The 55,730-nt window shown below is 68.3% G+C and carries 54 protein-coding genes and 1 pseudogene (2 of these 55 only partly in view); 32 read left to right on the top strand and 23 right to left on the bottom strand.

Annotation, left to right across the window (positions count from 1 at the left end; translation table 11 throughout):
• Positions 1-245, bottom strand: partial view of a methyltransferase gene (locus ACJH6H_RS09500; protein ID WP_406774736.1) — the 5' portion only. Its footprint begins 430 nt before the window's first position; 245 of the gene's 675 nt are visible here — the first part of the coding sequence; the start codon lies at positions 243-245; the stop codon falls past the left edge of the window.
• A gap of 124 nt (positions 246-369) precedes the next feature.
• Positions 370-1,134 (bottom strand): endonuclease/exonuclease/phosphatase family protein, encoded by a 765-nt coding sequence (locus ACJH6H_RS09495; protein WP_406774751.1) that lies wholly within the window; start codon positions 1,132-1,134, stop codon positions 370-372.
• A 55-nt stretch (positions 1,135-1,189) separates the two neighbouring features.
• On the opposite strand from ACJH6H_RS09495, the gene ACJH6H_RS09490 reads away from it, so the two are divergent.
• The 3 genes from ACJH6H_RS09490 to ACJH6H_RS09480 all read left to right on the top strand — a co-directional run bounded on the left by ACJH6H_RS09490 (position 1,190) and on the right by ACJH6H_RS09480 (position 2,235).
• Positions 1,190-1,738, top strand: coding sequence for a hypothetical protein (locus ACJH6H_RS09490; RefSeq protein WP_406774750.1), 549 nt, complete (start codon positions 1,190-1,192; stop codon positions 1,736-1,738).
• A 99-nt stretch (positions 1,739-1,837) separates the two neighbouring features.
• Entirely contained in the window at positions 1,838-2,050 is a 213-nt protein-coding gene (locus tag ACJH6H_RS09485; protein WP_090562272.1) for a hypothetical protein, read from the top strand.
• Between the two features lie 29 nt (positions 2,051-2,079).
• On the top strand, positions 2,080-2,235 hold the full coding sequence (locus ACJH6H_RS09480) for a DUF6131 family protein (RefSeq protein ID WP_165605920.1): 156 nt from the start codon (positions 2,080-2,082) through the stop codon (positions 2,233-2,235).
• Positions 2,236-2,263: 28 nt separating this feature from the next.
• Here ACJH6H_RS09480 and ACJH6H_RS09475 read toward each other — a convergent pair whose 3' ends face one another.
• Genes ACJH6H_RS09475 through ACJH6H_RS09465 form a run of 3 tightly spaced genes read right to left on the bottom strand, consistent with a single transcriptional unit; the run spans position 2,264 to position 4,148 of the window.
• Positions 2,264-3,067: a DoxX family protein gene (locus ACJH6H_RS09475; RefSeq protein ID WP_406774735.1), complete on the bottom strand. Its 804-nt coding sequence runs from the start codon at positions 3,065-3,067 to the stop codon at positions 2,264-2,266.
• 36 nt (positions 3,068-3,103) lie between these two features.
• Entirely contained in the window at positions 3,104-3,940 is an 837-nt protein-coding gene (locus ACJH6H_RS09470) for an SDR family oxidoreductase (protein WP_406774734.1), read from the bottom strand.
• A gap of 1 nt (position 3,941) precedes the next feature.
• The gene (locus tag ACJH6H_RS09465) at positions 3,942-4,148 is read right to left on the bottom strand and encodes a hypothetical protein (protein WP_318984487.1); all 207 of its coding nucleotides are present in this window, start codon (positions 4,146-4,148) and stop codon (positions 3,942-3,944) included.
• Between the two features lie 79 nt (positions 4,149-4,227).
• On the opposite strand from ACJH6H_RS09465, the gene ACJH6H_RS09460 reads away from it, so the two are divergent.
• Together ACJH6H_RS09460 and ACJH6H_RS09455 are read left to right on the top strand one after the other, a co-directional pair.
• A complete protein-coding gene (locus tag ACJH6H_RS09460) occupies positions 4,228-5,208 on the top strand; it encodes a glycosyltransferase (protein ID WP_406774733.1) in 981 nt (326 codons plus the stop codon).
• A gap of 15 nt (positions 5,209-5,223) precedes the next feature.
• Positions 5,224-6,456: a glycosyltransferase gene (locus ACJH6H_RS09455; protein WP_406774732.1), complete on the top strand. Its 1,233-nt coding sequence runs from the start codon at positions 5,224-5,226 to the stop codon at positions 6,454-6,456.
• On the opposite strand, the gene ACJH6H_RS09450 is transcribed toward ACJH6H_RS09455, so the two are convergent.
• On the bottom strand, positions 6,384-7,334 hold the full coding sequence (locus tag ACJH6H_RS09450; protein ID WP_406774731.1) for a glycosyltransferase family 2 protein: 951 nt from the start codon (positions 7,332-7,334) through the stop codon (positions 6,384-6,386). The genes ACJH6H_RS09455 and ACJH6H_RS09450 overlap by 73 nt on opposite strands.
• A gap of 40 nt (positions 7,335-7,374) precedes the next feature.
• On the opposite strand from ACJH6H_RS09450, the gene ACJH6H_RS09445 reads away from it, so the two are divergent.
• The 9 genes from ACJH6H_RS09445 to ACJH6H_RS09405 are packed head-to-tail and all read left to right on the top strand — an operon-like array spanning position 7,375 to position 17,314.
• Entirely contained in the window at positions 7,375-8,328 is a 954-nt protein-coding gene (locus ACJH6H_RS09445; protein ID WP_318984491.1) for an NAD-dependent epimerase/dehydratase family protein, read from the top strand.
• A gap of 2 nt (positions 8,329-8,330) precedes the next feature.
• Positions 8,331-9,956 (top strand): carbamoyltransferase, encoded by a 1,626-nt coding sequence (locus ACJH6H_RS09440; RefSeq protein WP_406774730.1) that lies wholly within the window; start codon positions 8,331-8,333, stop codon positions 9,954-9,956.
• Positions 9,953-11,455, top strand: a complete 1,503-nt coding sequence (locus tag ACJH6H_RS09435; protein WP_406774729.1) for an HAD-IIIA family hydrolase — start codon at positions 9,953-9,955, stop codon at positions 11,453-11,455. Before ACJH6H_RS09440 ends, ACJH6H_RS09435 begins: the two co-directional genes overlap by 4 nt.
• The gene (locus tag ACJH6H_RS09430; RefSeq protein WP_406774728.1) at positions 11,452-12,501 is read left to right on the top strand and encodes a glycosyltransferase family 9 protein; all 1,050 of its coding nucleotides are present in this window, start codon (positions 11,452-11,454) and stop codon (positions 12,499-12,501) included. Before ACJH6H_RS09435 ends, ACJH6H_RS09430 begins: the two co-directional genes overlap by 4 nt.
• A complete protein-coding gene (locus ACJH6H_RS09425; RefSeq protein WP_318984495.1) occupies positions 12,461-13,030 on the top strand; it encodes an SIS domain-containing protein in 570 nt (189 codons plus the stop codon). Before ACJH6H_RS09430 ends, ACJH6H_RS09425 begins: the two co-directional genes overlap by 41 nt.
• Positions 13,023-14,372, top strand: a complete 1,350-nt coding sequence (locus ACJH6H_RS09420) for a PfkB family carbohydrate kinase (RefSeq protein WP_406774727.1) — start codon at positions 13,023-13,025, stop codon at positions 14,370-14,372. Before ACJH6H_RS09425 ends, ACJH6H_RS09420 begins: the two co-directional genes overlap by 8 nt.
• A gap of 16 nt (positions 14,373-14,388) precedes the next feature.
• Positions 14,389-15,072, top strand: coding sequence for an SDR family oxidoreductase (locus ACJH6H_RS09415; RefSeq protein WP_406774726.1), 684 nt, complete (start codon positions 14,389-14,391; stop codon positions 15,070-15,072).
• Positions 15,063-16,025, top strand: coding sequence for a glycosyltransferase family 9 protein (locus ACJH6H_RS09410; RefSeq protein WP_406774725.1), 963 nt, complete (start codon positions 15,063-15,065; stop codon positions 16,023-16,025). The genes ACJH6H_RS09415 and ACJH6H_RS09410 overlap by 10 nt, the downstream gene beginning before the upstream one ends.
• A complete protein-coding gene (locus ACJH6H_RS09405; RefSeq protein ID WP_406774724.1) occupies positions 16,022-17,314 on the top strand; it encodes a UDP-glucose dehydrogenase family protein in 1,293 nt (430 codons plus the stop codon). Before ACJH6H_RS09410 ends, ACJH6H_RS09405 begins: the two co-directional genes overlap by 4 nt.
• A gap of 1 nt (position 17,315) precedes the next feature.
• Here ACJH6H_RS09405 and ACJH6H_RS09400 read toward each other — a convergent pair whose 3' ends face one another.
• Both ACJH6H_RS09400 and ACJH6H_RS09395 read right to left on the bottom strand, forming a co-directional pair.
• The gene (locus ACJH6H_RS09400; RefSeq protein ID WP_318984500.1) at positions 17,316-17,615 is read right to left on the bottom strand and encodes a hypothetical protein; all 300 of its coding nucleotides are present in this window, start codon (positions 17,613-17,615) and stop codon (positions 17,316-17,318) included.
• Positions 17,616-17,670: 55 nt separating this feature from the next.
• Complete coding sequence (locus tag ACJH6H_RS09395) at positions 17,671-19,137, bottom strand: aminotransferase class I/II-fold pyridoxal phosphate-dependent enzyme (protein ID WP_406774723.1); 1,467 nt, start codon at positions 19,135-19,137, stop codon at positions 17,671-17,673.
• A 79-nt stretch (positions 19,138-19,216) separates the two neighbouring features.
• On the opposite strand from ACJH6H_RS09395, the gene ACJH6H_RS09390 reads away from it, so the two are divergent.
• From ACJH6H_RS09390 to ACJH6H_RS09370, 5 genes are all read left to right on the top strand, one after another.
• Positions 19,217-20,236 (top strand): iron-containing redox enzyme family protein, encoded by a 1,020-nt coding sequence (locus tag ACJH6H_RS09390; RefSeq protein WP_406774722.1) that lies wholly within the window; start codon positions 19,217-19,219, stop codon positions 20,234-20,236.
• A gap of 75 nt (positions 20,237-20,311) precedes the next feature.
• Positions 20,312-20,872 (top strand): hemerythrin domain-containing protein, encoded by a 561-nt coding sequence (locus ACJH6H_RS09385; RefSeq protein WP_406774721.1) that lies wholly within the window; start codon positions 20,312-20,314, stop codon positions 20,870-20,872.
• 5 nt (positions 20,873-20,877) lie between these two features.
• The gene (locus ACJH6H_RS09380) at positions 20,878-21,990 is read left to right on the top strand and encodes a M42 family metallopeptidase (RefSeq protein WP_406774720.1); all 1,113 of its coding nucleotides are present in this window, start codon (positions 20,878-20,880) and stop codon (positions 21,988-21,990) included.
• On the top strand, positions 21,987-22,400 hold the full coding sequence (locus ACJH6H_RS09375) for a low affinity iron permease family protein (protein ID WP_406774719.1): 414 nt from the start codon (positions 21,987-21,989) through the stop codon (positions 22,398-22,400). Before ACJH6H_RS09380 ends, ACJH6H_RS09375 begins: the two co-directional genes overlap by 4 nt.
• Positions 22,401-22,402: 2 nt before the next feature.
• Entirely contained in the window at positions 22,403-22,750 is a 348-nt protein-coding gene (locus ACJH6H_RS09370; protein WP_346415596.1) for a low affinity iron permease family protein, read from the top strand.
• Positions 22,751-22,753: 3 nt separating this feature from the next.
• Here the strand turns inward: ACJH6H_RS09370 and ctaD are convergent, their stop codons facing one another.
• Entirely contained in the window at positions 22,754-24,433 is a 1,680-nt protein-coding gene (gene ctaD / locus ACJH6H_RS09365; RefSeq protein WP_406774718.1) for a cytochrome c oxidase subunit I, read from the bottom strand.
• Between the two features lie 73 nt (positions 24,434-24,506).
• Here ctaD and ACJH6H_RS09360 point away from each other — a divergent pair, with 73 nt between their 5' ends.
• Positions 24,507-25,043: a Dps family protein gene (locus tag ACJH6H_RS09360; protein WP_406774717.1), complete on the top strand. Its 537-nt coding sequence runs from the start codon at positions 24,507-24,509 to the stop codon at positions 25,041-25,043.
• Here ACJH6H_RS09360 and ACJH6H_RS09355 read toward each other — a convergent pair.
• Positions 25,034-26,002: a TIGR03557 family F420-dependent LLM class oxidoreductase gene (locus ACJH6H_RS09355; protein WP_406774716.1), complete on the bottom strand. Its 969-nt coding sequence runs from the start codon at positions 26,000-26,002 to the stop codon at positions 25,034-25,036. The genes ACJH6H_RS09360 and ACJH6H_RS09355 overlap by 10 nt on opposite strands.
• An 82-nt stretch (positions 26,003-26,084) precedes the next feature.
• Here ACJH6H_RS09355 and ACJH6H_RS09350 point away from each other — a divergent pair, with 82 nt between their 5' ends.
• Entirely contained in the window at positions 26,085-26,747 is a 663-nt protein-coding gene (locus tag ACJH6H_RS09350) for a PAS and ANTAR domain-containing protein (RefSeq protein WP_346415601.1), read from the top strand.
• A 30-nt stretch (positions 26,748-26,777) separates the two neighbouring features.
• On the top strand, positions 26,778-27,803 hold the full coding sequence (locus tag ACJH6H_RS09345) for an Rv2578c family radical SAM protein (RefSeq protein ID WP_406774715.1): 1,026 nt from the start codon (positions 26,778-26,780) through the stop codon (positions 27,801-27,803).
• Position 27,804: 1 nt separating this feature from the next.
• On the opposite strand, the gene ACJH6H_RS09340 is transcribed toward ACJH6H_RS09345, so the two are convergent.
• Genes ACJH6H_RS09340 through ACJH6H_RS09315 form a run of 6 tightly spaced genes read right to left on the bottom strand, consistent with a single transcriptional unit; the run spans position 27,805 to position 33,472 of the window.
• Positions 27,805-28,809 carry a zinc-binding alcohol dehydrogenase family protein gene (locus ACJH6H_RS09340; RefSeq protein ID WP_406774714.1) on the bottom strand — a complete coding sequence of 335 codons (1,005 nt, stop codon included), beginning with the start codon at positions 28,807-28,809 and terminating at the stop codon, positions 27,805-27,807.
• A gap of 20 nt (positions 28,810-28,829) precedes the next feature.
• Complete coding sequence (locus tag ACJH6H_RS09335) at positions 28,830-29,810, bottom strand: Acg family FMN-binding oxidoreductase (RefSeq protein ID WP_212811602.1); 981 nt, start codon at positions 29,808-29,810, stop codon at positions 28,830-28,832.
• A gap of 48 nt (positions 29,811-29,858) precedes the next feature.
• Entirely contained in the window at positions 29,859-30,476 is a 618-nt protein-coding gene (locus ACJH6H_RS09330; RefSeq protein ID WP_406774713.1) for a TetR/AcrR family transcriptional regulator, read from the bottom strand.
• Between the two features lie 19 nt (positions 30,477-30,495).
• On the bottom strand, positions 30,496-31,317 hold the full coding sequence (locus tag ACJH6H_RS09325; protein ID WP_406774712.1) for a mycofactocin-coupled SDR family oxidoreductase: 822 nt from the start codon (positions 31,315-31,317) through the stop codon (positions 30,496-30,498).
• Positions 31,314-32,876, bottom strand: a complete 1,563-nt coding sequence (locus ACJH6H_RS09320; protein ID WP_406774711.1) for a flavin-containing monooxygenase — start codon at positions 32,874-32,876, stop codon at positions 31,314-31,316. Before ACJH6H_RS09320 ends, ACJH6H_RS09325 begins: the two co-directional genes overlap by 4 nt.
• The gene (locus tag ACJH6H_RS09315; RefSeq protein ID WP_346415607.1) at positions 32,873-33,472 is read right to left on the bottom strand and encodes a TetR/AcrR family transcriptional regulator; all 600 of its coding nucleotides are present in this window, start codon (positions 33,470-33,472) and stop codon (positions 32,873-32,875) included. Before ACJH6H_RS09315 ends, ACJH6H_RS09320 begins: the two co-directional genes overlap by 4 nt.
• 97 nt (positions 33,473-33,569) lie before the next feature.
• Between ACJH6H_RS09315 and ACJH6H_RS09310 the strand changes: the two genes are divergently transcribed.
• Positions 33,570-34,856, top strand: a complete 1,287-nt coding sequence (locus ACJH6H_RS09310) for an HNH endonuclease (protein ID WP_406774710.1) — start codon at positions 33,570-33,572, stop codon at positions 34,854-34,856.
• Here ACJH6H_RS09310 and ACJH6H_RS09305 read toward each other — a convergent pair.
• Positions 34,853-35,743, bottom strand: a complete 891-nt coding sequence (locus ACJH6H_RS09305) for a neutral zinc metallopeptidase (RefSeq protein ID WP_212811596.1) — start codon at positions 35,741-35,743, stop codon at positions 34,853-34,855. The two genes, ACJH6H_RS09310 and ACJH6H_RS09305, sit on opposite strands and share 4 nt — an antisense overlap.
• A 32-nt stretch (positions 35,744-35,775) precedes the next feature.
• Here ACJH6H_RS09305 and ACJH6H_RS09300 point away from each other — a divergent pair, with 32 nt between their 5' ends.
• Entirely contained in the window at positions 35,776-37,296 is a 1,521-nt protein-coding gene (locus ACJH6H_RS09300; protein ID WP_406774709.1) for a carboxylesterase/lipase family protein, read from the top strand.
• Here ACJH6H_RS09300 and ACJH6H_RS09295 read toward each other — a convergent pair.
• Entirely contained in the window at positions 37,293-37,799 is a 507-nt protein-coding gene (locus ACJH6H_RS09295; RefSeq protein ID WP_406774708.1) for an SRPBCC family protein, read from the bottom strand. The two genes, ACJH6H_RS09300 and ACJH6H_RS09295, sit on opposite strands and share 4 nt — an antisense overlap.
• Before the next feature lie 33 nt (positions 37,800-37,832).
• The gene (locus tag ACJH6H_RS09290; protein ID WP_406774707.1) at positions 37,833-38,297 is read right to left on the bottom strand and encodes an MPT63 family protein; all 465 of its coding nucleotides are present in this window, start codon (positions 38,295-38,297) and stop codon (positions 37,833-37,835) included.
• Positions 38,298-38,372: 75 nt separating this feature from the next.
• Between ACJH6H_RS09290 and ACJH6H_RS09285 the strand changes: the two are divergent.
• Positions 38,373-39,026 (top strand): annotated as a pseudogene (locus ACJH6H_RS09285) (phosphoribosyltransferase); the annotation flags it as partial.
• Here ACJH6H_RS09285 and ACJH6H_RS09280 read toward each other — a convergent pair.
• Complete coding sequence (locus tag ACJH6H_RS09280; protein ID WP_406774706.1) at positions 39,026-40,240, bottom strand: DUF3060 domain-containing protein; 1,215 nt, start codon at positions 40,238-40,240, stop codon at positions 39,026-39,028. The pseudogene ACJH6H_RS09285 and the gene ACJH6H_RS09280 overlap by 1 nt on opposite strands.
• A 199-nt stretch (positions 40,241-40,439) precedes the next feature.
• Here ACJH6H_RS09280 and ACJH6H_RS09275 point away from each other — a divergent pair, with 199 nt between their 5' ends.
• Positions 40,440-43,064, top strand: coding sequence for a LuxR C-terminal-related transcriptional regulator (locus tag ACJH6H_RS09275; RefSeq protein WP_406774705.1), 2,625 nt, complete (start codon positions 40,440-40,442; stop codon positions 43,062-43,064).
• Here ACJH6H_RS09275 and ACJH6H_RS09270 read toward each other — a convergent pair.
• Positions 43,061-43,942, bottom strand: a complete 882-nt coding sequence (locus ACJH6H_RS09270) for an oxidoreductase (RefSeq protein ID WP_406774704.1) — start codon at positions 43,940-43,942, stop codon at positions 43,061-43,063. The two genes, ACJH6H_RS09275 and ACJH6H_RS09270, sit on opposite strands and share 4 nt — an antisense overlap.
• 63 nt (positions 43,943-44,005) lie before the next feature.
• Here ACJH6H_RS09270 and aspS point away from each other — a divergent pair, with 63 nt between their 5' ends.
• The gene (gene aspS, locus ACJH6H_RS09265; protein ID WP_406774749.1) at positions 44,006-45,781 is read left to right on the top strand and encodes an aspartate--tRNA ligase; all 1,776 of its coding nucleotides are present in this window, start codon (positions 44,006-44,008) and stop codon (positions 45,779-45,781) included.
• On the opposite strand, the gene ACJH6H_RS09260 is transcribed toward aspS, so the two are convergent.
• On the bottom strand, positions 45,746-48,286 hold the full coding sequence (locus ACJH6H_RS09260) for a flavin-containing monooxygenase (protein WP_406774703.1): 2,541 nt from the start codon (positions 48,284-48,286) through the stop codon (positions 45,746-45,748). The genes aspS and ACJH6H_RS09260 overlap by 36 nt on opposite strands.
• A 77-nt stretch (positions 48,287-48,363) precedes the next feature.
• On the opposite strand from ACJH6H_RS09260, the gene ACJH6H_RS09255 reads away from it, so the two are divergent.
• Positions 48,364-48,807, top strand: coding sequence for a nitroreductase family deazaflavin-dependent oxidoreductase (locus ACJH6H_RS09255; protein WP_318984518.1), 444 nt, complete (start codon positions 48,364-48,366; stop codon positions 48,805-48,807).
• Between the two features lie 3 nt (positions 48,808-48,810).
• On the opposite strand, the gene ACJH6H_RS09250 is transcribed toward ACJH6H_RS09255, so the two are convergent.
• Entirely contained in the window at positions 48,811-49,995 is a 1,185-nt protein-coding gene (locus ACJH6H_RS09250; RefSeq protein ID WP_406774702.1) for a thiolase family protein, read from the bottom strand.
• A gap of 96 nt (positions 49,996-50,091) precedes the next feature.
• Here ACJH6H_RS09250 and ACJH6H_RS09245 point away from each other — a divergent pair, with 96 nt between their 5' ends.
• The 4 genes in view from ACJH6H_RS09245 to ACJH6H_RS09230 are tightly spaced (at most 47 nt apart) and all read left to right on the top strand, a layout consistent with a single transcriptional unit that may run on beyond the window.
• Positions 50,092-50,568 carry a helix-turn-helix domain-containing protein gene (locus ACJH6H_RS09245; RefSeq protein WP_212811586.1) on the top strand — a complete coding sequence of 159 codons (477 nt, stop codon included), beginning with the start codon at positions 50,092-50,094 and terminating at the stop codon, positions 50,566-50,568.
• 9 nt (positions 50,569-50,577) lie between these two features.
• Positions 50,578-51,489: a DUF389 domain-containing protein gene (locus tag ACJH6H_RS09240; RefSeq protein ID WP_346415618.1), complete on the top strand. Its 912-nt coding sequence runs from the start codon at positions 50,578-50,580 to the stop codon at positions 51,487-51,489.
• 47 nt (positions 51,490-51,536) lie between these two features.
• The gene (locus ACJH6H_RS09235; RefSeq protein WP_406774701.1) at positions 51,537-54,803 is read left to right on the top strand and encodes a DUF2126 domain-containing protein; all 3,267 of its coding nucleotides are present in this window, start codon (positions 51,537-51,539) and stop codon (positions 54,801-54,803) included.
• A protein-coding gene (locus tag ACJH6H_RS09230) for a circularly permuted type 2 ATP-grasp protein (RefSeq protein WP_406774700.1) crosses the window boundary here: on the top strand, positions 54,803-55,730 show its 5' portion. Its footprint extends 1,757 nt past the window's final position; 928 of the gene's 2,685 nt are visible here — the first part of the coding sequence; its start codon is at positions 54,803-54,805; its stop codon lies off the right edge, out of view. The genes ACJH6H_RS09235 and ACJH6H_RS09230 overlap by 1 nt, the downstream gene beginning before the upstream one ends.

Here is a 55,730-nt window from a genome sequence, read left to right as displayed (position 1 = left end):
CAACCGGCGAGCCGTGCGTTGGCGCGGGCCGCCGCGATGGCGGCTTGCGACGTATCGAGGGCGACGACGCTGTGCGCTCCGGCACCGGAGGCAGCAATCGCTGCCACCCCGCTGCCGGTACACAGGTCCGCGACACGCATGCCCGCCGGGTGGCAGCAGCGGTGCATGGTTTCGATCAACAATCGCGAATCGTGTTGCGGCAGATAGACGTTTGCGCACTCAGGCGAGATTTCGGAGCTCAGCATTCGGGCTTCCTCTCTGGATCCAACCTCTCCGATATAACCGGGATGCGGCATGGGCAAACGCGTCAATTCGGTAACGCCGCATGACCTGGGCGGTTTTGATGCGGGCGGAAACGGGTAACACCCGTCAATGCCGGGTCACGGTGACAGCCAGCGGGCGGTGATCCGAGAGTTCCACCTCCGGGGTGGCGTGTCGGAGCACGGCCAGTTGCCGGTCGTCGGTGAGAAGGTGGTCGAGCTGTTGGGCCGGTGCCTCAGCCGGAAACGTGTTGGCACAGGCCAGCGAACGCATGCCCGACCAGCGCTCGGCTGGTTCCGCCGCCATGTTCAGGTCGCCGGCGATGATGTGTGGTCCGGGCAGCGCGCGGACTGTGCGGGCCAGCTGCCGCAGTTGATGCCGATTCCAGCCGGGTACGAACGACAAGTGGGTCCCGGCGATCGTCATTGCGCCCAACGGCGTCTCGAGCCGTGCGAGCACGGCGGCGCGGGGCTCTTCGTGCACGATCATGACCCTGCCGGGCACCGGCAGATACATCGGAAAGCGGGTCGGTATCCGGGGCAGCCGCAGCACCTGCCAGCTGGTCGCCGGATACCGCGAGAGCAGAGAGATGCCGTACGCCGCCGATTCGGGATGTTCCTCACCGGTGGCGGCGATCCAGGTGGCGCCGGGCGTTCCGGTGATGGCGGCGACGAACCGGTGGGAGACGGCGTTCATGACCTCAGCTGCGATGGCGGTCAGATCCGCCCGGCCGGAACGCGTTTGATCGAAATCCACCTCTTGCAGCGCCAGGATGTCCGGGTCGAGGATGCTGATGCTGCGACGAAGCCGGTCGAGATGGACCCCGTCGCCGACGGTGCGGCCGTGCAGGATGTTGAAGGTCGCGAGGCGCATCGAAGTCATGATGACTCGTTACCCCCGAACGCCGACTTTGATTGCTCGGTGCGTCATGTGTCCTGAGCGCACCCAGCTGAGAAACGCACTGCGCGCCGCGGCAAGCGCCTTCAAGGCGAACGGCCAGAGTTTCGCCCTTGCAGGCAGCTACGCGCTGTGGGTCCACGGCGCGCCGGAACCCGACCACGATGTCGACTTCGTCGTGCCCGAGCCGGACACCGAGGCGGTGGTGAAGATCCTGGGCCAGAACGGATTCGACATCGAACGACCACCAGAAGACTGGCTGTTCAAAGCGTACTTCGAGGGCGTGCTCGTCGATGTTCTGCACCGACTCAACGGCGTGCCTGTGGACTCCGCTCTTCTCGCCGGGGCCGTCGATCGCGAGGTGCTGGCCATCTCGATGCCGGTCCTGACCCCCGATGCGGTGATCACCCAGAAGCTGCTGACGCTCAACGAACATCACTGTGACTTCGCTCCGCTACTGCCGGCAGTGCGCGCGGTCCGTGAGCAACTCGACTGGCCGCGAATCCGGGAATTGGCGGCCGGAAACGACTTTGCCATGGCCTTTCTCGAGCTGGCGGCCCGACTTGGGCTGGACCGGTAAGCACCGGTCGCGGGTTCTTTTTCTTGCGCGTTAGTTTGCCGTCACGCACCCATGGGTACTTCTTTCCATGAGACCAGAGAGGTCTGTCTAGGAGGAGCCATGTTGCGAGGAAGCGTGGGCGTCATCGTGGTGGTCTGGCTGTTGATCGGGGTGCTGGCGGCCTGGCAACGCGACTATTTCCGCGGCGGCGACACGAGCTGCGGCTCGGCAGGGCGTATCGCGCTGACCGTGGTCGCCGGGCCGTTGAACTACGCCGGGGTCAATCCGAAGGTGGTCGATTGCCGACTGCCGCAACCGAGTGCCATGCGGTGAACCGCATCTGAGAAAAGGAATCGATCATCATGATTGCTTTGGGAGTAGTCCTGCTCATCCTGGGCTTCGTCTTCAACGTGTATCTGCTGTGGGTCCTGGGCATCGTGCTCGTCGTGGTGGGCGCGATCTTCTGGCTTCTCGGGGCAGCCGGTCATGCCGTCGCCGGACGCCGGTACTGGTATTGACGTGACAAGAGGGGCGAAAGCCCGGGCCTCAGGCCCGGGCTTTCGCCTTCTTTGCGGTAGTGACTGCGGTGTCGGCCAATTCAGACGCACGCGCACTGGCTTTCCGGTACGCGGATTCCGCGTAGGGGGCGGCCTTTTCCAAGCCGTCTCCCACGCTGTCGGCCAACTCCGAGGCGCGGGCGCTGGCTTTCCGGTAGGCAGATTCCGCATACGGGGCAGCCTTCTCGAGCCCGCCTTCCAGCTTCTCGAGCGCGACGCCGGCGAGCTCACGGCCGTGCTCGAAGCCGGTTTGGACTCCGTGGCCCAGCTTTTCGCCCACTTCCGGCATGCGCGCGAGCGCAACTTCCGTCCTGGACGGCACCGTCGACGAGAGGGCCTCGGCCGCCCGTTTCGCGGCGCGCCGACCCCGCCAACCCAGCGACGGCTTTCCGGCGGTATCCGCGGAGGCGAGGATCAGACCGCCGAGCAGGCTCAGGTCGGCCAGGAAGCCCCGGCGTTTGGCGGCTTTCGCCTCGGGATCGTCCTCGGCCCAGAACATGTGGTTACCGAGGTTTGCGGGAATCACCGTTGCCGCGAGAACTGCCGAGGCCACGCGCGGAATGCGTCCGGTGGCCAGCAACAGCCCGCCGGCGACCTGAGCGGCCGCGGTCGCCTGCGCCACGGCGACGGCGTTGGAGGGCACATTGCGTGCGACGGGTTCCGGCATGTCCTTCAGTCCGTCGAGCGCCGGCTGTACGGCCTGGGCGCCGGAGTCGGTGTTCAACAGGGTTTCGACGCCCTGTCCGATGAACGCGGTGGCCAGAAGTGGACGGGCGATCCTACGAATGATCATGGGGCAGGGATTTCCCGTGCGGGACCGGCCCAAACATCATCCCGGCATCGTCTCGCCGCCGAGGGGCGCGAGCACTTCACCGCTGTAGTACGACGACAGTTGGTCGGCGGCGAAGAAGACGTACGACGGCGCGATCTCGTCCGGCTGGGCCGGCCGCCCCAACGGTGCGTGGGCACCGAATGACTCGACCTTCTCCTGCGGCATGGTGGCCGGGATGAGCGGCGTCCAGACCGGCCCGGGGGCAACACAGTTCACGCGGATGCGGCGTTTCGCCAAAGACTGGGCCAGCGCGTAGGTGAACGCGATGACGGCTCCCTTGGTGGCCGAGTAGTCGATCAGCGACGCATTGCCGCGTAGCCCGTTCACCGACGCGGTGTTGATGATCGCGGCGCCGTCCGGGAGATGCGCCAGGGCGGACTTGGTCACCTGGAAGTAACTGTCGATGTTCACGGCGAACGTCCGCCGCCACTGCTCATCGGTGATGTCGGTGAGATCGTCCGTGGGTGCCTGATATGCGGCATTGTTGACGACGATGTCCAGCCCGCCGAGCTCGGCGAGGGTGCGCGCCACCACCTCTCGGCAATGGGCGGGCTCGCCGAGATCACCGGGGAACAGGGCGCACGTCCGTCCGGCCGCGCCCACGATGCTCGCGGTGTGCGCCGCGTCGTCGTGCTCCTCGAGGTAGGCGATGGCGATGTCCGCACCCTCCTTGGCGAACGCCGCCGCCACCGCGCGCCCGATACCGGAGTCGCCGCCGGTGATGAGGGCCCGGCGCCCTTTCAGGAGCCCGCGGCCGACGTACTGGCGCATCTCGTCATGCGGCTGTTCTGCCATGTCGGCGGTGTGCCCGGGATAGGGGATCGGTGTGTTCATCTCAGGCATCGCGTCCGAAATCGTCCTCGTCGGCATCAATTTCGACGTCCGCGGTCTGCTCCAACCAATCGTGTGCGGCGGCCTCCGGCGGCGGGTTGTCGCGGCCGGTGACCGCGGCCTCGTCGTCGAGGACCGGTTCTTGGACGTCACGCGACTGCTCGACGGCGTCTGCGTCGGGGACTGCGTCCGGGAACTGTTCTGGTGTCATGTCAGAGCGGATACCCGTCCCACGCGCCGGAAAACACTTCGGGTGTTTAAGTGCCGAACCCTCGGGTACCTCGGCCCGCATGACAGCAGACCGCGAGCGATCGGTGCTGGTGTGGCATGTGCACGGCGCCTGGATGGAGTCGTTCGTGGCCGGCCCGCACCGCTACCTCGTGCCTGTTGGGGCGGCGGCACCCGATCGTGACGCGCGTGGCTTGTGTGGCCGGAGTTGGCCACGAGCACAAGAGATTCCGCTCTCGGAACTGGCTGCTGCCGATGTCGACCTGGTGGTGTTGCAGCGGCCCGGGGAACTGGACGAAGCACAACGGTGGCTGCGGCGGCGTCCCGGAGTCGACGTGCCGGCCGTCTACGTCGAGCACAACGCGCCGCGCCCGAACGCGGTGGACAGTGTGCATCCGCTCGCCGACCGGCGGGACATCCCGCTGATCCATGTCACCGAATTCAACAGGCTGATGTGGGACAACGGAATTGCACCGACCAAGGTCATCGATCACGGCATCGCCGATCCCGGCCCGCTCTACACCGGTGACATCGCCGGGGCCGCGGCCATGATCAACGAGCCGCTACGCAGATGGCGCACGGTGGGCGCCGACCTGCTCGGCGAGTTGTCGCGAGCTGTTCCGATCGAGGTGTGGGGGATCGACACCAAGGAACTCAACCGCCGGCAGGCCGACCCGCGAGATCGGTTGCGGGGCAAAGGCGATGTCCCCGCTCCCGAGCTGTGGCGGCGAGTCGCGCGCCGCCGCGTGTATCTGCATACCGCGCGGTGGACATCGCTGGGACTGTCGTTGGTCGAGGCAATGTACCTCGGCATGCCGATCGTGGCGGTCGCCTCGACGATGGCACCGCTCGTGGTGCCGTCCCGGGCGGGCGTCGTCGGCGCCGATGTGAAGGTCCTGTCGCGAGGCCTGCAGGACTTCGTGAACGATCCCGCCGCGGCAGCGCTGGCGGGCAAGGCCGCCCGCGAGTTCGCTGCCGAACACTTCTCGCTGAACCGGTTCCTGTCGGACTGGAACCGCGTGATCGATGACGTCTGCCACTGACCGGAAGAGGGAACGATGAGAATTGCCATGGTCTCGGAGCACGCGAATCCGCTTGCGGCACTTGGCGGGGCCGACGCGGGCGGACAGAACGTCCACGTGGCGGCGTTGTCGGCGGCGCTCAGTCGACATGGGCACCGGGTGGACGTGTACACCCGTCGGGACGATCCCGACGTCCCGGAGCGCGTCATCGCGCCGGAGGGGTACACGGTGGTGCATGTGCCCGCCGGCCCGCCGCGCCCGGTTCCCAAGGACGACCTGTTGCCGTACATGGGGCAGTTCGGCGGGTTTCTCCACGATGAGTGGGCACAGACCCGTCCCGACGTCACGCACGCCCACTTCTGGATGTCCGGCGTTGCCACGCAGTTGGCGGCGAAAAAGCTGAATCTGCCTGCCCTGCAGACGTTTCACGCGCTGGGTGTGGTCAAACGGAGATACCAGAAGGACCAGGACACTAGTCCGCGGGAGCGGCTCACGCTGGAGAAGCTGGTGGCCAGGGAAGCCACCTGGGTGGCGGCGACATGCACCGATGAAGTTTTCGAGCTGATGCGTCTGGGCCGCGAGCGGTCCCGGATCTCGGTGGTGCCGTGCGGCGTCGACCTCAAGTTGTTCCGGCCCGACGGGCGGGCCGCCGCCCGTAGGGCGCGCCCGCGCATCGTCAGCGTCGGCCGGTTCGTGCAGCGCAAGGGATTCGACGTCATGATCCGTGCGCTGCAGTGGATACCCGACGCCGAACTCGTCATCGTCGGTGGTCCCGACAAGGCGGCGTTGCGTGCTGACAGCGAGGCGCAGCGGCTACTGGCGCTGGCCCGCGAGCTCGGCGTCGCGAAGCGGGTGCGGCTGTACGGGTCGGTGGAGCGTGCCGATATGCCCGCGGTGCTGCGTTCGGCGGACGTTGTCGCGTGCACCCCATGGTACGAACCGTTCGGGATCGTCCCGCTGGAGGCGATGGCATGTGGCGTGCCGGTGGTGGCGTCCGCGGTCGGTGGCATGCTCGACACCGTTGTCGACGGTGTCACCGGCCGTCTGGTGCCGCCGCGGCGTCCTGATCTGCTCGCCGATGTCCTCAACGAACTCCTGGCGGACGACACGCGCCGCCGGGCTATGGGGGAGGCCGGCTGTCATCGCGCGCAGGCCCGGTACTCCTGGGACCGCGTGGCGGCGGAGACGCTGAGGATCTATGACCGGTTGGCGGCATCGGGCTTCTGGTTCGATGCTCGTCCCTCTCGGCCGCGGGCGTTGTCGGGATGAGGGGCCTCCAGCAGACGGACGGCCGCCTCGACCTCCGCGGGCAGCAGCCGGCGCCCGCTCAGCACGGCCGGCACCCGCAAGAGCGCCTCCAGGGCGGCCCGCGCGTGCTCCCGGTCGTTCATGGCCGCCCGGAGCAGCGTGGCCGTGGCCTCGGCACACTGCTTGGCCGGGCGGCGCAACCAGGTGGTCAGTGTGGCGTTACGCAGCGCACGGGCATCCTGCGCGGCCGTCGGCGGCCGGACCGCGGACGGGCGGTGTATCGCGGTCAGCTCGGCGCAGTAGCACAGCTCCCAGCCCAGTGCGGCGAGGTCCATTGCCAGCAGCTGTTCTTCACCGCGGAAGTGCAGGATCGGGCTGAAGCCACCCGCGGCCTGGAAGGCGCGTTTGCGCACCATCGCCGAACACGACAGGAATCCGAGCACCGGCGGCCCGGGCAGACCGGAACGGCGCGGCAGCGGGCTGGCGGCCAGCATGCTCGACACCGGGTCCTCGCGATCACCGGGCCACACCACGGTCCGGGCTGCGATCAGCCCGATGTTCGGTTGCGTATCGAAGATTTCGGTGGCCCGCGGTATCGCGTCAGCGGCCCACCACGAATCATCATCGCAGAACGCGACATACGGAGTTCGGCACGCGGCGACGCCGATATTGCGGGCCACGGCACCGAGGTTCGAGCCGAGTGGAAGCACACGGAGCCGGTCGGTGGTCTGCGCGAGCTGACGCATTCGGGCAACCGAACCGTCACGAGAATGGTTGTCGACCACGATGATCGCACAGTGCGTCGTCTGCAGCAGTCGCTCGACGACGGCAGCCAGTTCGCTCTCGCGATCACGTGTGGCGATCACGAACGTGAATTTCTCTTCGGTGCCCTGGTTCACAACGGCTCCCACTACCCGCCCAGCAGAACGGCAAACCCTCATGGCTGATCGACGACGTGCACTGGTGACCGGGGGCGCCGGCTTCCTCGGCACGCATCTCTGCCGGCGCCTGCTCAGTGATGGTTACGAGGTGACGTGCGTGGACGACCTCAGCACCGCAGGTGATGCCGGAATCGGCCTGGCCGCACAGTATCCGGGCTACCGGTTCGTCCAGCTCGACATCGCCGACAAGCTGGATCCGAGCGTCGCGGGCGGGCCACTGGACGTGGTGTTCCACCTTGCGTCCCCGGCGTCACCCATCGACTACCAACGGATGCCCGAGCAGACGCTACGTGTCGGTTCGGCCGGGACGTCCAACGCGCTGGGCCTGGCAGCCCAAACCGGCGCGCGGCTGGTGCTGGCCTCGACGAGCGAGGTCTATGGCGACCCGCTCGAGCATCCGCAACGCGAATCCTATTGGGGCAATGTCAATCCCATCGGCCCGCGCAGCATGTATGACGAGGCGAAGCGGTTCGCGGAGGCGCTGGTGTTCACACACCGGCGGACGTACTCGGCGGACGTGGGTGTGGCGCGCATCTTCAACACCTATGGACCCGGCATGCGCGGTGACGACGGACGTGTCGTCCCGACGTTTTGCCGGCAGGCCTTGGCGGGTACACCCTTGACGGTGCACGGCACGGGTCAGCAGACGCGGTCGCTGTGCCATGTGGACGACACGGTCGACGCGCTGGTCGCGCTCGGCGAATCCGATTGTGCCGGACCGGTGAACATCGGTAACCCCGACGAGCTCACGGTCCTGCAGATCGCCGAGCTGATCCGGGAGCTCGCCGGCAGTTCCTCGCCCATCGAGTTCGAACCGGCCGACGCCGACGATCCGCACCGGCGCTGCCCGGACATCAGCACCGCGATGGCGCTGCTGGGCTGGAGGCCTCGGGTCAGCTATCGCGACGGGTTGTCGGAGACCATCAAATGGTTTGCCGGGCAGGGGGTTTAGCAGTGCGAATACTCGGAATCAATGCGGTCTTCCACGATCCGGCCGCAGCCGTGGTGGTGGACGGCCAGATCATCGCCGCAGCGGAAGAAGAACGGTTCAGCCGTCGCAAGCACGGCAAGTCCGCGGTGCCCTTCGCGACGTGGGAGGTTCCGGTACAGGCGGCCCGGTGGTGCCTGGAGCGCGCGGGGCTGGCGCCGTCCGACCTGGATGCGGTGGGCTACTCGTACGACCCCCGATTGATGCGCGACATCCCTGCCGACCGCGGCGGCCTCGACCGGGACTGGGAATACCTGCGCACGCTGTATGCCGAACGTGCCCCACATTTCCTCAAAACCGCACTGCCCGGGCTGGATCCGGCCAAGGTGCGGTTTGTGCGGCACCATGTCGCGCACGCGGCGTCCAGCGCCCTGGCGGCGCCCGACCCGGATTGTGCTGTCCTGGTCGTCGACGGCCGCGGCGAAAGCACGTCGATGCTCGCGGGCAGCTGCACCAACCACAAGCTCGATATCCTTGCCGCCCAGGACCTTCCGCATTCATTGGGACTGCTGTACGAGGAGCTCACCGAACACCTCGGGTTCAAGCGGTCGTCCGACGAATACAAGGTGATGGCGATGTCGTCCTACGGCAAACCGCGATTCGCCGATCGGCTGCGGGAATCCGTATACGCCACCGGCGATGGCGGCTTCTGCACCTGGCCGGTCGACTGGGCGTCGTTCGGCACGGATTGGGACGACAGGGTCGATCTCGCGTGCAGCGTGCAGCGGGTCGTCGAAGACGTGCTGCTCGAACTGGTGCACTGGCTGCGCGACGCCACCGATCACGAGAACCTCTGCCTGGCCGGCGGTGTCGCACTCAATTGTGTCGCCAACACCGAGATCCACCGCCGCGGCGGGTTCCGTCGGGTGTGGGTGCAGCCCGCCGCGGGTGATGCCGGGACGGCTCTCGGTGCGGCGCTGGCGCTGGCCGCCGAAGCCGGCGAACCGATCGTCCCGATGTCGTCGGCGGCCCTCGGCCGGGACTGGTCCGACGAGCAGATCGCCGAAACCCTCACCACCGCAGCGGTTCCGTTCGAGCGCCCGGCAGATCTGGCCGGCACCGTCGCCCGAGCGCTTGCCGACAACAATCTCATCGGCTGGTTTCAGGGACGGTCGGAGTACGGCCCGCGGGCCCTCGGTTGCCGGTCCCTGCTCGCCGATCCGCGACGCTCGGAGAACCTGGAGCGCCTCAACGATGTGAAGGGCCGCGAGCAGTTCCGGCCCGTCGCGCCCATGGTGCTCGCCGAGCGGGCCGACGAGATCTTCAGCGGTGGCCCGATACCGAGCCCCTACATGCTGTTCGTGCACGACGTCGCGCCGGACTGGCGCCCGCGCATCCCCGCCGTCACCCATGTGGACGGCACCGCGCGAATCCAGACCGTAGACGCCACCGCGCAGCCCCTACTGCACGCGACCATCGCGCAATTCGCCGAGCTGACCGGGGTCCCGGTGGTGGTGAACACCAGCTTCAACACCGCCGGCCGGCCCATGGTGGACAGTCCACGCGACGCCCTCGAATGCTTCGGCAGCGCACCGATCGACATGCTCGTGATCGGTCCCTACGTGGTACGCCGCGCGCAGGGGGTGAGATGAACCCACACCTGGACGCCGCCATCGTGATCCCGACCATCGGCCGGGCATCATTGCATGACCTCATTGCCGCACTCGGTGATTCGCCAGGTGTCAGCCCGGAGGAAGTGATCATCGTCGATGATCGGCCCAGCGCTGTGCCGCCGTTGCTGCTGCCGGTGTCAACGATGCCACTGACGGTGCTGCGCAGCGGCGGACGCGGTCCCGCGGCCGCGCGCAACGTCGGTTGGCGCAGTGCGACGGCGCGGTGGATCTGTTTTCTCGATGACGATGTGGTGCCGGCCGACGGGTGGCTGGCCGCGTTGAAGGGTGACCTGGCGGCCGCCGACGCCGATGGTGCGGTCGGCTCTCAGGGGCGGATCGCGGTTCCGGTGCCGACGCAGCGCCGGCTCACCGACGACGAGCGCCGCACCGAGAGATTGGCCGGCGCCCAGTGGATCACCGCGGACCTGGCCTATCGCCGCTCGGCTCTGGTCCAGGTCGGCGGATTCGACGAGCGGTTTCCGCGGGCCTACCGCGAAGACTCCGACCTGGCGCTGCGCATCACCCGGGCCGGCGGCAGGATCGACTGGGGCACAAGGCGATCCATCCACCCGGTGGCTCGGTCGACCATGCTGAGTGCGGTCCGCGCACAGGTCGGCAACACCGACGACGCGTTGATGCGCCGCAAACATGGTCGCGGCTGGAGAGTCGCGATCGGGGAGGGCCGTGGCCGTATCGCAGCGCACACCGTCACCACGGCGGCTGCCCTGACCACCGTGCTGGGCGTCCTGGCCCGGCGCCGCCGGCCGGTGCGGGTGGGTGCTGCGGTCTGGGCCGCGCTGACCACCGAATTCTGGCTGCGCCGTTACCTTTCCGGGCCGCGCGGGCTGTTCTGGGCGGCCCGCCTGCTGATCACCAGCGTCGTCATTCCGCCGGTGGCGGTGCGCCACCGACTCCGCGGCACGTGGATGTTCTGCCGTGCCCGCAAGGAACCGCCGCTGGCAGTGCTGTTCGACCGCGACGACACCATCATCGAGGACGGCCCCTACCTCAACGACCCGGCCGGGGTAGTGCCGGTGCCCGGCGCCGCGATGGCCCTGAATCGGCTACGGGAACAGGGACTGCTGCTCGGCGTCGTGACCAATCAGTCCGGTGTCGCCACCGGACTGATCAGCCCGGATCAGCTGGAGAGCGTCAACGCGATGGTCAATTCGCTGTTGGGACCGTTCGATTCCTGGCAGGTGTGCCCGCACGCCTCCGATGACGGCTGCTTCTGCCGCAAACCGTCACCCGGCATGGTGCACGCAGCCGCCGAGGCGCTCGGTGTGCCGGCGTCGCGCTGCGTCCTGATCGGGGACACCGGCAGCGATGTCGACGCAGCGCTGGCCGCGGACGCCGAGGCCATCTTGGTCCCCACGGCCCGCACGTTGCCGCAGGAGATCGAATCTGCTTGCCGCCGAGCGCGAGTGGCGTCGACGCTCACCGACGCGGTCAATCTCGTCCTGCGGGAGTGCCGATGAGCACGACGGTGTTCGCCAGGCTGGACAGCGCGGGCGATGTGTTGATCACCGGGCCGGCCGTCCGCGCCGTCGCCGCCCACAGCAATGTGACCATGCTGGTGGGTCCCCGCGGTCGCGCCGCCGCCGAGCTGCTCCCCGGGGTCGACGAAATCGTCGAGTGGCAGGCACCGTGGGTCGACTTCGACTCACCGGATCTCACGAGCGAGCACGCCTTCCGGCTGATCGCGGCGCTGCGGGCCATCGCGCCGCAGCGGGTGTACATCTCCACCTCGTTCCACCAGTCGCCGCTGCCGCTGGCATTGCTGTGCCGGATGGCGGAGGTGCCGTGGATCGGCGCCATCTGCGACGACTATCCCGGGACCCTGCTCGACCTCCGTCACCATGTGACGCCCGACGTTCCCGAGCCGTTGCGGGCCCTTTCGCTGGTATGTGCCGGTGGCTGTCAGCTACCCGACAGCGACGACGGCGCGCTGCGGGTGCGGCACCGGGAGCTGCCGGACCACTTGCAGGGCGAACTCGGTGGCGGGGGATATGTGGTGTTCCACCCGGGTGCGGCGGTCCCGGCCCGCCGGCCCAGCGCGGCGCGCAGCGCGGCCATGGTGCGGGCCCTGGTGGGCGCGGGGCATCGCGTACTGGTCACCGGGAGTCCGGGCGAACGTCGGCTCACCGCGCAGGTCGCGGGAACGGCGGCACTGGATTTGGGCGGCCGGACCACCCTCGGCGAATTGTCCGCGGTGTTCCGGCACGCCAACGCGGTCGTCGTACCCAATACCGGACCCGCGCACCTGGCCGCGGCGGTCGGTGCGCCACTGGTGTCGCTGTTCGCCCCCGTGGTTCCCGCCAGTCAATGGAGTCCATACACGCGCAACGTCATTCGGCTCGGTGATCAGTCCGCACCGTGCCGGGGCACCCGGGCCCGCACGTGCCCGGTGCGCGGCCATCCCTGCCTGGACGGCATCTCCGACGCGGAGGTGCTGGCGGCAGTCACTCAGTTGGGAGAAAGCCATGATCACAGCGCACATCTCGGCGTTGGCGCAGGCCGTTGACCGGATCGGCATCGAGGCACCACGGTTGAGCCGGTGGGGCTGCCGACTCGCGGACCTGCTCGACGGCGGAGGGCGACTGCTCGCCTGCGGCAACGGTGGTAGCGCGGCCGAGGCCCAGCATCTCACCGCCGAGCTGGTGGGCCGCTTCCGTGACGAACGGAATCCGTTGTCGGCCATCGCTTTACACGCGGATACGTCGGCACTCACCGCGATCGTCAATGACTACGGGGTCGAGGAGATGTTCGCCCGCGGGGTACGTGCGCACGGCCGACCCGGAGATGTGCTGGTCGCCTTGTCCACCAGCGGTTCGAGCCCCAACGTCTTGGCGGCGGTCAAGGCAGCCCACGAGATCGGGATGACCACCTGGGCCCTGACCGGTCCGGCGCCGAATCCGTTGGCCGCCATCTGCGAAGACGCCATCTGCGTGGAGGCGCCCTCGACGGCCACCGTCCAGGAACTGCATCTGTTCCTGGTCCACGCGCTGTGCATCGAGGTCGACGAGCGGCTCCAGGTGGTGCCGCGTGGCTGATTCGATTGTGATCGTCGGCGATTCGCTGCTGGACATCGATATCGACGGGGCGGCCGAGCGGCTGAGTCCGGACGCCCCGGTGCCCGTGATCGACACCGAGCGGGTCTGGCATCGTCCCGGTGGCGCCGGTCTCGCGGCGCTGCTGGCCGCCCGGTCGGCCGACGACGTGACGTTGGTGACCGCTGTCGCCGACGACCGCGACGGTCGTCAACTGACCGGGCTCTTGTCCAGCGCGGGTGTCCGGGTGGTGCCGCTGCCGATGCTCGGCGGCACGGTATGCAAGACCCGGGTCCGGGCTCGCGGCCAGTGCGTGCTGCGGATCGACCGGGGTTCGGGTACCGCCGCTCCTGACGAGGTTCCCGCCGAGGCGGCGGATGCGATCGCGCATGCCGCGGTGATCTGCGTGGCCGATTACGGGCGCGGCGTCACCGCCCATGCCGGGCTGCGGGCGCTGTTGTCGGCGGCGGCGCAGCGGGTGCCGGTCGTGTGGGATCCGCATCCGCGGGGAAGCGACCCGGTTCGCGGGTGCCGACTGGTCACGCCCAACCAGGCCGAAGCGGTCGGCCGCTCGGCGGCGTCCCTGCGCAAGGACTGGCAGGCCGCGGCGGTCTGCGTCACGTGTGGCGCACAAGGTGCGGTACTCGATACGGAACCGCTTGGCACCGTGCAGATTCCATCGCTCGTCGGCCGGGTGTCCGGAGGTGATTCCTGTGGTGCCGGCGACCGGTTCGCGGTGTCGGTGGCAACTGAACTGGGTAACGGGCAGGACGTGCGCTCGGCCGTCACCACCGCGGTCGGTGTGGCCGGGCAGTTCGTCGCGGCCGGTGGCGCCGGCGCGGTGTCGACGCCGGTGACCGATGTGCCGGATGACGGCGGTGAGTTCGAAGCGCTGACCGGTGACATCGAAACCGTGCGGCAGCGGCTGCGGGCACGTGCGACGACGGTGGTGGCCGCGGGCGGTTGCTTCGACCTGCTGCACACCGGCCATGTCCGGTTGCTGCGCCAGGCCCGGCTGTTGGGCGACGCGCTCGTGGTCCTGATCAACTCGGACCGTTCGGTGCGTGCCCTCAAAGGCGCGGGTCGGCCGGTGATGGCAGCGGCCGACCGCGCCCGCGTGCTGTCGGCATTGGCCTGCGTCGACGCGGTGCTGGTGTTCGACGAAGACTCGCCCGCGCAGGCACTGGCCCGGCTGCGCCCCGATGTGTGGGTGAAAGGCGGCGACTACGCCGACGCGCCACTGCCCGAGGCCGAGGTCGTCCGCCGGTACGGCGGTGAGGTGGTCCTGCTGCCGACCGTCGCCGGTTACTCGTCATCCAATCTGATCGCCGCAGCGCGATCGTGAACGAAGGGAACAAGCCATGATCGGTAACGTCATCATCACCGGCGGGTCCTCGGGGCTCGGCGCCGCGACCGTGAAAAGGATTGCCGCGCAGGGTGGTCGGCCCATGGTGATCGATCGCGACATCCCGTCGGTGCCGGTGCCGTTCCAGTGCGCGGACCTTGCCGACGCCGATGCGGTCGAGGCCGCGGTGGCCCTGCTGGCGGACGAGTGCGGCGGGCAGGTGGACGGACTGTTCACCGCGGCCGGCATCGATTCGTGCGGCAAGCTGGCGGACGTACCGGTCAAGGACTGGGAGCGGGTCGTGCACGTCAACCTGCTGGGAACCGCGGCGGCGGTGCGGTCGGCACTGCCGTATCTCAAAGCGGCACATGGACGCATCGTCACCTGCGCGTCGACGCTGGGCCTCAAGGCGGTCAGTGACGCCACGGCGTACTGCGCGTCGAAATTCGGCGTCATCGGCTTCAGCCGTGCGCTCGCCGCCGAGCTGGCCGGAGAGGTCGGCGTCACGACGCTGATCCCCGGCGGTATGCGGACCGCGTTCTTCGACGACCGCGACGAGCAGTACAAGCCGCCGCCCGACGCCAAACTGAACGACCCCGAACACGTCGCCGACACCGTGATATTCGCGTTGTCGCAGCCGGCCGGATGCGAGATTCGGGAGTTGGTCGTGTGTCAATCGACGGAGCCCTCGTGGCCGTGAGGTGGGCCGACACCATCGGTGCACCGCGCGACATCCTGGTGTTGCGTGCGCTCGGTCTCGGTGACCTGCTGACCAGTTTTCCGGCCCTGCGCGGATTGCGCCGGGCCTACCCGGATGCGCGGATCGTGCTGGCCACGCCGGAACCCTATGTCTGCCTGGCGTTGCTGTCGGGTGCGGTCGACGAAGTCGACGCGACACCGGAGCTCGGGCGGCTGCACCCGCGGCGCCGCCCGCCCGATCTGGCCGTCAATCTGCACGGCAGCGGCCCGGAGAGCATCGCTGATCTGGCCGCAATGCGTCCGGGAGCGCTGCTGACTCACCGGCATGATGCCTTTCGCCAATACGCGGGGCCACCGTGGCGGGAGGACGTGCACGACGTGGCGCGCTGGTGCGGGTTGCTGGAATGGGCCGGCATCGCCTGTGACCCAGGCGATCTCGCCATCAGCCGGCCGCGTGGCTACCCGGACCGCTCCGGCTCGGTGGTGATCCATCCCGGGGCCTCGGCGCCGGCCCGGCGTTGGCCGGCCGAGCGCTTCGCGGCCGTCGCCGCGGCGCTGCACCGGGCCGGCGAGCGCGTCGTCATCACCGGGTCGAGCGCTGAACTCGACCTGGCCCGAGCGGTCGCCGCGGGCGCCGGATTGCCCGACAGTGCGGTGCTGGCCGGCCGCCTCGGGCTGATGGGCACGGTGGCATTGATCAGTGACAGCCGATTGGTCATCTGTGGGGACACCGGCATCGGCCACATCGCCACGGCGACGGGGACGCCGTCGGTGCTGCTGTTCGGCCCGACGCCGCCGGCTCGGTGGGGACCGCCCGGCACCGGCCCCCACATCGTGTTGTGGGCCGGTGATCAGGGCGACCCGCACGCCGACCGGCCAGATCGGGGATTGCTGCTCATCACCGTCGAACGGGTGATCGCGGCGACAGAAGGCGTACTGAAGGAACGCGTATGACGGCGGGCACGGTCGGTGCGGGCTACGTCGGCCTCACCACTGCGGTGTGTTTGGCCGAGCGGGGACATCGCACGGTGTGTGTCGACACCGACACCGCCCGGGTGGCGCAGCTGCGCCGAGGTGTCGCCACGGTCGACGAACCCGGCTTGACCGAGCTCCTGACGTCAGGCCTCGCCGACCAAACCCTGTGCTTCAGTGCCGATTTCGACGCATTGTCGGATTGCGACGTGGTGTTCGTGTGCGTGCCGACACCGAGCGGTGCCGACGGCGCCGCCGATCTGAGCGCGGTGTGGTCGGCCGTCACCGAACTGCGCCAGGTCCTGTCGCCGGGCAGCGTGATCGCCGTCAAATCCACGGTGCCGGTCGGTACCACCCGAGACATCGCCACCGCGGTGCGCGACAAGGGGATCCACGTGGTATCCAACCCGGAGTTCCTGCGCGAGAGCCATGCGGTGGCCGATGCCCGCGAGCCGGACCGGGTCCTCATCGGCGCCACGGATGACACCGCCGCCGACCGGGTCGGTGCCCTGTACGGGGCGACTGCCGATTCGGTGCTCCGGATGGCGCCGGAAAGCGCAGAGCTGGCCAAGTACGCCAGCAATGCCTTTCTGGCGGTGAAGCTCTCGTACGTCAACTCGCTGGCCGCATTGTGCGCCGAGGTCGGCGCGGACATCGCCGACGTCACCCGCTGCATGGGCGCCGATGCCCGCATCGGTGGGCAGTTCCTGCAGCCCGGACCCGGCTGGGGCGGTTCCTGCCTGCCCAAAGACAGCGCGGCGCTGTTGTATACGTCGCGGCGGCACGGCGTGGCGCTGCGCGAGGTGGCCGCCTCGCGCGACACCAACGCGGCGCAGGCCCCCCGGGTGGTGCGGGCCGTGTCGGCCGCCATGGCCGAACCCGTCGCATCGGCGCGCATCACGGCGCTGGGCCTGACCTTCAAGGCCGGTACCCCCGACGTCCGGGATTCGCCGGCGCTGACCATCGCGGCAGCGCTCGCGCAGCACGGCGCGGAGGTCCGGGGATACGATCCGCAGCTGGCGGTGATCGACCCGAAAGTGTTGCGCGACAACGGGGTCACCGCGGTCGACGATGTCTACACCGCGGCCAAGGGGGCCGACGCGCTCGTCGTACTGACGGAATGGCCGGTGTTCCGGGACCTCGACTGGCCGCGCATCGCGCAACATGCGCCCGACGCTGTCGTGATCGACACCCGGAACGTGCTCGACCCGCGGACGGTGACCGCCGCCGGTCTGCGCTACCTGGGCAACGGGAGGAGCCCAGGTTTCTGAATCAGCTCGTCGGCGGCGTCCGCGGCGCACCGGGGTGCGTTTCGAGGTAGTCGAGTTCACGGCGCCGGATGCGGCGGTGCCGCGCGTAGAGCCAGGCGCCGCCCCCCACGGCCAGCACTGCCGCGATCGCCAGGGCCACTCCACCGGTGTCCGCTCGGCCGTCGGCGAAGAAGTACAAGCTCACGACCAAGGTCGCCACCGCCAGGCCGACCGCCACCAGGCCCGGGGCGTTCGTGCCGTCCTTGAAGGTTTCGCCGGCATGCGGCCGGGTGGTGCGAGCATGGTCGACGGGGTCTTTCATGGGATGCCTCCTGGGGATCAGTCCTCGACGTTCTAATGCCCGGTGCCGGGCGGTTCTACACCCGCGGTGCGGTGACCCGCACCGATTTGAGCTCGGGATCGGCGGGGTCCGGCAGGTACATGCCCGCGGCGATGCCGGTCCGCAGGTAGTCCAGGACCTCGGCGTTGATCAGTTCGCCGGGGACGACGGCCGGTATACCGGGCGGATAGGGCGTGATCTGTTCGGCCGAGACGCGTCCGGCCGCCATCTCGACGGGCACCGTCTCCACCGGGCCGAAGAACGCGTCCCGCGGTGATTGGATCGTCTCCAGCTGCAGGTCTTCGGGCGCCGGCAGCTGGACGTGCGGCGGTGGTTCGAAATCCGCAGCGGCCGTGGGCAACTGGCGCAGCGCCACCACCAGTGGCCGGATCGTCTCGCGGTCGTCGGCCATCGACAGCGTGATCAGGATTCGGCGGTGATCCGCCAGGCCGACGTCGATGTGGTGTTGTTTCCGCAACCACTGCTGGGCCTGGTAACCCGACATGCCGGTGGCCGATACGTCGACCAGAACCTGGAGCCGGTCCAGGTCATGGGACGCCTCGACGCCGAGCAGTTCATCCTCGAGTACATGCAGGCCGTCGATGTGTTCGAGATCGCGGCGTAGCTCGTCGGACAGCCGGAGCGCGGCACCGAGCAGTCGATGGCCGTCCTCGACCATCTGTCGCCGCCAGCCGTCCATCGCCGCGTACATGGGCACGCTGGGACTGGTGGTCGTCAGCAGGTCGGCGCAGGCGGCAAGCCTGCGGTCGTCGATCAGGTCGCCCTGCACGTGAAACACCGAGCCCTGCTCGAATCCGGCACCCATCTTGTGCACGCTGACCACACAGATGTCGGCGCCGGCATCCATTGCCCATGTGGGCAGGTCCTCGTGGAACGGCAGGTGCGCACCCCAGGCTTCGTCGACGATCAGCGGTTTGCCCTCCGCGTGACAGACCTCTGCGATGCCCGCGAGGTCGGCGCAGGTGCCGTACGGGGACGGGCTGACGATCAGTGCGCCGGCGGCGTCGGGGTACCGCTTCCAGCCGTCGGCGACGTCCTGCGGCGACGGCGGGTGGGACAGGTGCCGTTCGGCATCCCAGCGCGGGCTGATCCAGCGGGGGAGCACCCCGGAGAACACCAGGCCCGCAACGATCGATTTGTGGCTGTCGCGGCCCACCAGCAGGCTGCCGTCGCCGCCGGCCACCGCCATCATGGCGGCCTTCACCGACAACGAGCTGCCGCATGTCGAGAACCACGCCATGTCGGCGCCGACAGCGGCGGCCATCAGGTCCTCGGCGTGCCGCAGATACCCATTCGAGTTGCGGTGATCGTCCAAGCCGCCGCTGGCCAGCACGTCATTCCAGAACGGCTGCGCGCCCAGGGCATCCAGTACGCGGGCATCGGTGCCACGCCCCTGCCGATGGCCGGGAGGGGTGAAGCCGTACTCGCCGATCGAGCGATAGCGGACAAGCGCATCGAGCAGGGGTGTCTCAGACTGATTCATGATGTCTCGGGGATACCCGTAGTGCCGGCGTCTACACCCGGGTTTAGCTTCCCACGCCTGCGGGTATCGGGGAGGTCTCATGTGCACAGAAGAACTGGTTCAGCCTTTGCTACCGGACCCCCGTGGTCCCGTGTCCGATGTGGTGATAGGACTGCTCGGTGAGCGGTTGCCCACGCAGTACCTGACGCGGATACAGCTACCGCTCGGGAACGCGGACCCCTTCGGACTCGACCTGCAGCTGGCGCTGTATGTCTGCTACGAACTGCATTACCGGGGTTTTACGGACACCGACGAAAAGTGGGAATGGAATCCCGCCCTGCTCGATGTTCGCCATCGCATCGAGGAGCGGTTCCTGGCGGCGGTCCGGGAACTCGTCGGCGAGATCAGCCCGGATAGTACGGCGCACGCCGAGCTGGCCCGCTGTGACGCCGACCCTGTTGATGATTCGAGTCTGTCCGTCTATATCCAGGATCAGGCGACGTGGCCGCAGATGCAGGAGTACTTCGTCCACCGCTCGCTGTACCACCTGAAGGAAGCCGATCCGCAGTCGTGGGTCATTCCGCGGTTGACCGGTCGCGCCAAAGCCGCGTTCGTGGCTGTGGAATACGACGAATACGGCGGTCGTGGCGGCTACGCGACCATGCACCAGCGGCTGTTCGCCGATCTGCTCGACGCCGCGGGGCTGCGCAACGACTACCTGCACTACCTCGGCAATGCGACGGGCAGCACGCTGGCTGCGGTGAACCTCATGTCGATGTTCGGTCTGCACCGCCACCTGCGCGGCGCGGCGGTCGGCCACTTCGCCGCGACCGAACTGACCTCGTCGCCCGCGTCGCAGCGAATTGTCAAGGGCCTCAAGAGGCTTGGTGCTCCGCGACCGTGTGTCGACTTCTACCGCGAGCACGTCGAGGCCGACGCGGTCCATGAACAGGTGGTCCGCAAGGACGTCGTGGCGGACCTGTTGTCGCGCGAGCCGGGCCTGGAACTGGACGTCGTGTTCGGCATTCGGGCCTTCGACGCGGTCGAGGGGCGGCTGGCCGATCACATGTTGTCCAGCTGGGCGGCCGGGTGCACCTCGCTGCAGCACTGGCCCGTTTGACCGTCGGCGCACCGGGTAATCGGTGGGGGACGCGCTCACAGCCCGAGCGCGTCAGACGTTCTCACAGGAGGAAATATGGCTTCTCATGCCCTCAAATCCCCGTCAGACGTGATCGATCTCCTCACTGATCAGCACGAGCAGATCAAGTCACTGTTCACCGAGACCCTGGTGCTGGCCGGCGACGAGAGAGCGAGGTCGTTCCGGGATCTGCGCAGGCTCCTCGCGGTGCACGAAACCGCCGAGGAAGAGATCGTCCATCCGCGGGCGAAGCAGAAGCTGCCCGGCGGCGAGAAGGTCGTCGATGCCCGACTGGAAGAGGAGCACGAGGCGAAAAAGCTGCTCTCCGAACTGGAGTCGCTCGATGTCGACAGCAAGGAATTCACCGCCAAGCTGACGAAACTCCGCGACGCGGTGATCGCGCACGCCGAGCATGAGGAGGCGGAAGAGTTCGCCAAGCTCGGAACGGAGCTTTCGCAGCAGGAGCTCGAGCGCATGGGCGAGATCGCCAAACTCGCCGAAGCAGTCGCGCCGACCCGGCCGCACCCCGGCGTGGAGTCCCCGGCCGCGAACCTCATCGTCGGGCCGTTCGCCGCCATGCTCGACCGGGTCCGGGACGTGATCTCGAGCGCCCGCTGAGTCCGATGATCCAGCTGCTGCAGGAACTGTTACTGGCGTACGGGCCCTGTGGCCAGGAAGACGCCGTCCGCGATATCTGCCTGCGGGAGCTGGCACCCCTGGTCGACAGCGCCTGGATCGACCGGGCGGGCAACGTGGTGGGGCGGGTGTCCTCGTCGCAGAGTGATGAGGAGCACCCGCCCATCCGCGTGATGGCGCACATGGACGAACTGTCCATGCTCGTGAAGCGGGTGCAGCCCGACGGCAGAGTGCGATTGACGCCGCTGGGCACGATGTACCCGGCGAACTTCGGCCTCGGGCCGGTGCTGATGCTCGGTGACCGCGAGCACGTATGCGGTGTTCTCACAGTGGGTTCCGAACACACCACGCAGGAAAGCCCGCAGATCTGGCAGACCAAACCCGACGGTGGCGACCGGGCTCTGAACTGGTCCGACGTGTACGTGTTCACCGGCCGCGCGCCGGAACAGCTGACCGAGGCCGGCATCCGCCCCGGAACCCGCGTGTGCGTCCACCGAAGCAAACGGGAACTCGTCGAGATCGACGACTATCTCGGCTCCTATTTCATGGACGACAGAGCACTGCTGGTGGTTCTGCTGTCGGCGGCTCGCGAGTTGCGGCAGCGGGCCGAACGACCGCCCCAGGACGTGTATTTCGTGTGCACGGTCAGTGAGGAGGTCGGTGGCCTCGGCGGCTCGTACGCCAGCCGGGCCCTGCCCGGTGAACTGACCCTGGCGCTGGAGGTCGGCCCGACCGAAGGCGAATACGGCACCACCGTCACGCGCGGACCCATCGTCGGTTACGGCGACGCGCAGTGCATCTACGACAAGGCGGTCGCGGACCGGCTGGTGGACGTGGCGACCGCGTTGGGCGCCGATCCGCAACCGGCGGTGCTGGGTGCGTTCGAATCCGATGCGTCGCATGCCAAGTCGAACGGGCACGCGGCGGCAGCCGGGCTGCTGTGCCTGCCCACGCTGAGCACCCACGGCTACGAGGTGGTGCCCCGCGCCGGCATCGACACACTGTCCGCCGTGCTGGTGGAGTTTCTGGCGAATCCGGTCCCGTTTGGCGCGGACTCGTCGCGGGTAATCAGGGCTACCTCGGGAAAGGACGCGTCATGACTGCCTCCGACAATGCCGACGCCGACGTGATGCCGTCGGGCGTCAGCGGCAAGGTGTCCATGTTCGACCGGTTCGCCACCAACACGGCCGAAATCGTTTCGCGCGCCTGGTTCTTCCTGGCGTGCGTTCTGCTCGTGGTCCTCTGGGCGCCGACATTCGCCTTCATGACCGTCGACACGTGGCAATTGGTCATCAACACGATCACGACGATCATCACGTTCCTGCTGGTGGCCCTGCTACAGAACACCGAACGACGCGCCGGTGACGCGCTTCAGCACAAGCTCAATGCCATCGCCGACGCGCTGGCGGATGTGATGCACCACATGGGCAACGAGAACGAGGGCCTCCGCGACGACGAGAAGGAACTGCGGGAGGCCGTCGGTCTCGAAGAACGCGAAAGCACCGGCTGACGATGACTGCGGTCAAGTCCGGTGCCCGCGCTCTGGACACCGTCACCGATTGGGCCGGTTCCCTGCGTACCGGCGTCGCTGTGTTCGCCGTGGTCGCCGCGGCACTGCTGACCGGCATCATCGCCGGCTTCCCGTCGTGGTGGCAGACCGCCGTGTACGCCACCAATGCGCTGGTGGCACTGGTGATGCTCTTCGTCATTCAGCACACCACCAACCGGCAGACCGGCGCGATACTGCTCAAACTCGATGAACTGATTCTCACGTCGTCGACAGCCCGGGACGACGTCATCGACGCCGAACGCCGGGACACCGCCGAGCAGGAGAAACTGCACGACCGCCTGCACCACTGATCGTCACCGGCCCACATGCGACTCGGTGCGCATCCGTTCGGTCATGTGCGGGTAGTGCAGCTCGAAAGCCGGCCGCTCCGAACGGATTCGGGGCAGCTCGGTGAAGTTGTGCCGCGGCGGCGGGCAGGTCGTCGCCCACTCGAGCGAGTTGCCGTAACCCCACGGGTCGTCGACGACGACGGGTTCGCCGTAACGCCAGCTCTTGAACACGTTCCAGACGAACGGGAGCACCGAAACGCCGAGGATGAAGGACCCGATGGTGGAGACCAGATTGAGCGTGTCGAAGCCATCGCCGGGCAGGTAGTCCGCGTAGCGGCGGGGCATGCCCGCATCGCCCAGCCAGTGCTGCACGAGGAACGTGGTGTGGAAGCCGATGAAGGTCAGCCAGAAGTGCAGCTTGCCGAGGCGCTCGTCGAGCAGCCGTCCACATATCTTGGGGAACCAGAAGTAGATGCCGGCGTAGGTGGCGAACACGATGGTGCCGAACAGCACGTAATGGAAATGCGCCACAACGAAATACGAATCCGTGACGTGGAAGTCGAGTGGCGGGCTGGCAAGCAGGACGCCGGAGAGTCCGCCCAACAGGAAGGTGACGAGGAAGCCCACCGAGAACAGCATCGGCGTCTCGAAGGTCAGTTGTCCCTTCCACATGGTGCCGATCCAGTTCCAGAATTTGATGCCGGTGGGCACCGCGATCAGGAAGGTCATGAACGAGAAGAACGGCAGCAGCACCGCACCCGTGGCGAACATGTGGTGTGCCCATACCGCGACCGACAGCACGGTGATGGCCCAGGTGGCGTAAACCAGTGTGGTGTAACCGAATATCGGCTTGCGGGAGAACACCGGGATGATCTCGGTGACGATGCCGAAGAACGGCAGCGCCACGATATAGACCTCGGGGTGCCCGAAGAACCAGAAGAGGTGTTGCCACAGGATCGCGCCGCCGTTGGCGGGGTCGTAGATGTGCGCCCCGAGGTGACGCTGCGCGAGCAGGCCGAACAGGGCCGCGGTCAGGATCGGGAAGGCGAGGAGGATCAGCACGCCGGTGGCGACGATGTTCCAGGTGAAGATGGGCATGCGAAACATGGTCATTCCGGGGCAGCGCATGCAGACCACGGTGGTGATCATGTTGACCGCACCGAGGATGGTGCCGAGGCCCGAGACGATCAGGCCCACGGCCCACAGGTCGCCGCCGGACCCGGGCGAGCGGACGACGTCGGACAGCGGCGTGTAGCCCGTCCACCCGAAATCCGCCGCACCGCCGGGCACGACGAATCCGGCGAGCACGAGCAGTCCACCGAACAGGAACAGCCAGAACGACAGCGCGTTGAGCCGGGGGAAGGCGACGTCGGGTGCGCCGATCTGCAAGGGCAGCACCAGATTTGCGAAACCGAACACCACAGGGGTCGCATACAACAGCAGCATCAAGGTGCCGTGCACCGTGAACAGCTGGTTGTACTGCTCGTTGGACAAGAACTGCAGACCGGGCATGGCGAGTTCGGTGCGCATCAGCAGGGCCATGATCCCGCCACTGAAGAAGAACGCGAACGACGCGGCCAGGTACATCTGGCCGATCAGCTTGTGGTCGGTCGTGCTGACGAGTCCGTACAGGACAGCGCCCAGATGCTTTCGGCGCGCCGGGAACGGCCGCCCAGGCGTCAACGGCACTTCGACAGCGGTCACCCCGAGGCGGTACCCGGGGTGCACCGGTACTAAACGGTGTTTGCCCCGGACGCCGTACGGGTAGAGGCAGGCCATGAGCGAATTCACCATTCCAGGCCTGTCCGAAGAGCAGAGCAGCCGGATCCGGGACCTGCTGCAAATCCAGCTGAGCACGTACAACGACCTGCATCTGACGCTCAAGCACGTGCATTGGAATGTCGTGGGCCCCAACTTCATCGGCGTGCACGAGATGATCGATCCGCAGGTCGAGCTGGTGCGTGCTTACGCGGATCAGACGGCCGAGCGCATCGCGGCGCTCGGCGCGTCGCCCGACGGTACGCCGGGGGCGATTCTCAAGCACCGCACCTGGGACGACTACTCGATCGGCCGCGACACCGCGCAGGCGCACCTCGCCGCACTCGACCTGGTCTACGACGGCGTCATCAAGGACGCGCGCAAGGCCATCGGCGAACTCGACGAACTCGATCTGGTCACCCAGGACATGCTGATCGGCCAGGTCGCCGAACTGGAGAAGTTCCAGTGGTTCGTGCGAGCTCACCTGGAGTCCGCCGGCAGCAAGCTGGCCTCCGGCGGCGCGCACACCGAGCGTCAGGCCGCGGCTCAGGCGTAGGCCGACTCCTGGAATTCCGGCAGGACGTCGCGCTCCCAGGCGTCGAAGAAGCCGTCCATGTCCGGGCCGATCTGCTGGACGTAGATCTCGTCGACACCGGCATCGACGTACTTGCGCACCTGTGCAACGTGGGCGTCGATGTCGGGTCCGCACACGATCGCATCCGTCACGGCCTCGCGCGTCACCAGGCTCGCGGCGGACGCGAAATCCGTTGGCCGCGGCAGGATCTGATTGAGCTGCCCGGGTAGCTGGTCGGTGGCCCACAGGCGGTGCGCGGTGTCGGCCGCGAATTCCGGGTCCAGGTCCCAACAGACCTTCATCCCGGCCTGCACCGGCCTACGCCCGCCGCCGGCCTCGCGGAAGAGCGCCACGAGGTCGGCGTCGGGCATGGTGATGCAGTACCCGTCGCCGATCCGCCCGGCCAGCCGGGTTGCCTGCGGGCCGAACCCCGATATGTAGATCGGTATGCGGTGCTCCGGGAGGGTGTAGATGCGCGCGTCCTGGACGCGGTAGTAGCGCCCGTCATGGTTCACCACTTCGCCACGGTGCAGCGTCCTGATGAGCGACACCGCCTCCGCGAGCCGGTCCAGTCGTTCGCCGGCAGAGGGCCACGGGTCCCCGAGGATGTGCTCGTTCAGCGCCTCGCCGCTGCCGATGCCCAGCCGGAAGCCGCCCCGCAGCTGAACGGCGGCGGTGGCGGCGGCCTGCGCGATGATCGCGGGATGCATCCGGAACGTCGGGCAGGTGACGGCGGTGGTTACAGGCAGCGCCGTCACCTCGGACAGCGCGCCCAGAACGCCCCAGACGAACGGGCTTTGGCCCTGTGCGTCGGTCCACGGGTGGAAATGATCGGACACCCACAGTGCGTGAAAACCGGCTTCCTCGGCTCGTCTGGCCTGAGCGATCAGGTTGTGCGGATCGAACTGTTCACAGCTGAGGAAGTAACCGATATGCGTCATGTGGGCCACGTACCCGGCAAGCCGGGCGGACAATCCCGGTAGCGAGTTACGATGACTGCGGCTCCCTGCCACCAACAACGACATGAGCGAAACCGACGGCGAAATCGCCGACTCCGAATCCTGGGACGTCGCTGCCGTGTTCAGCGGCGGCGCTGCGCAACATGTCGGCAGCTTCCAGTTCCACCTCGCCGAACAACGGTGGGTGTGGTCTGAAGAGGTGGCCCGTATGCACGGCTACGCGCTGGGGGAAGTGGAGCCCACCACCGAATTGCTGCTGAGTCACAAGCATCCTGACGACCGGGCCAAGGTCGCCGAGATTCTCGAGCGGGTGCAGACGGGTGGGTTGTTCAGCAGCCGGCACCGCATCGTCGATGCCGACGGCAAGGTCCACTGGGTCGTGGTGGTCAGCGACCGGATGACCGACGAGGACGGCGAGCTCACCGGCACCCACGGCTACTACATCGACGTCACCGCCGGCATCCAGTCCGATCTCACCGTGGCCATGGCCTCGGTGGTGGAATCGCGCGCCGTGATCGACCAGGCCAAGGGCATCCTCATGGCCGCCTACGGCATCGACGCCGACCGGGCCTTCGAGATTCTGAAGTGGCGGTCGCAAGCCACCCAGCTGAAGCTCAGGACCGTCGCAGCCCGCTTGCTGAATGCCGTGATTCGCGAGGGGCTGGCCCCCGAGACCGTCACCGCGATCGACCACCTGTTGCTCGTCGACGAACCCGGCGAGGCTTGACAAAGCGTCGAACAATTGTTCGAATGAGATGTGCGGTGGGACGGGCAGGCGGTGGCGCGGGCCGAAGCGGACGGCGCTCTACCGGGCCTGGAACGGCTCGGGTTGGTACGCAGCATCCGGGTCCCCAAGTTCGACGGCATCACATTTCATGAGGTGCTCTGCAAGTCGGCGCTGAACAAGGTGCCGGAAGCTTCGAATCTGCCGTTCCGGTACACCGTCAACGCCTACCGTGGCTGCTCGCACGCGTGCCGATACTGCTTCGCCCGGCCCACGCACGAGTATCTGGACTTCGACTCCGGAAATGATTTCGACCGTGAACTCGTGGTGAAGACGAATGTCGCGGAAGTGTTGCGGCGGGAGCTCTTTCGGCGTTCCTGGACGCGCGATGCGGTCGCACTGGGCACCAATACCGATCCTTATCAACGGGCCGAGGGCCGGTACGCGCTGATGCCGGGAATCATCGCGGCGCTGGCCGATTCCGGGACGCCGTTCTCGATCCTGACAAAGGGCACGCTGCTGCGCCGTGACCTGCCACTGATCGTCGACGCGGGTGCCCGGGTCGGGGTCAGCGTCGCGGTGTCGTTGGCGATGCTGGACCCCGATCTGCATCGGTCGGTCGAACCGGGGACTCCCACGCCGGCCGCGCGCTTGGAGCTCATCTCGGCGATCGCGGCGGCCGGGCTCGATTGCCATGTGATGGTGGCGCCGGTGCTGCCGTACCTGACCGACTCACAGGCGCATCTGGAGGCGCTGCTGTCGCGGATCGCGACGGCCGGCGCCAAGGGGGTGACGGTCTTCGGACTGCACCTGCGCGGCGCGACGCGTGGCTGGTTCCTCGCGTGGCTGGGCTCGACGTATCCGGAACTGCTGCCCAGGTACCGCGAATTATACGGGCGCGGTGCGTATCTCGGTCCGCAGTACCGCGAACAGCTCCGCAATCGGGTCGCGCCGCTGGTTGCCCGATACGGCCTCGGCAACGGGGCGAACAGACTTGACACCATGCGTACCGCCCCGGCGGCAGTGTCCGCCGGGGCGGTGCAGCCTGCGTTGTTCTGACTCACGCGATCTGCAGGACCGCGGCGCCCGAGATTCGTCCGGCGGCCAGATCCCCGAGGGCCTGGTCCGCGTGGTCGAGGGGATAGATCGGGGCCGTGACATCGATGTGGTGGCTGCCGGCGAAGGCGAGGAATTCCCGGGCGTCGGTGCGGGTATTCGATGCCACCGACCGCACCTGGCGTTCCTGGAACAGGTGGCGCTGATAGTTCAGTTCGGGGATGTCGCTGAGATGAATGCCGGCGATCGCCAGGGTGCCGCCGCGGTCGAGGGCTTCGAGCGCCGGCAGCACCAGATCACCCACGGGCGCGAACAGGATCGCGGCGTCCAGGGCGACAGGTGGCCGCGCCATGGCGTCCTGAGCCGAGGCGGCACCGAGGTCGAGTGCGAGTCGCCGGGCAGCCTCGCCGCGGGTCATGACATGTACCTCGGCGCCCCGGGCGAGTGCCACCTGCGCGGTGATGTGGGCACTGCCGCCGAAGCCGTAGATTCCGAGCCGGCCACCGGCGGGTAGGTCGGCCCGGAGCAACGACCGGTAGCCGATGATGCCGGCGCACAGCAGCGGGGCGAGTTCGGCATCGGTGTATCCCGCGGGCACCGGGTGCACGTAATCGGCTGGTGCCGTGACGAATTCGGCGTAGCCGCCGTCGGCGTCCCAGCCGGTGTAGCGAGAATGCGGGCACAGGTTCTCCGCGCCGCGGAGGCAGAATCGGCAGCTGCCGCAGGTGTGCCGCAGCCAGGCCACCCCGACGCGATCGCCGACGGCGAACTGCGCGTCGATGTGTTCGCCGACAGCCACCACCTCGCCCACCACTTCGTGGCCCGGGATGACGAACGGTCGGTGCACCGGCAGGTCGCCCTCGGCGACGTGCAGGTCCGTGCGGCACACGCCGCACGCCCGTACGGCGATGAGCACTTCGCCGTCACCGGGCGCCGGGACATCGACGGAGCCGAATTCGAGCGGACCATGTTCAATCGGCCCGGGCTCACCCACTCGCCATGCACGCATGGGGCCAGGCTACGTCGAGGTCAACCGGCCCGGACCTGAAAGACATCCGACAGCGGACGGCGCGGTGTCGGCGGTGGCACGTCGTCGAATTCGGGTGCGACGCCGATCCGCACCAGAACCTGCGGTAGCGCATGGCCCGTGAGTCCACTGATGATGTCGCGGGTGGCAGGGTGTTCGGTCACGTGCGTCAGGGTGCAACTCGCCAGCCCGGCGCCGGTGGCTTCGACGAGCACCGCCGACAACGTCTCGCCACATGCCAGGATGCCCTGCGGGGTGTCGTCGAGCGCCGAGATCACCACGATGGTGGCCTGGTCGTCTCCGATGTCCTGCCGCCGTTCCCTGATATGCGTCACCGGGAAGGTGCGTCCGACCTCGACGCGGTCGGATTCCGCGGCCGACACCAGTGCGCTGTGCGGAATTCCGGTGGTGGCCCCGAAAGGAGCTGTCCACCAGGCCAATTCAGCGTGATACGAGGTGTCGTACATGCGCAGCGACTCGGCGAGGTGGGAGGCTTCGGCGACTTTGTCGCGCTGCTGCGGCGTGATCAGGTCGACATGGGCGGGGCGGTCCTGAACTGCCAGTCGCAGCAGCATCTCGAACGCGGCCAGGTTCTCGATGGGGCCATAGGGCAGCCGGTCGGTGCGCCGACGCGCGACGGCGTCGGCGTCCCTGCGCTGCGCAGTTGTGATGCCGGCCGCCGGCCGGAACTCGATATCGGCCAGGTGGTGCCGGTTGTTCGGATTGGGAAAGCGGTCGACCAGGGTCTCCCAGCCGCGGGCCGCCATGACCACGCGTAGATGGTCCAGGGCCGCGCCGCAGCTCAGTATTGCCTGCCGGCCCGAGCTGTCGGTGTCCACCAGTTGGTCGGGATCGACAAACAGCCGCAAAGTCGTCGATTCCAGCACCCAGGTCCACGGCTGGCTGTTGTGGAACGACGGTGCACGGCAGGCCGAATGAACTGCGTCCTCGATTTCCCCGAGTGCGACGGCGGTTTTCATCATGAGTCCACACTGCCCACCGCGGAACGGCTCAGACAGGGCCAGAAGTCATCAATTCTCCAACGCGCGCAGACAGAACGCATAGATGCGCTCGCTGCCGATCGGGGTGAGCTCGAGGCCCGGTCCCAGTGCGCGCAGTCGCAGGGCGCCGAAGATGGTCTGCATGATCAGAGCCGCCGTGGCCTCGACGTCGAGGCCGGGGGCAAAAGTGCCGTCGGCCATTCCGCGTTCGACGATGTCGACGATGAGCGCGTGCAACGGTGTCAGCACCCGGCCGTAGTCGTCCGGCATCGTTTCGGCCAGGCGATCGTGGTAGAAGGTGAGCCCGCGATTGATGCGGTCCTGGGTGCTCGACGCGGGCGGCACGCAGATGCGGTCGACCAGCTCACGCAGCGCGTCCGCGGGGCTCAGCTCGGCCGCCTCGGCCTGCCACGTGGTGGTGAACTCGGTCAGCATCGCGTCGATCAGCGCCAGCACCAGCTCGTCCTTGGTGGCGAAGTGCTGATAGAAGGCGCGCAACGACGTCTTCGAACGCTCCACGACCTGCAGCACCGTGAACTCCGTGCGGCCGGTCTCGCCGAGGATGTCGAGGGCCGAGCGCATGAACTGAGTCGCGCGCGCCTGCGCGTCGAGACTGTTGTTTGCCACCTCGGCGTTCGACTTCGCCATGGCGACTGAGGTTACCCGGTCAGATCTTGAGATAACCCTTGTCTGCCGGGATTTGCGCCGCCGTCACCAACGACGACGCGTCGCTCGCCAGCCACACCACGATGTCTGAGATCTGGTCCGGCTTGATGAGTGAATCCGTCGGCAGCGCGCCGGGGGAGAAGCTGTGGATGTACTGCGGATGGTCCTGCAGGACCTGGTACATCGACACGTCGTTGCCCATCGGGGTGTCGGTGCCGTACGGGTGTACCGAATTCACGCGGATGCCGTACTCACCCAGTTCGACGGCCAGCGCGTTGATCATGCCCACGACGCCGAACTTGCTGGCGCAGTAGTGCCCGCAACCGGGCACCGCCTTGATGCCGGCCGCCGAACTGGTGGCGATGATCGACCCACCGTTGCCGGCCGCGATCATCGCCGGCACCACGGCCCGGATGGTGTTCCACACGCCGGTCAGGTTGATGTCCAGGGTGTCCTGCCACTGCTGTGCGGAAATCTCCCAGAGTCGCCCCCAGTTCAGCACACCCGCATTGGCCACCACGATGTCCAGCCGGCCGAACTGCTCGATGGTCTCGGCGACCACGCGCTGCTGGCCTTCGGCGTCCCGGACGTCGACCTGCTTGGCGTAGATCTTGCGGCCTTCACCTTCGACGAGGTTCACCGTCTCGGCCAGGTCCGCGGGAGTCGCGGGCTCGTAGCCGTTGGCCTCCGCCACGGGCGCGCAGGCGTCGATGGCGACTATGTCGGCGCCGGCGCGCGCCAGCCGGACACAGTGTGAACGCCCCTGTCCGCGCGCCGCTCCGGTGACGAAAGCAACCTTGCCGGCCAACGGTTGTTCGGTCATGCGCTGAGCTCCTCACTCCTCGTGGCGGTCCGGACGTCGCTGAACTCGTAGTCCGTCAGCGGTGATCGCCGCGCGAAAATCCTTGAGCCGGTGATGGTTTGCGGTCGGTAGTAGGGGGTTTCGTGCTGCGAGTTGACGAAGTAGGTGTTCAGTTCGGTCGCACGGGTGTAGTACGTGTGCGCGGTGCGCCCACGCCGGTCCATCAGGGCGTTCCACCTGTGGAACGCGTCATTGCTCACCGCGACGACAGGCGCCTCGGCCCGGCCGCGGGCCGCGTCGATCATCCGAACGGCGTGGGCGGCAACGGTTTCGACCCAGTCCATCCAGGCGAAGCCGACGAAGCCGAGCGGGCCGACGATCTCCCAGCGGTTGGGCAGCCGCGGGTGCGCAGTGCCGGCATAGGCGTGCAGTCCGTGGGCTCGGTAGTACTCGGCGAGGTCGAAACCGCCTGCGCCCAGGATGGTTCCGGGGCGGTACGTCTCCGGGTCGGTCCACAGTTCGTAGCCCGTGGCGGTGACCAGAAGGTCGGTCGGGTGGTCCACGCCGTCGACCGTGCGGACACCGTCGCGGGTGATCCGCTCGATGGGCGTGGTGATCAGGTGAGTATCCGGATGGTTGAGCGCCGGCAGGAACGAGCTGGAGATCACCGGGCGTTTGGCCATGATGCCGTACCGGGGGAGCAGTGCCTTGCGGGTTGCCGGGTCCTGCACGGTCGCCCGCAGCAGCAACCGGTACAGATTGCGGCTGTTGCCGTCGTACAGGGGCATGAGCTTGGTCAGCACCGTGCGGGGCAGCCGGGAGAAAACGTGGACGATCGGCACGACCATCGTGACGTCCATCAGCAGCCGGCCGAAGGTGTTGATCGCGCTGACGAAGCCAGGCACTCTGAACAGGCGTCGCAGCCACGGCGGGATGTCGAAGTCGATCTTGGGCAGTACCCACGCCGGAGTGCGTTGGTAGACATCGAGATTCGCGGCGACGCCGGACAACGCTGCGGTGATCTGCACGCCGCTGGATCCGGTGCCGATCACCGCGACGCGTTTGCCGCGCACGTCGTAGTCGTCGTCCCAGGCGTTCGGGCGCAGGATGGTGCCCTCGAAATCCTCGATGCCGTCGATGTCGACGACGTTCTTGGCGTTGACGTAACCGCCGACAGAGCTGATCAGGAACCGCGCCGTCAACTCCGGCTGGTTGCGGATGGACAGCCGCCACATGCCGGCGTCGTCGTCCCACTGCTGGCGCAGCACCTCCGAGTTCGCCCGCAGGTGAGGTCGCAGGCCGAGCTTGTCGGCGGTGTCACGCAGGTAGGCGTAGATTTCCGGACCCGGCGCGAAGAACCGGCTCCAGTCGGGGTTCGGCGCGAAGGACAGCTGGTACCACGGTGACGGGATGTCGACGGCGAGCCCTGGATAGTGATTGTCGCGCCAGGTGCCACCGAAGTCGTCGCCCCGGTCGACGATGACGAAGTCGTGAATCCCTTTCTGCTGCAAAAGGTGCGCGGAGGCGATACCGCCGGGCCCAGCGCCGATGATGACCACTTCGTGGTCGGGTGTGGTCATGGTGCCTCTCCGTTGAGTCCATTGATGATGTGGTCGGTGACGAAGCGCCGGATGGCGCGGGGGTTGTCGAGGTTGACCCCGATGGGTGGGAGCAGTTCGAAGCTCAGCAGCACCCGGACGATCCATTCGCCGGCGCGGGCCGGGTCGACGCCCGCGCCGATCTCGCCATCGCGCTGCGCGGCTTTGACGCGTGGCTTCCAGAGCTCGACGGCGCGCTTCATGAGGTCCTCGCCGATGTTGCGCAACAGCAGGACGACGATGCCCTCGTTGATGCCCTTCTGCGGCGCAGAGGGCGAGCTCTGCCGGTGCGCGCAGATCAGGACCGCGGCAGCGGCGACCTGGTCGGCCAGCGTGGACTGCTTGTCGATCTCGGCGGCCATGCCGTCGACGAACTTGGACGCCAGGTGATCCAACGCGACGCTGATGGCGTGGTCGCGGCCGCCGAGCGCGTTGTACAGCGTGCCTCGCGAGACGCCGGCGGTTTCGGCGACGGCCGTGAGGCTGAATTGCCTTGGGCCCAAACGGTGGAGGGTCTCCGCGGTGGCTTCGAGTAGTGCCGGCGAGATGGTGCGCGGCGTCGGCGGCTTGGCGGGCATTTGCACACATTAACGAAATTTGTTCAAAGTGGTCAACGATTCGGGAAACCGATCTTGGCGGTGGGACTTGTCGGGGGCGGGGTGTAGATTCGAACGTATGAGCGAAAGGCTGGTGGTGGACCCTGACGCCGATGAGGCGGCGTTGTCGCGTCGTATGACTGAGCTCGAGCGGGTGAAGTCGGCCGCGGCGGCGGAGCAGGCGCGGCTGGCGGCCGCACTTGAGGCGAGGCGGGTGGCGGCTGCCGCGGCGGGTGGGCCGCGGGTGTCGCGGGCGGCGTTGGGCTCGGAGGTGGGGCTGGCGCGGCGGGAGTCGCCGCATCGGGGTGAGCGGTTGATGGTGATGGCCCGCATTCTGACCGCGGACATGCCGTGCACGCTGGCGGCGTTGGAATCGGGGGTGCTGTCGGAGCATCGGGCTGAGTTGATCACCAAAGAGGCGGCGTGCCTGTCGGTGTTGGATCGCCGGCTGCTGGATGTCGAGCTGTGCGGCGACCCGGCCCCGTTGGTTGGTTTGGGCAACGCCGAGGTGTCGGCGGAGGCCGCACGGATCGCCTATGAGCTGGATCAGCAGACCGTGCTGGAGAAGATGACGCGGGCACGGGCCTCTCGGCATGTGCGGTTCCGCGTGGCCGGTGACGGGATGATGTCGATGACGGTGCTGCTGCCCGCGGCTCAGGGGCAGTTGGTGCGCCAGACGCTCGTCCGCGAGGCGGCGTCGGTGGTGGCGGCGGGCTCGGAGCGTAGCCGTGGGCAGGTGATGGCTGATGTGGTGGTGGAGCGGGTCACGGGGCGCGATCCGGTGCGGTCGCCGGTGCCGGTGGCGGTGAATCTGGTGCTTTCGGATGAGACGCTGCTGACCGGGGGTGAGCAGCCGGCGCAGTTGGACGGGTACGGGCCCATTCCGGCGGCGCTGGCTCGCGACATGGTGCTGGCCGCGGCGGCCGAGGGCACGGCGGCGTTGCGGCGCCTGTATGCCCAGCCGGGCACGAACAAGCTGGTGGCGATGGAATCCACCTCCCGAACATTCCCGAAGGGCCTGGCGACGTTCATCGGGTTGCGCGATCAGCTGTGCCGGACGCCGTATTGCAACGCCCGGATTCGGCACACCGACCACGTCCGGCCGCACGCGCACCACGGGCCCACCAGCGCGCATAACGGCGATGGTTTGTGTGAGCACTGCAATTACGTCAAAGAGGAACCTGGCTGGCAGGCCGCGGCGACCTACGACCGGTTCGGGCGGCACACCATCGCGCTGACCACCCCATCGGGAGCGGTCTACACCTCCACGGCGCCGCCAATGCCGACCGGACTACAGGTCCTCACCCGCAGGGTCCATCTCGCGATCATCGACAAGGGATCGCGGCCCCGCGTGCTGCGTGACTAGCCCAGATCCTGCGCGTTGTACGTGTCGCACTGCTTGGGGTCACCGGTCTGGTAACCGGTGGTGAACCACTTCTGCCGTTCGGCGGACGACCCGTGCGTCCAGGACTCCGGGTTGACGCGTCCGGTGGCCTGCTTCTGGATGTGATCGTCACCGACCGACGAGGCCGCCGACAGCGCGTCGGCAATGTCCTTGTCGCTCAACGGCTGCAGGAACGGAACGCCGGTGCTCTTCTGCTTGACCGTCGACGCGTAGTGCGCCCACACGCCGGCGTAGCAGTCGGCCTGCAGCTCGGTGCGCACGCTGTTGCCCTCGGCGCCCTTCGGCCCGCGCTGGGCCTTGCCGATGTCGCCGAGCAGGTTCTGCACATGGTGGCCGAACTCGTGAGCCACCACGTATTCCTGTGCCAAGGGTCCACCGCTGGAACCGAATTCGTCGACCAGGGTCTGGAAGAAGCTGGTGTCGAAGTAGGCGACCTTGTCGCCGGGGCAGTAGAAGGGGCCCACAGAGGTGTCGGCCGGGCCGCATGCGGTGTTGACCTGCCCCCGGAACAGCCGGATCTTTGGCGGCGTGTAGCCCTTCAGCAGCTGCGACCACACGCCGTCCACCGAGTTGCCGGTGGCCACGATGCGGCACTCCAGGTACTTGTTGGCGTCCGCGCCGGTCTTGCACTTGCTCAGGTCGTAGGCGCTAGATCCCTGGCTGGACTGCGGCGCCTGGCTCTGGTGGCCGAGGATCGAACTGGGATCCACGCCGAGGAACATGGCGACGACCACGATCACCAAGCCGCCCATGCCGCCGCCGATCGCCAGACCCCGGCCGCCGAAGCCACCGCCCCCGCTGGTCGACGTGTTGCTCGTGTCGATCTGCATACCTTCGTTGAAGGACATCACCGCTCCGTCCGGGCCTCGAATACGACTGGATGTCAGCTTTCCACACTAGGATTCATGACGTGGCCGTCCAGCCCGAAACCATCGACCGTTCGACCATCGTTCACACCGTCGCGGGCGCCCTCAGGGGCACCACGGAAGGCGGTGTGTACGTCTGGCGGGGCGTCGGCTACGCCGAGCAGCCCGTCGGGCCGTTGCGTTTCCGCGCTCCGCAACCGCTGATCCCGTGGTCCGGCGTGCGTGACGCCATCGATCACGGACCCATCCCGCCGCAGGGCAAGTCGTTCGTCGGCGGCGGCCGCGACGACCCCAAGATGCGTGACGAGGCCTGCCTGACGGTCACCGTCTGGTCACCCGACGTGACGGCTGCGCTGCCGGTGATGGTGTGGATTCCCGGCGGCGCGTTCGTGTTCGGGGCCGGCCAGTTGCAGCTGTACAACGGGTCCCGGCTGGCGGCCAACGGCAATGTAGTGGTCGTCAACGTCACGTATCGGCTCGGCGTGTTCGGCGGCTTCGAACTCGGCGATCTGGGTCCCGGGTTCGACGACAACCTGTGTCTGCGGGACCAGATCGCGGCACTGCGATGGGTGCGCGACAACATCGCCGCGTTCGGCGGCGACCCCGACCAGGTCACCGTCTTCGGCGAATCCGCGGGGGCGACGTCGGTGCTGGCGCTGCTGGCCAGCCCCGCGGCCGACGGTCTGTTCGGCCGGGCCATCGCGCAGAGCCCGGCGCTACCGCTCATCGCCGACCGTGAGACCCGGGCCCGCCAGGCGCACGAGTTCGTCCGCCGGTTGGACGTCCCCGTCGACGAGATCGTCGCGCTGCCGCAGCGTCAGCTGCGCCGCGCCGCCGGCCAGCTGCAGGGGGAGAGTGCGGCCAACAGCCCCAAGCTGGCCTACGGACTGACCTGCGGCGTCGACCTGCTGCCCGAGCATCCGGTGCTTGCCGCCCGGGCCGGGGCTGTCACCAAGATTCCGCTGATTGTCGGCACCAACAGCCGCGAGGCATCGATGTTCGCCTGGGGCCGGCCACCCATGCTGCCCACCACCGTGCCGATGGTCGACGACTATTTCGCACGTGTCGCCCCGGACGCCAAAGATGCTGTGCTGCAGGCCTATCCGAGCTATCCGCGGCGCCGGGCGCTCATCGCGATCGGCTCCGACGTCATGTTCGGCGCCCCGACATGGGCCTTCGCGGACGCCTACAGCGGGCACGCGCCGACGCACGTCTACCGGTTCGACCACACCACCTGGACGCTGAAAGTGCTGGGGCTCGGCGCGACGCACGGCAGCGAGATCGTGCACATCCAGCACAGCTACGGCTCGTACCTCGGCCGGATGCTGCATCCGCTCGGGCGTCAGGTGCAGCCGTCGGTCGGCCGGCGCATGCAGCGCACCTGGCTGGATTTCGCGACGGCGGCGCTGGCCAATTGGCCGACCTACGACACCGACCGTCGGGCCACGCGGGTCATCGGCTCGATGCGCGACGAGACCATCGATGACCCGGACCAGGCGCGCCGCGAAGTGTGGGAAGGGCTCTACGCGCCCTAGCTCGCGTCCCCGTAGCGCTCGTCGGTGTAGCGGCGCAGGTTGTGCAGGAACCGCTGGAACAGCCACGCCATCATGGGCCGGCCGGCGCGCATGCCCAGCTCACCGGCGAGACCCTTGGGCTTCATCGCCATGACCCACGTCAGGTGACAGCCATCGGCGGTTTCCTCGACGGTGTAACCCTCGGCGAACGCCGACAGCATGTTCGAGGTGCTGGTGTTGAACCGGAACGCCATGTAGGAGAACGGTTCCCAGGCGATGAACTCCTCGCCGCCGACGATGTGGCCGCGCATGGTCACCGTGCGCGTGGTGCCTACGCCGTACGGTTTCGGGCTGGTCCACTCGACGTTGGTGATCAGCGTCGCCCAGCGCGGCCAGGACGTCGCATCCGAGAAGACCTCGAACAACTGCTCCGGCTTGACCGCCAGATCGACCTTGCTGACGAAGCGGAACGGTGCGCTGTCGATGAAGTCGACGCCGACGCGCTCGCACTGGTAGGTCTTCATGAGTAGACACCATAGAACAGGGTGTCTACTGGTTCACGGAGTCCAGACCATCAGGTCTTCCATGCCGTTGTTCATCGTCACCGTCGTGGGGGCCGGGCCGGTGACGTCGAAGTGGATCTTTCCGGTCGACTGCCCGCCCTGCGGAATGGTGGCACCACTGATGTTGACCGGGCTGGCGACCATCCACAGCACCCGGTACGCCGCCTGGTTCGGTGCAACAGCGTTGAACTGCGAGATGGCCGGGGTCACCGGGCCGCTCAGGGCGCGGACGGTGGCCGTGGCCTCCCACAGCTTTCCGGCGACCCGGTAGCCCGGCATGACATCGGAGCTCGGCTTGAGGTCCGAGACCTGCCAACTCAGCTGGACCTGACCGACGCTGTCCGTCATCGTCATGGCGCTGCCCAGCTTGCCGACCAGCGGGTAACCGGCCGACGCGATCGGCGCGGTGGCGATGCCGACGACCGAGAGAACCGCAACAGCTGTTCCGGTGACCTTCACTTCTGCCTCCTCGAAACGGTTTTCATCTGCCCTGTCAATTACGGATTACCACTGAAAAGTGCTGATGGGAATAGGATCGGAGCTACGCGAAACCATGCATCGAGGCGCGTCTTTCGTGATCGTTCAGAAGCGGGGCGCGTATTGGCCGGTCTGCTGACGGCGTACCGCGGCAGGCGGGATGTCGTCGTGCTCGGTCTGGCCCGCGGCGGTGTTCCTGTCGCCCACGAAATCGCCCGTGCTCTCGACGCGCCGCTCGACGCGCTCATCATCCGCAAGCTGGGCGTCCCCGGCCACGAGGAGTACGCGATGGGCGCGATCGGCGGCGGCGGTCACGTCGTCGTCAATGAGGATGTGGTTGGGCCGCTGCAGATTTCACAGCAGACGCTGTCCGAGGTGGCGGAAGCCGAGGGGCGCGAGCTGCAGCGGCGGGAAACCGATTACCGCCAGGGGCGGCCACCGCCGAACGTCAAGGGGCGCACCGTGATCCTCGCCGACGACGGCATGGCCACCGGCGCCAGCATGCGCGTCGCCGCCGAAGTGGTGCGGGAGAGCGGGCCGCGGACCCTGGTGGTCGCGGTGCCCGTCGGTACGGAAGCGGCGTGCCGTCAGCTCATGGGAGTCGCGGACGACGTGGTGTGTGCCGATATGCCGACGCCCTTTGCGGCGGTGGGGGAGTCGTACCGCGATTTCGGCCAGGTCGGCGACGACGAGGTGCGCCGGCTGCTGAGCTAGGGATTGACGACGGTTTCGCCAGGTCCGGACTCGACGGTTTTGCCAAAGCCGATGGCGACGGCGTGGCTGTCCGGACCTTCGGCACTCACCGTGTTGGACGTGCCGAACGCCGCGGCGGTGCTGTCGTTCCCGTTCACGTCGACATCGTTGTACGAACCGTTTCCGGCCTCTGCCGCGCTGTTGTTCCCGTTCACCTGCACGCTGTTTCCGGAATCTGTCGATGTCAAGCCGGCCTTGGCGGAGCTGCCGTCGCCGTAGACCTGCGCACTGCTGAAGTCGCCGAGGGCGTCGGCCGTGCTGTGGTCTCCCTCGATCCAGGCGGTGGTGTGGTCGCCGATGGCGCTTGCCGTGTTGCTGTCGCCGACCACGTAGGCAGAGCTGTGGGGGCCAACCGTCGCCACATCGTTGCTGTTGCCGCTGACCGAGGCGCCACTGTCGACGCCGTCGGTGGATACGTCGTTGTGGTCGCCGGTGACTCGCACGGTGACGGTGTCGGTGTTCGTACTGCCGCTGCTGGTGACGTCGTTGTCCGAGCCCCGCACGACGACGACATTGCGGGCCCCGGTCGCGGCCACGGTGTTGTCGGATCCGATCAACGAGACGGTGCTGTCCAGGCCCGTGGCATCGACGGTGTTGCGGGAGCCGGTGACGGTCGCCTCGCTGTCGATACCGGAGGCGCGCACGGTGTTGTCGGACCCGCTGACGGTGGCCTCGCTGCCGGAACCGGAGGCCGTGACCGTGTTGTCGACTCCGGTGACGGTGGCCGTACTGCCGGCGCCGGAGGCAAGGACTCGGTTCCCCGATCCGCTTGCGGTGGCCGTGGCTCCGGTGCCGCTGGCAGTGACCTTGTTGCCCGAGCCGGCCAGGCAGGTTTCGCATGCGCGCGTGTTGATGATGGCGGTGGCGCCGTCGCCGCGGGCGATGGCCAGTGAGCCCTGGCCGCCCGAGGAGATCGCCGTCGCGTCGGATCCGCGGGCGATGGCCACCGAGCCCTTGCCGTCGGAGGTCGCGGTGGCGTCGCCCTTCTGCACCCGCGTTACGCCGTTGGTCGCCACGGCCATGTTCTGGCCTGGAGAGGTGGTGCCCGGCCCATCCGAGGTCGGCGAAGACGGAGCCGGCTTGGCCGAGGCCACGCCGGGTGCGACGGCCAGTCCGACGCCCAATGCCACCGCCAGCGCCCCGATTCGCCCGATGTGATTGGCATGAACCATGATCCGCCCCTTCCGCCTCCGCCCAGCGCCGGCTATCGCGCCGGTGATTGGACGGTAAGGCGGCCGACCGCCCGGGACTGAGGTAAGGCCCTACCCCAATCATGTAGCGCAGCTATTGTTTGCCCCCGGCGAACCTGGCAGCATCTGGTGCAAATGGTGTGAGTTTGCTGGGGCTGGGACGCGCCGGAGGTGATCCATAGTGATCCACGAGTGGCCCCTGCATGGACGAGCCGAGGAACTGCGGGCGATCGAGGCGGCTATCCGTCGCCCGGACCGGGCTCGCGGCATCGTCTTGTCGGGCGCTGCCGGTGTCGGCAAGACGCGCCTCGCGCGTGAAGTCGTCACCGCCTGCCGGCCGCCGGGGCGCTCGCGATGGATCGCCGGCACGGCGTCGGCCCGCAGCATCCCGTTGGGCGCGTTCGCCGACATCGCCAGCGACTTCGGCCCCGATCCGTTGCGCCGCGTGCGGGAGGTGATCGACGGCGTGATCGGCGCCGCGCCGACGGGCGCGGTGGTCGTCGGTGTCGATGACGCGCACCTGCTCGACGATCTGTCGGCCTTTGCCGTGCATCAACTCGTCGCACGGAAGCTGGCCACCGTCGTGCTGACTCTGCGATCGGGCGAACCGGCTCCGGACGCCATCACCGCGATCTGGAAAGACGACATACTGGAACGCATTGAACTGCAACCACTTTCCTCGGCAGCCATCGCGAAGCTGGTCGAGCGCATCCTGGGTGGGCCGGTGCATTCACGGTGTGTGCAACAGCTGTGGCAGTACACGCAGGGCAACGTCCTGTATCTGCGCCACCTGTTGGACACCGAGGTCAGCGCCGGCCGGCTGACGCAGCAATCCGGGGTGTGGATGTGGCAGGGGCAGCCACGACTGACACCCACGCTCGCCGAACTGCTCACCACCCGGATCGGCCAGATTCCGGCGGCCGCACGCAATGTGCTGGACGCCCTCGCCGTCACGGAACCACTCGACATCGAAACCCTTGCGGCGGTGACGGATTCCGATGCCATCGCCGAGACGGAAGCGCTCGGGCTGATCCGCATCGACGGCAGCGCGACGCCCGCGTCGGTGCGGCTGGCCCATCCGATGCTCGGCGAGGTGCGCCGCACCGACTCGCTGCGGATGCGCCGCCTGCACGGGCAGATCGCCGCCGCGCTGATCGCGCGCCCCGCCACCGATCCGCGTGATCTGGTCCGCCGCGCGGTGCTGACACTGAACTCCGACCTGGCCCCCGACCCGGCGATCCTGAACGCGGCGACGTCGGCGGCGATCCAACTGACGGACATGCGGCTCGCGGAGTCACTGGCCGAGCGGGCGGTGGCGGCGGGTGGCGGCCTGGAAGCCGACATCGCCCTGTCGCTGGCCTTGATCTGGCAGGAGCGTGGCGAGGAGGCCGAGGTCATCTTCGCCCGCCTCGCCGCCGACACCTCCGGCCCGCTGCGGGTGCAGGTCGCCCTGCTGCGCGCCCTGAACTTCGCCGTGATCCTCGGTCACACGGCCCGCGCCGAGGCCGAACTGGACAGCGAGATACCGGCAGGCGACGCCGCGGTCGCCGCGACGGCCCTGGCGTTGCGCGCGTCGATCGACGTGGCGCGCGGCCGGTCCACGGCCGCCATCGAGCAGGCGCGGCGGGTTGTCGACGACCCGGCTGCCGAACCCGTCGCGCAGATGCTCTCGACGTGGGCGCTGGTGAGCAGCCTGGGGGAGCTGGGCCGCATCGACGAGGTCGAGACGGTCGCGGAGGCCGGCTACCGGCTGGCCGACACCAGTGCCGAGGTGTCGCACCTGCGCCTGCCGCTGGCGTTTCTGCACCTGCACATGCATCGGCTGGCCGGGACCCTCGACCAGGCCGATGTCACCATCGCACGCATCCGCCGCGACACCGTCGACGTCCCGATCGAGGGCTCGTGGCAGGTCGCCGAATCGTGGCACGCCTTCGTGGCGGGCCTGTCGGCCGTCAGCCGGGGCGCCTTGGTCGACGCACACCGGTTGTGCCTGGAATCGCTCGCCGATTTCAGTGCCCGGGACAGCGGCAGCATGCGCAAGATGCTGGCTCGGTTGTGGCTCGTCACTGCCGACGCCATGGCGGGCCGCGCCGAGGATGCGCGCCGCGAGTTCGTCGCGACACCGTGGTGGCAGGCCGACCCGGACGCCTGCGCCCGCGATCCTGATCGCACGCTGGCCCATGCGTGGGTCTGTGCGGCCGAAGGCGCTGTGTCCGAAGCGATTTCGATAGCCCGGGCGGCTGCGGCGCGGGAGCGTCAGCTCGGCCGGCTGGGCTGGGAGGTCATGCTGCTGCAGACCGCGACGCAGTTCGGCGACCGCACCACCGCGGCCAGGCTCGCCGAGCTCGCGCTGACGGTACGCGGGCCGCGGGCGGTGGCCGCCGCCGCGCACGCCGTCGCGCTGGCCGCGGCCGACGGCGACGGCCTGGTGGCGGCGGCCAAGCACTACGAATACTTCGGCGACCGGGTGGCGGCCGCCGATGCGGCCGCGCAGGCCGCGGCCGTCTACCAACAGGCGGGGCTGCGCGGATCGGGCCTCGGCGCGGCCAGCACCGCGGCGCGGCTGGCGGCCGAATGCGGCGGCGCCGACACCCCGGCGCTGCGGGCCGCGGCGACTCCGTTGGCCATCACCGCCCGGCAACGCGAGATCGTCGGGTTGGCGGCCAAGGGGCTGAGCAACACCGCCATCGCGGAGCGGCTCGGGATGTCCCGTCGCTCCGTGGAGGGCCACATCTTCCGGGCGTGTCAGCGCGTCGGCGTCAACAGCCGCGACCAGTTGGTCGAGCTCGTCTTCGGCCGCCGCTAACCCGGTCCGTCACTGGCCGCGGCGAGCAGTGGCACCAGCACGTCACTGATCGGCGTGGGGATGCCGTGCGTGGCACCTTTGCGCTGGATGACGCCGTTGCGGATGTCCCACTCCAACGGACGGTGCGCTTCCCGGTCGATCAGCATCGAGGTCGCCATGTCCGTCGGTGCCTGCGCGAGCATGTCGGCGATCTCGTCGACGACACCGTCGGGCAGCGTCGCGCCCTCGGCCCGGGCGACCGCGAGGCACTCGCTCAGGTACCTGCGGGCCACCGCCGCGACGTCGTCGCGCCGGAACATCCCCGAGCGCCGGCCGGACAGCACCATGAACCCGACCACGGCGTTGACCAACAGTTTGCGCCACGCCGCGCTGAGGAAATCCGGGTTGAGCTCGACGGCGATCCCGCTGTCTTCCAGGTCCGCCGCCAGGCGGCCCGCTGCCGCGTCGTCGGGCAGAACCAGCCGCGGGGCGCTCAGCACCTGCACCCAGCCCTCTGGCCGGGTCTCCGCGGCAATCCAGATCGCCGCAGGTACGACGGCGGATTCGGGGCAGTAGGGCCGTAGCCGGTCGGCCTGTTCGACACCGTTCTGCAGTGCGCAGACCACGGTGTCCGGTCCGCACAACCGGGCCAGCCACGGCGCGGAGGCGGCGTACTGGGTGTCCTTGACCGCCAGCAGCACGACGCCGACCGGACCGGCGACAGCGTCGGGATCGGTGTGCACCGGGCCGGGTACGACGATGGGCGCGCTGCCGTCCATCCGCACCTCGATGGCCTCGCGCGGCGTCCGTCCACACAGCAGGACTTCATGACCCGCGGCGTACAGCAGCGCGGCGATCGTTGATCCGATGGCACCGGGTCCCACGAGGGCAAAGCTCACTGTCGCCAAAATACCGGTCGAGGCGCCCCTTAGACTTAGCGGTCGATTCAGACGTCAGAGGAGATATTCGTGTTGCGCAGCCACGCCGCCGGTTCGTTGCGGTCCACCGATGCCGGTCAGACGGTGACCCTCGCCGGATGGGTGGCGCGTCGGCGCGACCACGGCGGCGTCATCTTCATCGATCTGCGTGACGCCTCCGGAGTCTCCCAGGTGGTGTTCCGCGACGCCGCCGTGCTGGAGCAGGCCCACCGGCTGCGCGCCGAGTTCTGCGTCCTGGTCACCGGCACCGTCGAGGTGCGGCCGGAGGGCAACGCCAACAAGGACATCGCCACGGGCGATATCGAGGTCAACGCGACGACGCTCGAGGTGCTGTCCGAGAGCGCGCCGCTGCCGTTCCAGCTCGACGAGACCCCGGGCGAGGAAGCGCGCCTGAAGTACCGCTACCTGGACCTGCGCCGGGAAGGCCCGGGCAACGCGCTCCGGTTGCGCTCCAAGGTCAACGCCGCCGCGCGCGCCGTGCTCGACAAGCACGACTTCGTCGAGGTCGAGACGCCGACCATGACCCGGTCGACCCCCGAAGGTGCCCGCGACTTCGTGATTCCCGCGCGCCTGCAGCCCGGCTCGTTCTACGCGCTGCCGCAGAGCCCGCAGCTGTTCAAGCAGCTGCTCATGGTGGCGGGCATGGAGCGCTACTACCAGATCGCGCGCTGCTACCGCGACGAGGATTTCCGCGCCGACCGCCAGCCCGAGTTCACCCAGCTGGACCTCGAGATGAGCTTCGTCAACGCCGACGACGTCATGGGCGTCGCCGAAGAGGTGCTGGCCGCGCTGTGGCAGCTCATCGGCGTCGAGCTGACGCTGCCGCTGCCGCGCATCAGCTACGAGGAGGCCATGCGCCGCTTCGGTTCGGACAAACCGGACCTGCGCTTCGCCGTCGAGCTCGTCGAGTGCACCGACTACTTCAAGAACACCCCGTTCCGGGTGTTCCAGGCGCCGTACGTGGGCGCGGTCGTCATGCCGGGCGGGGCGTCTCAGCCGCGCCGCACGCTGGACGGCTGGCAGGAGTTCGCCAAGCAGCGCGGTCACAAGGGGCTGGCCTACGTGCTCGTCGGCGAGGACGGCGAGCTGGGCGGCCCGGTGGCCAAGAACCTCACCGACGACGAACGGGCCGGTCTGGCCGCGCACGTCGGCGCGAAGGTGGGGGACTGCATCTTCTTCGCGGCCGGTCCGGCCAAGGGCGCCCGTGCCCTGCTGGGTGCGACGCGCATCGAGATCGCCAAGCGCCTCGACCTGATCGATCCGAACGCCTGGGCGTTCACGTGGGTGGTCGACTGGCCGCTGTTCGAATCCGCGGACGCGGCCACCGCATCGGGCGACGTCGCTGTCGGTTCGGGCGCCTGGACCGCGGTGCACCACGCGTTCACCGCGCCGCAGCCGGACTCCATCGCGACGTTCGACACCGACCCGGGTGCCGCGATGGCCGATGCCTACGACATCGTCTGCAACGGCAACGAGATCGGCGGCGGCTCGATCCGTATCCACCGCCGCGATGTCCAGGAGCGGGTGTTCGCGATGATGGGCATCGACGAGGCCGAGGCACAGGACAAGTTCGGATTCCTGTTGGACGCCTTCACCTTTGGCGCGCCGCCCCACGGCGGCCTGGCCTTCGGCTGGGACCGCATCACCGCGCTGCTGGCCGGGGTGGACTCCATTCGCGACGTCATCGCGTTCCCGAAGTCGGGCGGCGGCGTCGACCCGCTGACCGACGCCCCGGCACCGATCACGGCGCAGCAGCGCAAGGAGTCAGGGATCGACTTCAAGCCTGAGAAAAGCGCGTAAGGCTTCGGCCATCTGCGCCCGGATCGGCGCCCCGGACACGACGAGGTCGACCATCGTGATCGACAGGTGCGTGTGGCCGCGGGCCTGAACGTGCTCGGTGGGCACGCCGGCCGCGGCCAGTGCGGCGGCGTAGGCGTTGCCCTCGTCGCGCAGTGGGTCGAACTCGCAGGTCACCACCATCGCCGGGGGTAGACCCGCGAGGTTGCCACGCAACGGTGACCGCCGCGGGTCGTCGGCGGGGCCGTCGTACAACTCGGTGAACCACTGCATGAGCGGCGTGGTCAGTCCGTAGCCGTCGGCGTTCTCCTGATACGACGGGTACGGCTGCGCGTCGGTAACCGGGGTCAGCAGGAGCTGCCCGCAGATGTGCGGGCCGCCGTGGTCGCGGGCCCACTGGCACACGGCCGCGGCGATGTTCCCGCCCGCGCTCCAACCGGCGACCGCAAGTTGGTCGGGGAGCCCGCCCAGTGCCGCGGCGTTGTCGGCCACCCACCGCAGCGCGGCGATGCCGTCGTCGATGGCCGCGGGGAACGGATGTTCCGGCGCGTGCCGGTAATTCATCGAGAAGACCAACGCGTCGGCCCGCACACACAGGTCGCGGCACAGCGGATCGTCCGACGTCGCGTCGCCCAGCACCCAGCCGCCACCGTGGAAGTAGACGATCACCGGGTGCGGCCGCGGCGTCGCCGGCCGGTACAGCCGGTACTCGAGTTCGCCCGCGAATACACCGTCGACGATCTCGCCGACGTCCGGACCCGGGGGTCGGGCGGCATTGGCCTCGACCATGGCGGCGCGGGCCACCTCGACGGGAAGTGATTCCAGCGGAGGCGGATTCATGGCCGCCACCATCTCCAGCACCATCTGCACGTCCGGTTGCAGCCGCCTGACCACGCCGTCGTGGCACTGCGCACCGGTCGGCCCCGTCAGCTCGAATCCGAGATAGTCCTGGCTCACCACGTCGGCGCAGGCGGCGGCATAGAAGTCGACACCTGCCGCGTACGGCATGAACACCCGGGGCTTACCGGGGATGTTGGCGCCGACGTACCACGAATTGGCCTGCGGGAACATGGTGATGGCGCCGGCGTCGGCGACGTGCTGCATCCAGCCGGCCTCCGCGGTGGGCGTCGGTTCGATGGTGTCGAAGCCGTGCTCGCGCAGATATGCCACCGTCTCGGCGACGAGCTCGACGTGCTGTTCGATGGATACCGCCATGTTGGACAGCACCGACGGACTGCCCGGTCCCGTGATCAGGAACAGGTTCGGAAATCCGGTGGTGGTGAGGCCCAGGTAGGTCGACGGCCCTTGTGCCCATTTGTCTTTCAGTGCGAGTCCGTCGCGCCCGACGATGTCGACGGCCGTCACCGCACCGGTGATGGCGTCGAACCCTGTCGCGAACACCAGCGCGTCGAAGTCGAAGGATTCACCCACGGTCTGCACGCCGCGTTCGGTGACGCCGACCAGCGGCTGGGTGCGGAGGTCGACGAGGCGCACGTGGGGCTGGTTGAACGTGGCGTAGTAATCGGTGTCGAGGCACAGTCGTTTCGCGCCGACGGGATAATCATTGGGACACAACAGTTCCGCGGTCTGCGGGTCATGGACCGCAGCGCGGATCTTGTCGCGGACGAAGTCGGCGAACGACGCGTTGGCGGCCGGGTTGCTCATCAGGTCGGAGAACATGTTGAGGGTTTCGAGCAGTTCGCCGATCTGCCAGGCGCGTTCGTAGCGCTGTTGACGGTAGGCCTCGGGCACCGCGAACGTCGGGATCAGCGTGCGCTCCTGCGGTACCCCGCCGAACGACGCCCGCGCCGCTGCCCGGTACGCGCGTTCGTCTGCCAGCGCCGCCTGCTTCTCCGGTGACACCGGCCCGTTGTGTGCCGGGATGGAGAAACACGGTGTGCGCTGGAAGACGGTCAGCTGCGCGGCCTGCGCGGCGATCAGTGGAATCGACTGGATGCCGGACGACCCGGTGCCGATCACCCCGACGCGCTTGCCGGTGAAGTCGACCGGTTCGTGCGGCCAGCGGTTGGTGTAAAACGTTTCACCCGTGAAGGTTTCGATGCCCTTGATGTCCGGTTCCTTGGGGATCGACAGGCAGCCGGTGGCCATCACCAGATGACGGCAGGTGACATCGTCACCGTTGCTGGTGCGCACGCGCCACGCGTCGTCGACCCAGTGCGCGCTGGTGACCCGGGTGCCGAAGGTGATGTCGCGGCGCAGATCGAACTTGTCGGCGACGTGGTTCAGGTACCGCAGGATTTCCGGCTGGGTGGCGTACTTCTCCGACCATTGCCAGTCGCGATGCCAGTCCGGGTCGAAGCTGAACATGTAGTCGAGGCTGGGGATGTCGACGCGCGCGCCGGGATACCGGTTCCAGTACCAGGTGCCGCCGACGTCGTCGGCGGCTTCGAAGACGCGGACCGAGAAACCCTGCTGCCGCAGCCGGTGTACCAGATACAGGCCGGCGAACCCGGCTCCCACCACAACTGCGTCCGCGTCTGGCGTCATCGGCACCTCCGTCAATATCAGGCAAGTATCGCGCCGTGACGGGAACATTTGGGCCGGTTCGCGAGGTTGGGTCAGGCATGACCGAATTCACGGACGCCGCGTCCTTTCATGCCTTCAACGCCGCCATCGTCGACGAGTTCCGCGCCAACGGCGGCAAGGTTGGCGGCCAGTTCGAGGGCGGCAATCTGCTGCTGTTGCACACCACGGGCGCCAAGTCGGGTCAGCCGCGCATGTCGCCGCTGGCGTACCTGCCGGTCGACGGCAAGATCCTCATCGTCGGCTCGAAGGCCGGCGCTCCGACCCATCCGGACTGGGTGCACAACCTCCGCGCCAACCCGAATGCGCATATCGAGATCGGAACCGACGCCGGCCTGGAGGAGTACGACGTCGTCGCCCGCGAACTGCCCGATGACGAGCGCGAGGCCACGTATCCGTTGATCACGGCCGTGGCCCCCGTCTTCGCCGACTACCAGGCGAAGACGTCGCGCGTCATCCCGCTGTTCGAGCTCGTGCGCGCCTGAGCGCTACAGCCGCTCGATGATGGTGGCGTTCGCCATGCCGCCGCCTTCGCACATCACCTGCAGGCCGTAGCGGCCGCCGCGCTGGTCGAGGGCATTGACCAGCGTGCTCATGATGCGGGCACCGCTGGCGCCCAGGGGGTGACCGATGGCGATGGCGCCGCCGTTGACGTTGGTCTTCGCCAGGTCGGCTCCGGTGTCGGCCGCCCAGGCCAGCACGACGGGTGCGAAGGCCTCGTTCACCTCGAACAGGTCGATGTCCGACAGTGACAGGCCGGAGCGGGCCAGCACCTTCTCGGTCGCGGGGATGACACCGGTCAGCATGTACAGCGGATCCGAGCCGACCGCGGTCATGGTGTGGATGCGGGCCAGCGGCGTGAGCCCATGGCTACGGGCGAAGGCGCCGCTGGTGATCATGACCGCCGCGCTGCCGTCGGACAGCGGTGACGAGTTGCCGGGCGTGATCTCCCAACGGATCTGGGGAAAGCGCGCGGCGTAGGCGTCGCTGTAGAACGCGGGCTTCAGCCCGGCCAGGGTCTCCACGGAGGTGCCCGGCCGGATGATCTCGTCGGCGGTCAGGCCCGCCACCGGCACGAGTTCGTTGTCGAACAGTCCGTCCTTGGCGGCGCGGGCGGCCTTCTCGTGGCTGGCTGCGGAGAACTCGTCGAGCTGGGTGCGGGAGAAGTTCCACCGCGCCGCGATCAGTTCGGCGCTGATGCCCTGGGGGACAAGGCCGTCGGGATACCGCTCGGCCAGGCCCACGCCGAACGGATTGCTGCCCGGCAGGACGGCGGCACCCATCGGCACGCGGGACATCGACTCGACGCCCGCGGCGATCACCGCGTCGTACGACCCGGCCAGCACACCCTGCGCGGCGAACGAGATGGCCTGTTGCGAACTGCCGCACTGGCGGTCGACCGTGGTGCCGGGCACGCTCTCGGGAAAACCGGCGCCCAGCAAGGCATTCCGGGCCGCATTTGCCGCTTGATCTCCGGCTTGCGTGACCACGCCGGCGATGACGTCGTCCACCAGAACCGGGTCGACGCCCGTGCGTTCCACCACGGACCGCAGGCTGTGGGTGAGCAGGTCGGCGGGAAGTACGTCGTGCAGCGCGCCGTTCGCCTTGCCCTTACCGACCGGCGTGCGCACCGCCGCGACGATCACGGCATCGCGGTCTGTGTATCCCGACATGAGAATCCTCCTGTAACTCCACGCTGAGTACTGCTTCCTATACCCAGATCTAACACCTGAGTATGGCAAGAGCAACCCAGCGGTAGAGTGATTCGCATGACAGCGCTACAGGGTGTGCTCGCCGAACGCGACAAGTGGTCGGCGGTCGGCCAGTGCGCCATCGAGAAGACCATGTCGTTGGTCGGCACCAAATCCGCCATGCTGCTCATGCGTGAGGCCTACTACGGCACAACGCGTTTCGACGACTTCGCCAAGCGGGTCGGCATCACCAAGGCGGCCACCTCGGCGCGGCTCGCCGAACTGGTGGCGGCCGGCCTGCTGACCAAACGGCCGTACCAGGAGCCGGGTCAGCGCAGCCGCGACGAATACGTGCTGACACAGGCCGGCACCGACTTCATGCCGGTGGTGTGGGCCATGTTCGAGTGGGGCCGCAAACACCTGGGCGACACCGGCCTGCGGCTGACGCACCTGGGCTGCGGCGCCGATGCCACCGTCGAGATCCGGTGCGCGGACGGACACGAGGTCCCGCCCGAGGAACTCGGGATGAAGCTGGCGCGCCGCCGTGGTCGGTAATCTTCGGCCGTGCTGCATCTACGCGTGATCACCCCGCCGGAACTCGCCGATTCGGTGCTCGAGCTCTACCGGCACCACGGCGGCATCGCCAACGTGGTGGCCCACCCGGGCGCGGCGATCGATCCGCGCGGTGACGTCATCACCGCCGACATCGCCCGTGACGCCGCCGACGGGCTGATCAGCGGGCTGCGGGCGCTCGGCATCGATCAGGACGGCGCCATCACGATGGAGGTGCTCGACACCGTGCTGTCGACGGCCGCCTACCGCGCCGAGGACGAGATCGACGGCGACGGCGAAGACGCGGTGGTCTGGGACGAGCTGGTGCTGCGCACCCGCGAGCAGAGCAGCCTCGGCATCTCCTACATGGCGTTCCTGTGCATCGCGTGTCTGCTGGCCGCGGTCGGCGTGCTGACCGATTCGGCGATCACCGTCGTCGGCGCGATGGTCGTGGGCCCCGAATTCGGGCCGCTGGCCGCCCTGGCGGTGGCGGTGGTGCGACGCAAGGGCTATCTCGCGAAGCGCGCGGCGCTGGCCCTGCTCGTCGGATTCCCGGCGGCGATGCTCGTCACAGCGGTGGCCACGCTCGGCTTCGAGGCGCTGGGCTGGGTGACGTTGCGCAGTATCCACGAGCTGCAGAACGTCGACTTCATCTTCCAGGTCGGGCCGTTCTCGTTCGTGGTGGCGCTGCTGGCCGGTGCCGCCGGGATGCTGTCGCTGGTGACGTCCAAATCGGCTGCGCTGGTTGGGGTGTTCATCTCGGTGACGACGGTCCCCGCGGCCGGGATGTCGGTGGTTGCGGCCACCACGCGCGACTGGGATGTGGCCCTGGCGTCGGCGGGGCAGCTGGCCGTCAACATGGTCGGCATCGTGGCGGCGGGGGTGCTGGTCCTGGCCGGGTACAACCGGGCCCGGCGCCGCTAGTTTTCTCGCCCTGCGACCTGCCGGTTCTTGTGGTGGGATCGATCGCTATGGCAATCAAGGTGGCGCTGGAGCACCGCACCAGCTACACGTTCGACCGGCTGGTCAAGGTGTACCCGCACGTGGTTCGGTTGCGCCCCGCGCCGCACTCACGGACGCCGATCGAGGCCTATTCGCTGCAGGTCGAGCCCGCCGACCACTTCATCAACTGGCAACAGGACGCCTTCGGTAACTTCGTGGGGCGCTTGGTCTTTCCGAACCGCGCCACCAAGCTGAGCATCACCGTCGGACTGATCGCCGACCTCAAGGTCATCAACCCGTTCGACTTCTTCATCGAGGAATGGGCCGAAACCGTCCCGTTCGCCTACCCGGACAACCTGCTCGACGACCTCAAGCCCTACCTGCGCCCCGTCGACGACTCCGACGATCTGACGGCGGCCTGGGTCCGGAACTTCGACGTGGTGCCCGGCACCGGCACCATCGACTTCCTGGTGTCGCTGAACCGGGCGGTCAATGCCGACGTCGGCTACAGCGTCCGCCTCGAACCCGGTGTCCAGACACCGGATCACACCCTGCGCACCGGCATCGGCTCGTGCCGGGACTCCGCCTGGCTGCTGGTCGCGATCCTGCGGAAGATGGGCTTCGCCGCCCGCTTCGTGTCCGGCTACCTGGTGCAACTGGCCGCCGACATCGAGGCGCTCGACGGACCGTCGGGCCCCGCCGCCGACTTCACCGACCTGCACGCCTGGGCCGAGGTGTACATCCCGGGCGCCGGCTGGGTCGGCCTCGACGCGACCTCGGGTCTGCTGGCCGGGGAGGGCCACATCCCGCTGTCGGCGACGCCGCACCCGGAATCGGCCGCCCCGATCACCGGCGCCGTCGAGCCCTGCGAATCCACGCTCGACTTCGTCAACGTGGTGACGCGGGTGCACGAGGACCCGCGCGTCACCCTGCCGTACACCGAACAGGCATGGGAGTCGATCCGGGCCCTCGGCGCCGTCATCGATGAACGGATGGCCGAGCGCGACGTGCGGCTGACCGTCGGCGGCGAACCCACCTTCGTCTCGATCGACAACCAGACCGACGAGGAATGGACCACGGCCGCCGACGGCCCGCACAAGCGCGTGCTCGCCTCGGCGCTCACCGCCCAGCTGAAAGCCGCCTGGGCCCCGGACGGGCTGGTACAGCGCAGCCAGGGCAAGTGGTATCCGGGGGAGCCGTTGCCGCGCTGGCAGATCGGGCTGATGTGGCGCACCGACGGGACGCCACTGTGGACCGATGCGGCGCTGCTGGCCGATCCGTGGTCCGGTGAATCCCATGAGGTTTCACCGGATGCCGCGCGCCGGTTGCTCACCGAGATCGCCGACGGGCTCGGGCTGCCGGACAGTCAGGTGCGTCCGGCGTACGAGGACGCCCTCGCCCGGCTGGCCGCTGCCGTCCGGCGGCCGGATGGGGATCCGGTCACCGACGACCTGACGGACGACGGAGCCGCCCAGCGGAAAGCCTTGGCGGACAAGCTCGATGCCGCGGTGACCGAACCCGCGGCCCACGTGTTGCCCCTGCATCGCCGTGATGACGACACCGGATGGGTCTCCGCCGACTGGAAACTGCGCCGCGGGCGATTGGTGCTCATCGGCGGCGATTCACCTGCGGGCCTGCGATTGCCGCTCGACTCGATCAGCTGGCAGCCGCCGCGATCGGTGCCCGACGCCGACCCGCTGGCGCCCGCGCGCGTCGACACCCCCGCCAGGCCCGCGACCGTCGTCAGCGCCGACGGCGCACCTCCCACCGCCCTGGTCGCCGAGGTCCGCGACGGTCTGCTGTACGTATTCTTGCCGCCCACAACGGCATTCGACGATTTCGCCGATCTGGTCGGCCGGATCGAGAAAGCCACTGCCAATCTCGGCGTCGCCGTCGTGATCGAGGGCTACGGACCGCCGCCGGACGCCCGGCTCCAGCAGATGACCGTCACTCCCGACCCGGGTGTCATCGAGGTCAACGTGGCGCCCACCGCCGGCTTCGCCGAGCAGGCCGCACAACTGGAGACCCTGTACGAGGCGGCCCGGCAGGCCCGGCTCGGCACGGAGTCCTTCGACGTCGACGGCACCCACGGCGGCACGGGCGGTGGCAACCACATCACCCTCGGTGGCGTCACCCCCGCCGACTCACCGTTGCTGCGCCGGCCCGACCTGCTGGTGTCGATGCTGACGTACTGGCAACGGCATCCGGCGCTGTCGTACCTGTTCTCCGGCCGGTTCGTCGGCACGACGTCGCAGGCCCCGCGCGTCGACGAAGGACGCCTCGAGGCGCTGTACGAGCTGGAGATCGCGTTCGCCGAGATCGAGCGTGTGGCCGAGGGAGCTCCGTGGGCCGTCGACCGCGCCCTGCGGCACCTCCTCACCGACATCACCGGAAACACGCACCGCGCCGAGTTCTGCATCGACAAGCTCTACAGCCCCGACAGTGCCCGCGGCCGGCTCGGCCTGCTGGAACTGCGCGGCTTCGAGATGCCGCCGCATTTCCAGATGGCCATGGTGCAGTCGCTACTGGTGCGGTCGCTGGTCGCGTGGTTCTGGGATGAACCGCTGCGAGCCCCGCTGATCCGGCACGGTGAGAACCTGCACGGCCGGTACCTGTTGCCGCACTTCGTCATACAAGACATCGCCGAGGTCGCCGCCGACCTGCGGGCGCACGGCATCCCGTTCGACACCAGCTGGCTGGATCCGTTCACCGAGTTCCGCTTCCCCCGGATCGGCAGCGTCATTCTGGACGGTGCCGAATTGGAGCTGCGCGGCGCCATCGAGCCGTGGAACACCCTCGGCGAGGAATCCACCGGCACCGGCACCGCCCGCTACGTCGACTCCTCGGTGGAGCGGCTGCAGGTCCGGCTCATCGGCGCCGACCGGAACCGGTACCTCGTCACGGTGAACGGTCACCCCATCCCGCTGCTGGCCACCGACTCGCCCGACGTGCAGGTCGGCGGCGTCCGGTACCGGGCCTGGCAACCACCGAGCGCACTGCACCCCACCATCACCGTCGACGGGCCGCTGCGGTTCGAACTCGTGGATGGGTTCACCGGTTTCTCCAAAGGCGGCTGTACCTACCACGTCTCGCATCCGGGAGGCCGCGCTTACGACACCCCGCCGGTCAACGCCGTCGAGGCCGAGTCACGACGCGGCCGCCGTTTCGAGGCCATCGGATTCACCCCGGGCGCCGTCGATCTGGCCGATCTCCGGGAGAAGCGGGCCCGTCAATCCACCGATGGCGGAGCGTCGGGCATCCTCGATCTGCGCCGGGTGCGTACCGTTCTGCGGTAATGGTTCTCCGTACACACACATCCCCAGAGCTGGCCGAGGAGGCGGCGCCCGTTGGCGACCCACTGGCCGGATATCGGGCCGACCGGGCCCAGGAGCCGTTGTTCGACGTCCGCGACGTGGCCGGTGTCGGTTACGACGAGCTGGTCGATGAGTCGGGCGCGATCCGGCCGGCCTGGCAGGAGCTGACCGACTGCGTCCGCGACCGCGGTCGGGCCGGCCTGGACCAGCTGCGTGGCGTCGTCCGGGAACTCGTCGACAACGATGGCATCAGCTATGTGCAGGTCGACCGGGACGGCGAGACCGTCACCGACATCGACGGCACGCCGGTGGTGGACACCTGGCAGCTCGACGCCCTGCCCCTGGTGTTGTCCGCGGCGGACTGGCGCACCCTCGAATCCGGATTGGTGCAACGTTCCCGCCTGCTCGACGCGGTGCTCACCGACCTGTACGGCGCGCGCCGCGCCATCACCTCCGGCGTGCTGCCGCCGGAGCTGTTGTACGCCCATCCCGGTTACGTGCGGGCGGCCCGCGGCATCACGGTGCCGGGACGCCACCAGCTGTTCCTGCACGGCTGCGACGTCAGCCGCCACCGCGACGGTGGCTTCGCGGTGAACGCGGACTGGACGCAGGCGCCGTCGGGCGCCGGGTACGCGCTCGCCGACCGGCGGGTCGTCGCGCACGCGGTGCCCGAGCTGTACGAGAAGATGGCGCCGCGCCCGGCGTCGCCGTGGGCACAGGCCCTGCGGCTGGCACTGATCGATGCGGCACCAGAAGCCGCGCGGGAGCCGGTGGTCGTCGTCCTCAGCCCCGGCAGCCACTCCGAGACCGCCTTCGACCAGGCCTACCTGGCCGGCGTGTTGGGTTTCCCGTTGGTCGAGAGCGCCGACCTCGTCGTGCGTGACGGCAATCTCTGGATGCGCTCGCTCG

The sequence above is a fragment of the Mycobacterium sp. SMC-21 genome (assembly GCF_045310825.1).
In the GTDB taxonomy this organism is placed as follows: Bacteria; Actinomycetota; Actinomycetes; order Mycobacteriales; family Mycobacteriaceae; genus Mycobacterium.
The sequence above is the reverse complement of the archived record's forward strand: the minus strand, read 5'-3'. Positions and strand labels throughout refer to the sequence as shown.

Coding starts and splice junctions, on each gene's coding strand:
- ACJH6H_RS09495 (WP_406774751.1), bottom strand. CDS start 1,134: ATGCGCCTCGCGACCTTCAACATCCTGCACGGCCGCACCGTCGGCGAC.
- ACJH6H_RS09490 (WP_406774750.1), top strand. CDS start 1,190: ATGTGTCCTGAGCGCACCCAGCTGAGAAACGCACTGCGCGCCGCGGCA.
- ACJH6H_RS09485 (WP_090562272.1), top strand. CDS start 1,838: ATGTTGCGAGGAAGCGTGGGCGTCATCGTGGTGGTCTGGCTGTTGATC.
- ACJH6H_RS09480 (WP_165605920.1), top strand. CDS start 2,080: ATGATTGCTTTGGGAGTAGTCCTGCTCATCCTGGGCTTCGTCTTCAAC.
- ACJH6H_RS09475 (WP_406774735.1), bottom strand. CDS start 3,067: ATGATCATTCGTAGGATCGCCCGTCCACTTCTGGCCACCGCGTTCATC.
- ACJH6H_RS09470 (WP_406774734.1), bottom strand. CDS start 3,940: ATGAACACACCGATCCCCTATCCCGGGCACACCGCCGACATGGCAGAA.
- ACJH6H_RS09465 (WP_318984487.1), bottom strand. CDS start 4,148: ATGACACCAGAACAGTTCCCGGACGCAGTCCCCGACGCAGACGCCGTC.
- ACJH6H_RS09460 (WP_406774733.1), top strand. CDS start 4,228: ATGACAGCAGACCGCGAGCGATCGGTGCTGGTGTGGCATGTGCACGGC.
- ACJH6H_RS09455 (WP_406774732.1), top strand. CDS start 5,224: ATGAGAATTGCCATGGTCTCGGAGCACGCGAATCCGCTTGCGGCACTT.
- ACJH6H_RS09445 (WP_318984491.1), top strand. CDS start 7,375: ATGGCTGATCGACGACGTGCACTGGTGACCGGGGGCGCCGGCTTCCTC.
- ACJH6H_RS09435 (WP_406774729.1), top strand. CDS start 9,953: ATGAACCCACACCTGGACGCCGCCATCGTGATCCCGACCATCGGCCGG.
- ACJH6H_RS09430 (WP_406774728.1), top strand. CDS start 11,452: ATGAGCACGACGGTGTTCGCCAGGCTGGACAGCGCGGGCGATGTGTTG.
- ACJH6H_RS09425 (WP_318984495.1), top strand. CDS start 12,461: ATGATCACAGCGCACATCTCGGCGTTGGCGCAGGCCGTTGACCGGATC.
- ACJH6H_RS09415 (WP_406774726.1), top strand. CDS start 14,389: ATGATCGGTAACGTCATCATCACCGGCGGGTCCTCGGGGCTCGGCGCC.
- ACJH6H_RS09405 (WP_406774724.1), top strand. CDS start 16,022: ATGACGGCGGGCACGGTCGGTGCGGGCTACGTCGGCCTCACCACTGCG.
- ACJH6H_RS09400 (WP_318984500.1), bottom strand. CDS start 17,615: ATGAAAGACCCCGTCGACCATGCTCGCACCACCCGGCCGCATGCCGGC.
- ACJH6H_RS09395 (WP_406774723.1), bottom strand. CDS start 19,137: ATGAATCAGTCTGAGACACCCCTGCTCGATGCGCTTGTCCGCTATCGC.
- ACJH6H_RS09390 (WP_406774722.1), top strand. CDS start 19,217: ATGTGCACAGAAGAACTGGTTCAGCCTTTGCTACCGGACCCCCGTGGT.
- ACJH6H_RS09385 (WP_406774721.1), top strand. CDS start 20,312: ATGGCTTCTCATGCCCTCAAATCCCCGTCAGACGTGATCGATCTCCTC.
- ACJH6H_RS09380 (WP_406774720.1), top strand. CDS start 20,878: ATGATCCAGCTGCTGCAGGAACTGTTACTGGCGTACGGGCCCTGTGGC.
- ACJH6H_RS09375 (WP_406774719.1), top strand. CDS start 21,987: ATGACTGCCTCCGACAATGCCGACGCCGACGTGATGCCGTCGGGCGTC.
- ACJH6H_RS09370 (WP_346415596.1), top strand. CDS start 22,403: ATGACTGCGGTCAAGTCCGGTGCCCGCGCTCTGGACACCGTCACCGAT.
- ACJH6H_RS09360 (WP_406774717.1), top strand. CDS start 24,507: ATGAGCGAATTCACCATTCCAGGCCTGTCCGAAGAGCAGAGCAGCCGG.
- ACJH6H_RS09355 (WP_406774716.1), bottom strand. CDS start 26,002: ATGACGCATATCGGTTACTTCCTCAGCTGTGAACAGTTCGATCCGCAC.
- ACJH6H_RS09350 (WP_346415601.1), top strand. CDS start 26,085: ATGAGCGAAACCGACGGCGAAATCGCCGACTCCGAATCCTGGGACGTC.
- ACJH6H_RS09340 (WP_406774714.1), bottom strand. CDS start 28,809: ATGCGTGCATGGCGAGTGGGTGAGCCCGGGCCGATTGAACATGGTCCG.
- ACJH6H_RS09335 (WP_212811602.1), bottom strand. CDS start 29,810: ATGATGAAAACCGCCGTCGCACTCGGGGAAATCGAGGACGCAGTTCAT.
- ACJH6H_RS09330 (WP_406774713.1), bottom strand. CDS start 30,476: ATGGCGAAGTCGAACGCCGAGGTGGCAAACAACAGTCTCGACGCGCAG.
- ACJH6H_RS09325 (WP_406774712.1), bottom strand. CDS start 31,317: ATGACCGAACAACCGTTGGCCGGCAAGGTTGCTTTCGTCACCGGAGCG.
- ACJH6H_RS09320 (WP_406774711.1), bottom strand. CDS start 32,876: ATGACCACACCCGACCACGAAGTGGTCATCATCGGCGCTGGGCCCGGC.
- ACJH6H_RS09315 (WP_346415607.1), bottom strand. CDS start 33,472: ATGCCCGCCAAGCCGCCGACGCCGCGCACCATCTCGCCGGCACTACTC.
- ACJH6H_RS09310 (WP_406774710.1), top strand. CDS start 33,570: ATGAGCGAAAGGCTGGTGGTGGACCCTGACGCCGATGAGGCGGCGTTG.
- ACJH6H_RS09305 (WP_212811596.1), bottom strand. CDS start 35,743: ATGTCCTTCAACGAAGGTATGCAGATCGACACGAGCAACACGTCGACC.
- ACJH6H_RS09300 (WP_406774709.1), top strand. CDS start 35,776: ATGTCAGCTTTCCACACTAGGATTCATGACGTGGCCGTCCAGCCCGAA.
- ACJH6H_RS09295 (WP_406774708.1), bottom strand. CDS start 37,799: ATGAAGACCTACCAGTGCGAGCGCGTCGGCGTCGACTTCATCGACAGC.
- ACJH6H_RS09280 (WP_406774706.1), bottom strand. CDS start 40,240: ATGGTTCATGCCAATCACATCGGGCGAATCGGGGCGCTGGCGGTGGCA.
- ACJH6H_RS09260 (WP_406774703.1), bottom strand. CDS start 48,286: ATGACGCCAGACGCGGACGCAGTTGTGGTGGGAGCCGGGTTCGCCGGC.
- ACJH6H_RS09255 (WP_318984518.1), top strand. CDS start 48,364: ATGACCGAATTCACGGACGCCGCGTCCTTTCATGCCTTCAACGCCGCC.
- ACJH6H_RS09250 (WP_406774702.1), bottom strand. CDS start 49,995: ATGTCGGGATACACAGACCGCGATGCCGTGATCGTCGCGGCGGTGCGC.
- ACJH6H_RS09245 (WP_212811586.1), top strand. CDS start 50,092: ATGACAGCGCTACAGGGTGTGCTCGCCGAACGCGACAAGTGGTCGGCG.
- ACJH6H_RS09235 (WP_406774701.1), top strand. CDS start 51,537: ATGGCAATCAAGGTGGCGCTGGAGCACCGCACCAGCTACACGTTCGAC.